The following is a 50,944-nucleotide window of genomic DNA, read 5'->3' as shown; positions in this document are numbered from 1 at the left end:
TCCGGCAAGATCATGCGCCGCATCCTGCGCAAGATCGCCGAGGACGAGCCGGGCAGCCTGGGGGACACCTCGACGCTCGCCGATCCCGCCGTGGTCGACGATCTCGTCAAGAACCGACAGAACAAGAAGCAGACCTCGGCGTAAGAACGCTCTCGCGCCCCGGACGCAGCGCAGCGCTTCTTCAGCGGTGCGCTGCAGAGCCGGGCCCCATGCCACCATCATCGAGGTGGGTCCCGGCTCTGCGTCGCACCGCTTCGCGCTGCGCCGCGTCCGGGACACGAGACCGACTGCAGCCCCCGAGACAACAGCCGTTCACATTCCTCACGCACTTGTCAGGGCGTGCGCCTGCGCGGCTGCATGTTTCCCGCCAGGTGTTGTTTTCCGGTCATTTACTTTAATTCGAACTTTTCCTTTGTTCCCTGTGCTGGCTGGGCCCGAGGCGCGGCGCGTGGAAACCATCCGGTTAATGCGCGCGGTTAAGAATGCGTGGGCGAGCGGGCGATTTCCGGGTTTTGCGTCAATTTGAACGACCCGTTCGGACAATGGATAAGGAAGCAAGTGATGTCGATGAGGATTGCGGTGGCATTGGCCGCCACCATCGGGGCAGGGATAATGATGTCGACGGCGGCCGAAGCGCGGCCGGAAATGGTGGGGCTGCACGGAGCCGACTATTCGCCGGGCACCATCGTGGTCAGGACCAATGAACGCCGCCTCTATCTCATTCTCGATGGCGAGCACGCGATGCGCTACCCGGTCGGCGTCGGCAAATCCGGCAAGCAATGGGCCGGCACCACCCGCATCGACGGCAAGTATCGCAACCCGGCCTGGTCGCCTCCGGCCGAAGTGAAGCACGACAAGCCGCAACTTCCTGACGTGATCCCCGGCGGCTCGCCGCGCAATCCGATGGGCGTCGCGGCGATGACGCTGGCCGGCGGCGAATACGCCATCCACGGCACCAACGTGCCGGGCTCGGTCGGCGGCTTCGTCTCCTATGGCTGCATCCGCATGCTGAACGACGACATCTCCGACCTCTACAGCCGCGTCTCCGTCGGCACCACGGTGGTCGTGACGCGCTGAGACCTCGCTCCTTCGAGGCAGACGAAAAAGCCGCGTCTCGACGCGGCTTTCTATTGCCAGAAGCGCCAGCTGCGCGCGCACCAGCCCTCGCGATGACCGCCATTGTAGCTGCGGGCATAACCGCCCGCGAGCAGCGCCGCCGACACGTTGGGCGTGCGCCGGGTGGCAACATCGGCGAGAATGCGTCCGTATTTCTCCGGCCCAAGGTTGTAGATCACAACGCCGCCCTGGCCGAGCAGATTGCGCAGCGCATCGCTGGCAGCTTCGGCCTTGTCCAGCTCGTCCCGACAGGACGCCTTCATTTCGGGCGCATCGATGCCGCGCAGGCGAACCCGCGCGACGAGATCGCGCCCGCCACGCTGATGTACACGCGCGAGAAAAGTGTCGCCGTCGATGGTGCGGATGACGTCGACCGGCTGGCGAATGTCGGGATTGCCTGTCTGCTGCAGGATGATCTCGGCGTCCTGCGCCCGTTCGTCACCGGCATGCGGCACGCGCCAGTTGGTGCCATGCCGATAGATGAGCACGACCGCGGTTACGACAACGATCACGAACATCCACGGCAGCAGGCCCGCGAAGCGACGGCCGAACGGCGCGCCGCTGAACGAGGGACGATGGGAATTGATTCGGTCGCGGGGAAGCATCGGCCGACGCTAGGGCTGAGTCGGGCGAGCCGGCAAGAGACGGTCCCGTCTCAGAAGTCTGATGCGATGCCTTTGCGTTCCCAGTCGCCATAGCGCGTCGGCTCGGGACCTTTCGGCCCCTGCAACTCTTTTGGCGCGGCTTCCGAATTGCCCGCAGCCGCCTGCCGGCGTGCTTCGGCCTCCGCCAGCGCGCGCTGAGCGGCCGGCGTCAGCGGCTTGCGCCGGGAAGGGCTGGACGGAGTGTCGTTCATCTCTGGCTTCCTAACCCAGGCACGCGCCCCGCGCGATCGGAAAAAACGCCGCGCATAGGGCAGAGATCGTCATGCAGGGCTGAAAAAACCAGAGTCGATTCTTACATTTGGCATATTCGCGTGCCACAGAGGCGCGTCTCAGGCATGCGCCCTCGCGGCGGAACTGCCGCTCGCTCAGAACCTTACCTCCGCATGCCATCTCAACGTTTTGCTCCACCCTCCGAAGTGCCCGGTCTGGCGGCGCGCCGGATCGCCGCCGACATCGTCGACGGTGTCCTGCATAAACACCGCACGCTGGACGACCAGCTCGACGGTGGCGGCGCCCATCCCGGCCTGAAGACGCTCGCCGATCGCGACCGCGCGCTGATGCGGCGGATGGTGGCGACCGTGCTGCGCCGGCTCGGCACGCTCGGCCACGTGCTGTCGCGTCTGCTCGACAAGGGCATCCCCGGCGAGGCGCCGCGCGCGCAAAGCGCGCTGCTGATCGGCGCTGCGCAAATTCTCTGGATGGATGTTCCCGATCACGCGGCTGTCGACCTCTCGGTCCGCCTGGTGCAATCCGATCGCCGCGCGGCACGCTATGCCGGCCTCGTCAACGCCGTGCTGCGCCGCTGCGCGCGCGAGGGCAAGGCGCTGGTGGAGGAAGTCGCGACGCAATCGCTCGACCTGCCGCCCTGGCTGCTCGCGCGCTGGAGCGCGCATTATGGCGAGACCACCGCGCGCGAGATGGCGCTCGCGCTCGGCCACGAGCCTTCGCTCGATCTGACCGTGAAGTCGGACGCCGCGCAGTGGGCGAGTCGGCTGCACGGCGAGGTGCTGCCGACCGGAACCGTGCGCACGCTGTTGCACGGCTCGGTGACCATGCTGCCCGGCTTCAGCGAAGGACAATGGTGGGTCCAGGACGCCGCGGCCGCATTGCCGGCACGGCTGTTCGGCGATATCGCGGGAAAATCCATCGCCGATCTTTGCGCCGCGCCCGGCGGCAAGACGGCCCAGCTGGTGCACGCCGGCGCCAATGTCGTCGCGATAGACCGTTCGCCGGCGCGCGTCGCACGGTTGCGCGAAAATCTCGCCCGGTTGTCGCTGCAGGCCGAAACCGTCGTCGCCGACGCCGTGGAATGGGCGGGTCCAGCGCACGGCTTCGACGGCGTCCTGATCGATGCGCCCTGCACCTCGACCGGCACGATCCGCCGCCATCCGGATGTGGCCTGGCTGCGCCAGGAGTCCGACATCGCGGCGCTCGCGGCACTTCAGCAGCGCCTGCTGCGCAAGTCCGTCTCGCTGCTCAAACCGGGCGGAACGCTGGTCTATTGCACCTGCTCGCTGGAGCCCGAGGAAGGCGAGCAGGCGATTGCCGCGCTGCTGGACGCGGAGCCGACGCTGCGCCGCGTGCCGATCCAGCCATCCGAGGTCTCGGGCCTGGCCGAGATCATTACCGCTGACGGCGATTTGCGCACCCTGCCGAGCCACTTGCCGAACGCCGACCCACGGCTCGGCGGGCTCGACGGATTCTTCGCCGCCCGGCTGGTTAAATCCTGATTTTGCACCGGATTTTGCGCCACTGAAGCTGATTCGCCACCTTTCAAGGTGGTGTCAGCCGGCGGATTTTGGGATTAAAAGGATTCGTCAGGAATCCTCTCCCCCTTCAAGGCAAGGCGTGTCGGTCGCTCAACGCAGACGTATCTCGGCGCTGGTCATGAACCGCTTCGCGCGGAACATGCTGGCGCGCGCGAGCGGCGGGTCGGTGGCAGTGTCACGGCTCTGGCCGGGCCGCACCGACCGGCTGATCATCGCGCCGCACGACTTACGCACCGCGGACGCCACGCGCGCGGCCGAGATCTATGCCGGGCGCTTCGTGTTCGCCGGCAAGATCGTCAATTGCCACGGCCGCTCGATTTTCGATCTCGAGCCGCCATCGGAGGACTGGGAGGTCGCCCTGCTCGGCTTCGGCTGGCTGCGCCACTTGCGCGCCGCCGACACCGCGCTGACGCGGGCCAACGCCCGCTCGCTGGTCGAGGACTGGATCTCCAATCCCGCCAACAAGCGCCGCCCCGTGGCCCGCCGCGCCGACGTGCTGGCGCGGCGCGTGATCTCGCTGTTGTCGCAGGCCCCCCTGGTGCTCGGCGACACCGACAACAAATTCTACCGTCGTTATCTGCGGGCGCTGGCCCGCGAGATTCGCCTTCTGCGTTTCACGATGGTCGACATCCCCGACGGGGTGCCGCGGCTGCAAGTGTTGATCGCGCTTTGCTACGCCTCGCTGTGCCTTGCCAACCAGGCGCGCCACATCCGCAGCGCCTCGCGCAAGCTGTCCGACGAATTGCAGCGCCAGATCCTTCCCGACGGCGGACACATCTCCCGCAATCCGGGTGCGTTGATCGAGCTCCTGATCGACCTGTTGCCGCTGCGCCAGACCTTTGCGGCGCGCAACATCGCGCCGCCGCCGGCGCTGCTGAACGCGATCGACCGCATGATGCCGATGCTGCGCTTCTTCCGGCACGGCGACGGCAACTTTGCGCTGTTCAACGGCATGAGCGCGACGTCGTCGGATCTGCTCGCCACGCTGCTGGCCTATGACGACACCCACGGCGCGCCGATGGCGACCATGCCGCATACCGGCTTCCAGCGCCTCGATGCCGGAGCGCTGACGCTGATCATGGACACCGGCGCGCCGCCGCCCGCCAATGTCAGCCACGACGCCCATGCCGGCTGCCTGTCGTTCGAATTGTCCTCGGGCACGAGCCGCATCGTGACCAATTGCGGCATGCCGACGACGGGGCGCGACAATTGGCGGCCATTCGCGCGCGGCACGGCGGCGCATTCGACGCTGAGCTATCACGAAACATCGTCCTGCCAGTTCGTCGAGCTGTCGGCGATGAAGAAGCTGCTGCACGGCGCGCCCGTGATCAGCGGGCCGTCCGTCGTCGAGAATTTTCGTGAGGTCGTTCAGAACGGCACGCTGCTGACGACGTCGCATGACGGCTATCTCGCCAAGTTCGGCGTGATCCACCGGCGTGTGGTGATGATCGCCAATGACGGGACGCGGGTCGACGGCGAGGATACGCTGTCGCCGCCGCAGGGCGGACGGCTGAAGGGCACGAATGCGGATTTCGCGCTGCGTTTCCATCTGCATCCGGCGGTGAAGGCAAGCCGGCTGTCGGACGCCCGCGGCGTGATGCTGGTGCTGCCGAACCGCGAGGTCTGGACCTTTGAAGCATTGGACGACAAGGTCGATCTCGATGACAGCGTCTTCCTGGCCGGAAATGACGGGCCGCGCCGCACCGCCCAGATCGTGATCCGGCAGGATGCGCGGCAGGCGCCCTCGATCCGCTGGAGCTTCGTCCGCTCCACGGCTTCGCCTGCGGTCACCAATGCCCGCCGCAATGCCCGGCGCGAGCCGGAACTCCCGCTGTAAACGCGCGCGGCTCAGCCCCATCTGGTCGTTGTGAAGGGCATCGAAAGCTGCTAACGAGCACCCGCTCGCGCAACTGGCGACCTTGGATGGAGCACCATCGGGAAGCGCGGGACATAGCTGCCGCGCGCCTGGGCATAGGTACTCCCTTCAACAGAGGATCTTGCTCATGACCGACCATCCGCGCCGCGTCACCCGCGCACTGCTTTCCGTTTCCGACAAGACCGGCTTGATTGAATTCGCCAAGGCGCTGGCCGCCCACGGCGTCGAGCTGGTGTCGACCGGCGGCACGGCCAAGGCGATCGCGGCTGCCGGCCTCAAGGTCAAGGACGTCTCCGACCTCACCGGCTTTCCCGAGATGATGGACGGCCGCATCAAGACGCTGCATCCGAAGGTGCATGGCGGCCTGCTCGCAATCCGCGACAACAAGGAACATGCGGAAGCGATGAAGACGCACGGCATCGCGCCGATCGATCTGCTCGTCGTCAATCTCTATCCGTTCGAGGCGACCGTCGACAAAGGCGCTGATTTCGAGGAGTGCATCGAGAACATCGACATCGGCGGTCCTGCGATGATCCGCGCCGCCGCGAAGAACCATGACGATGTCGCGGTCGTCGTCGAGGCGCAGGATTACCAGGCCGTGCTCGACGAGCTCGCCGCCAACAATGGTGCGACCACGTTGAAGCTGCGCCGGCGCCTTGCCGCAAAAGCCTATGCGCGCACCGGCGCCTATGATGCCGCGATCTCCAACTGGTTCAACCGGCAGCTCGAGATCGATGCGCCCGACTACCGCGCCTTCGGCGGCAAGCTGATCCAGGCGCTGCGCTACGGCGAGAATCCGCACCAGACCGCCGCGTTCTACGCGACGCCCGACAAGCGGCCCGGCGTCTCGACGGCGCGGCAGTTGCAGGGCAAGGAGCTCTCCTACAACAACATCAACGATACCGACGCGGCCTATGAGTGCATCGGCGAGTTCGACGCCAAGCGCACGGCGGCCTGCGTCATCGTCAAGCACGCGAACCCTTGCGGCGTCGCGGAAGGTCCCGATCTCGTCGCCGCCTATCGCAGGGCGCTTGCCTGCGACTCGACCTCGGCTTTTGGCGGCATCATCGCGATGAATCGCGCGCTCGATGCCGACACCGCGCGCGAGATCACGAAGATATTCACCGAGGTGATCATCGCGCCGGACGCAAGTGAGGAAGCGATCTCCATCATCGGCGCGCGCAAGAATCTGCGCCTGCTGCTCGCCGGCGGCCTGCCCGACCCGCGTTCGGCGGGCCTCACCGCCAAGACCGTTGCCGGCGGCCTGCTCGTGCAGAGCCGCGACAACGCCGTGGTCGACGACATGACGTTCAAGGTGGTGACCAGGCGTGCACCTGATGATGCCGAGATGCGCGATTTGAAGTTCGCGTTCCGCGTCGCAAAGCACGTCAAGTCCAACACCATCATCTACGCCAAGGATCTCGCCACCGTCGGCATCGGCGCGGGTCAGATGAGCCGGGTGGATTCAGCGCGGATCGCAGCACGGAAGGCGCAGGATGCGGCGAACGAGCTGAAGCTCGCCGAACCGCTCACCAAGGGATCGGTCGTCGCGTCAGATGCGTTCTTCCCGTTCGCCGACGGCATGCTCGCCTGCATCGAAGCCGGCGCCACCGCGGTGGTGCAACCCGGCGGCTCGATGCGCGACGACGAGGTGATCAAGGCCGCCGACGAGCACGGCATCGCCATGGTGTTCACGGGGACACGGCATTTCCGGCATTAACTCCTGTCGTCCCGGACAAGCGCAGCGAAGCGGAGCGCAAATCCGGGACCCATAACCACAGGGAGTAGTTTGGCGAAGACTGGTGGTTAGCAATCGCGCGCCACAACTTCTCCCTGGGGTTATGGGTCCCGGCCTTCGCCGGGACGACATCAGGATGCTTGGCAACAGCGGTCCCGGGTTCATCGCTCCGCGATGCCCCGGAATGACGGTGGTGCCGCTACTCCCTCACCCGCGTCAACAACGCCAGTCCCGCGGCGAAGAACACCACCAGCACGCCCATGCCGGCCTTCTGGCTTGCGGTCCCGGCCGTGATCGCGCCGATCAGCAGCGGGCCGATGAAGGACGTCACCTTTCCGGTCAGCGCGAACAAGCCGAAATACTGCGCGATGCGATCCTTCGGCGCGAGGCGGATGAGCAGCGTGCGCGAGGCGGCCTGGAGCGGGCCGCCGGCGGCGCCGATCAGGCAGCCCAGCACGAGATAGGCGCGCTCGGCCGCGCCGGCGAACAGGGCGCCGCCCGGCTCGGGCGGCGCGACCTTGATGAACAGGATCGAATCCTTGTCGACCAGCAGGATCGCTGTGAGCGATAGCAACAGGATCAGCATGCTGCCCGCGATCACGCGCTTCGGCCCGAGGAGATCGTCGAGCTTGCCGCCGAGCCACGCGCCGAACGTGCCGGCGATCGCCAGGATGATGCCGAAGGTGCCGATCTGGATCGTGTGCCAGCCGAAAGTGCCGGCGGCATAGATGCCGCCGAAGGCGAACAGCGACACCAGGCCGTCGGTGTAGATCATGTTGGCGAGCAGGAACGTCGCCAGCGATTTCCGCCGCGGCAGTTCGCCGAGCGATTGCTTCAGCTGCGCAAGGCCCGCGCGCAGCGCCGCGCGCACCGGCCGCTTGGCGGGATAGTCCGGCGTGAACAGGAACATCGGAATCACGAACACGATGAACCAGAGGCCCGTCAGTGGTCCCGTGATGCGATCGCCCTCGTGCATCGCCGGATCGAGTCCGAACAGCGGCTTGAAACCAAGCAGCGTACGCCCGGTCTCCGGGTTCGCCGCGAGGAAGCCGAGCACGACGATCAGGCTGATGATGCCGCCGACATAACCGGTGGCCCAGCCATTGCCGGAGAGCCGTCCGATGCGCTCCGGCGGCACAAGCGTCGGCATCATCGCATTGTTGAAGACAGTCGCGAACTCCGCGCCGACGCTCGCGAGGGCCACGGCCATAAGCAGCGGCGGAATGATGCTGGGATCGCCGGGCTTGCCTACCCACAGCGCACAGGAGCCGAGCACCAGCAGGGTGCCGAATGCAGCGATCCAGGGCTTGCGCCGGCCCGCCGCATCCGCGACGGCCCCCAGCACCGGCGACAGCAGGGCGATGGCCATGCCGGCCGCTGCCATCGCGAATCCCCACAGCGATTGTCCGGTCGCAGGGTCCGGCGCGACGCTGGTGGCGAAATAGGGCGCGAAGACGAACGTCGTGATCAGGGTGAAATAGGGCTGTGCAGCCCAATCGAAGAAGATCCAACTGACGACGGCGACGCGCGGCGGATAGATCCGCTCCGCATCGGCCATATCGGTATCAGAGGCGATCGTCGTCATCAGCATTCCCTTATCACGAACAGTTTTGCCTCTCCCGGCGCGAACGGTATAGCATTGCCGTGACGGCTGTGGAGTGTCGCCAAGACACGACAGAAGTAAGACACGACAAAAGCAAGACACGGCGGAATTTTGATGATGTCGCTTGTCCTGACACGACGAAAAGTCGTAGCCGTCCTCACGATTCTAAGTATCGGACTGTTCCCGGCGCGCGCTCAGGATGCGCGCCGCATCTACGAGCCGCCCACGCTCGACACCGTTCACGCCATCGCGGCCGAGCACGGCATGGTTGTGACGCAGGAGAGGATTTCCGCGCAGATCGGCGCAGACATCCTGCGGAACGGCGGCAACGCGGTGGACGCCGCAGTCGCGACCGGTTTCGCCATGGCCGTGACCTATCCGCGCGCGGGCAATATCGGCGGTGGCGGATTCATGGTGATCCATTCTGCCGACCACAAGGAAGACATCGCGATCGACTATCGCGAGACCGCACCGGCTGCGACCACATCGGACATCTTCCTCGGCACCGACGGCAAGCCCGATATCGCAAAGTCGCGCGACTCCGCACTTGGCATCGGCGTGCCCGGCACGGTCGCGGGACTGGCGCTGGCGCTGGAGAAATACGGCTCCGGCCAGTTCACGCTGGCGCAATTGATCGAGCCCGCAATCGCACTCGCGCGCGACGGTTTCGTCATCGGCGACGACATTGCCGACACCCTGCCGGCCGCACACAAGCGATTCGCGCGCTGGCCGGCGTCGGCAAAAATCTTTTCGCGACCGGACGGCACTCCGCTGCAGGAGACTGACCGGCTGGTGCAGGGTGATCTGGCGCAGACGCTGTCGACGATCGCTGCGCAAGGCCCGCGCGGATTCTACGAGGGACCGGTCGCCGAAAGGCTCGCCAAGGCTGTCACCGATGCCGGCGGCATCATGACTGCAGAGGACTTGCGGTCATACAGGCCCGTGATCCGCGAGCCGGTACGCGGCAGCTATCGCGGCTTCGATATCGTGTCGATGCCGCAGCCGTCCTCGGGCGGCGTGGTGCTGGTGGAGACGCTGAACATCCTGGAAGGCTTTCAGCTCTCCGATCTGAAGCAAGGCTCGCCGGCCTCGCTGCATCTGCTGATCGAGGCCATGAAGCGCGCCTATGCCGATCGCGCGCGCTATCTCGGCGATCCCGCGTTCGTCAGGGCGCCGATCCAGACCCTGATCGCAAAGGACTATGCGGCTAAACTTCGCGCCGGCATCAACACCGGCAGCGCCACGCCGGCGGGCGAGATCATGGCGAGCGCGACGCCGCCGCGCGAAGGCAGCAACACCACGCATTTCTCTGTCGTCGACAGCCGCGGCAACGCGGTGAGCAACACCTATACGCTGAACTTCAGCTATGGCGTCGGCCTCATCGCCGACGGCACCGGCGTGCTGCTCAACAACGAGCTCGACGATTTCACCGCGGCGCCGGGCGCCTCCAACGCCTATGGCCTCGTCGGCTACGAGGCCAATCTGCCGGGGCCGGGCAAGCGGCCACTGTCCTCGATGGCGCCGACCATCGTCCTGAAGGACGGCAAGCCGGTGCTGGTGACGGGCTCGCCCGGCGGCAGCCGCATCATCTCGACCGTGCTCCAGGTGATCGTTAACGTGCTCGACTATCATATGGATGTCGCCGCTGCCGTCGCAGCACCACGGCTGCATCACCAATGGCTGCCGGATGAAGTGCGTGTCGAGCGGGGCATTTCCGAGGACGTCCTGTCGCAATTGAAGGCGATGGGTCACGTCGTCGTCGAGCCGATGGGCCAGACTTCGGCCAACTCGATCGCGGTGACGCCGAACGGGCCGTTCGGCGCGCCCGACCCGCGCACACGGGGCTCCGCGGCAGAGGGGCAATAGCCTCTCGCTTTTGGGAGGCCCGAGATCAACGGCGCCGGTTTTCCGGCGGGGCGCGCCGTCCCCTTCCTGGTGGGCGCGCTGTCGTCGACGACCTCGCTTGCCAACACGATTGCGATCTTTTTCGGCGGCGTCCTGGTGTTCTTTATCGCCGTCTTCGCGCTGCTGGAGACAGGTCGCCGCGTGCGGCATGCGTATGCTCCGGGGCTATCCGCGGGCTCATTTCCATACGAAGCTGAAACGACTAGGCTAGCCCTCTCGTCCTGGAGATGCGCGTGGCCCGCAAGATCCTTATTGCTTTCGCCGCGTTGGTGCTATCGGCGCTCGTTGTGCTGGCGGTCACTCTCCGTCCCGATCGTGCGCTTCGCATCGTGGCCGTCGTCGTCGCTCACAATGTCTGCGCCAAGACCTTCGTCTCCGGACTTGATCCGGAGACATCCTTTACAGAGATCACAAGTGATAACAGCGTGCGTTTCTGGCGCGCGGTCATGACCTATCGGCTGGATCGCGCGGCAAGAACCGTCGAAATCCTGGCTTTTGGCGAGCCTTACGGACTCGCCGCCTTTCACGAAGGCTTGGGCTGTGTGATGGTGAATGGACCCCGGCAGCCCTATGTGCCGAAGAGCGATCTTCAGGCGCTGAAAGCGTCGCAGGAGCCGCCATTACTCCCTGAAATTGCCGGTCCGGACCTCGTCGAACCCGAGGATGACGCACTCAGGGCGGCTCTGACCCACGCCTTCGAAGAGCCCGCGGCCGTACCCACGCGGAGAACCAAGGCCGTGGTGGTGGTGCACAATGGGCGCGTGATCGCCGAACGCTACGCGCAAGGCGTCGGCATCGATACGCAGTTGCTCGGTTTCTCTCTGACCAAGTCCGTGATCAACGCGCTGATCGGCATTATGACGGACCAGGGCCTGGTCAACCCATCGATGCCAGCGCCGATCGCGGAATGGCATTCGCCATCCGACCCGCGCCACCAGATTGAGATCGAACATCTCCTGCGCATGACGACGGGGCTTGCGCTGGATGAGGCCTTCGTCGGCTTTGATCAGTCCAGCCAGATGTATCTGCAAGACGACATGGCCGAGTTTGCGGCGAGGGCTGCGCCGATCGCAGCACCGGGAACGCGCTGGCACTACTCCAGCGGATCGACACAGCTGTTGGCGCGGATCATACGTGATACGCTGGGCGGTCCTGAGCAGGCATTGAGCTTTGCCTGGCGCAATTTGTTCAACCCGCTCGGTATGCGTCATGTGACGCTCGAATTCGATCCATCCGGAACGATGCAGGGCGCGTCCAACATGCTGGCAAGCGCCAGAGACTGGGCGCGGTTCGGCTTGCTCTATCTCAATAACGGCGTCATCGGCAGCAAACGCATACTGCACGAAGGCTGGGTGGATTTTTCCGCATCCGCTACGCTCAATACCAACTATGGGGCAGGCTTCTGGACGAATCGCGGCCAGCAAAAAGACGCAGGGAGCCGCGCGCCGGGGGAGATTCCGCGAGACGCGTTCTCTGCGACAGGCGCGTTCGATCAACGCATCGCAATCATTCCGTCGCGAAACCTCGTTGTGGTGCGTCTCGGCGACGGCCCAGGCGACGTCCAAAGGCTGATCCAGGAGGTACTGGCTGCGACGCGAGAATGAGGCGAAAGGAGACTTACCGCCCGATCTGGTACGGCCCGCCCTTCTCCAGTGCGCGTTGATAGGCTGGACGCGCGTGGATGCGTTCGAGGAACGCCATTGCCTTGGGATGGCCCTGCTCCAGCCCGCCGCGCGCCTGTGCCGCTTCCAGCGGAAAGCTCATCTGGATATCGGCGGCCATGAACTCGTTGCCGGCGAACCACTCGCTCTTGCCGAGTTCGCCTTCCCAATAATCCATATGCTGCTTGATCTGCGGATTGACGAGCGCCGTGAGCGCCTGGTTCGAGACCTTGCGCACGAGAGGCCGGAGCAGCGCCGGCGCGCGCTTCGGCATCAGGGTGAACAGCAGCTTGAGCAGCAGCGGCTGCATCGCCGAGCCTTCGGCATAGTGCAGCCAATAGGTGTAGCGCAGCCGCTCCGGCGTATTTGGCGGTGGGATCAGGCGGCCGTTTCCATAGGTGCCGACGAGGTATTCGATGATCGCGCCTGATTCGGCGATGGTGTTGCCGTTGTCGGTGATGACGGGCGACTTGCCGAGCGGATGGATCGCACGCAGCTCCTTCGGCGCGCGCATGTCCGGCTGACGCTGATAGCGCACGATCTCATAGGGCACGCCCAGCTCCTCGAGCAGCCACAGCACGCGCTGCGAGCGTGAATTGTTGAGGTGATGAACGGTCAGCATTTTGAGGTCCCCGCTGGTCTCGGGCGCGTTGGTGCCAGCCCGGCGGACGAATGTCGAGCCGGACGGTCGCTATTTTTACCCGGGCATATTGACGTTTCTATTTCACCCGGATATTAAGCGGGCCACGTCGTCGGATTTCGTAGTGATTTCAATGCAGGAAACCTTCACAGCCTTTGTCGGTCAACGACGTCTGGCCTCGGGGCCGATCGCGGATGTGGTCTTGGCGGTCAAGCGCGCTGATGCGTGGGCGGGCTCGCCGATCGTGATCTTCAGCGACTTGAGCGGGCGGGCGGTCGATTTCGATATGCGCGGCGACGACCAGGAGGTGCTGGCCCGGCTGGCGACGGTTGCGCCCGCGCAATCCAACGGAGACGCTGCCCCTCCGAGCGCGCCCCGCGGTCGCGGCCGGCCCAGGCTCGGCGTGGTGGCGCGCGAGGTGACGCTGCTGCCGCGGCACTGGGAATGGCTCAACGCGCAGCCGGGCGGTGCCTCGGTCGCGCTGCGCAAGCTCGTCGACGAGGCGCGGCGCGAAAGCGGCGACAGGGACCGCGAACGGCAGGCGCGCGATGCCGCCTACCACTTCATGTCGGCGATGGCAGGCAATCTCGCGCATTTCGAGGAAGCCTCGCGCGCGCTGTTCGCAGGCGATCGCCGGCGCTTTGCGGCAGAGATCGCCGACTGGCCCGCCGACATCCGCGACCACATTTCGAAACTCGCAAGCAGCGATCGGGCGTAAGCGGAACACGCCGCTTAGAGTATTATGACCATCATGAAACGGGTGGACCTGCCGCGCCCGCTGCTCCACAATGGGCGCAAAGCGAGCTCATGGGAGGACGGTTTTGACGCGCGCAGCCCCACAATTCCTATTCGATTTCGGCAGTCCCAATGCGTTTCTCAGCCATGAGGCGATCCCTGCAATCGAGGCGCGGATCGGCGTGAAATTCGAGTATGTGCCGATCCTGCTTGGCGGCATCTTCAAGGCGACCAACAACAAGTCGCCGGCCGAGACGCTCGCCGGCATCAAGAACAAGCGCGAATTCCAGGCCGTCGAGACCGAGCGTTTCCTCAAGCGCTTCCACGTGCAGCCCTATGTCTGGAACCCGTTCTTCCCCGTCAACACGCTGAACCTGATGCGCGCGGCGATCGCGTCCCAGCTCGAAGGCGTGTTCGAACGATATGTCGAAGCCGCATTCCATCACATGTGGCGCGAGCCGAAGAAGATGGACGATCCGGAAATCGCGATGAAGGCGTTCGCCTCGTCAGGCCTCGATGCGCAGAAGCTGTTCACGCGTGCCCAGGAACCCGATGTGAAAGCAAAGCTGATCAAGAACACCGAGGAGGCCGTCGCACGCGGCGCGTTCGGTTCACCGACCTTTTTCGTCGGCAGCGAAATGTTCTTCGGCAAGGAGCAACTGCGCGAAGTCGAGGAGATGGTGTCGGGAAAGTGATTCTGACCCAATGAGCGAAGTGAGGTATCTCCCGCCTGTCGCTCCGGCGGAACCTGGACGACCGTGAAGCAAGAGCAAGAACAAACGGAGCATCTCCATGCGCATTCTCGTGGTGGGCGCTGGCGCCATCGGCGGCTACTTTGGTGGCAGGCTGTTGCAGGCCGGACGCGACGTCACCTTCCTGGTGCGGCCACGGCGGGCGAGCGAGCTTGCGAGCTCCGGCCTCGTCATCAAGAGCCCGAACGGCGATGTAACGCTGACGAACCCGCCTTCGGTGCAGGCCGGCAAGCTCACCGAAAAATTCGACGTCGTGCTGCTGAGCTGCAAGGCGTTCGACCTCGATGACGCCATCAAATCGTTCGCGCCGGCGGTCGGCCCGAACACGACGATCGTTCCCGTGCTCAACGGCATGCGGCATCTCGACGTGCTGGACCAGAAGTTCGGCGCCGAACGCCTGCTCGGCGGGCTCTGCGCCATCGCCGCGACGTTGAACGAGAAGCGCGAGGTGGTGCAGCTCCAGCCGATGCAGTCGATCAATTACGGCGAGCGCGACGGAAAACTATCCGGGCGCGTGAAGGCGATCGACGAAATCTTCACCAGCGGCATCGCCGGCGCGAGCGCGAGCCATAACATCATGCAGGACATGTGGGAGAAATGGGTGTTCCTGGCCTCGCTCGCGGCGTCGACCAGCCTGATGCGCACCTCCGTCGGCAACATCCTGGCGGTCGCCGGCGGCAAGGATTTTCTCTTGGGGATGCTCGACGAGACCAGCGCGACCGCGACCGCGGCAGGCTATGCGCCCGGCGGACCGTTCTTCGAGCGGGTCAAGGGCCTGATCACCACCGAAGGCTCGCCGATGACCGCGTCGATGTTCCGCGACATCAAGGCAGGCCTTCCGGTCGAGGCCGATCACGTCATCGGCGATCTCATCGCGCGCGCCGATGCTGCCAAGGTGCCGGTGCCCAAACTGCGCATCGCCTACACGCATCTGAAGGCGTATGAGAAGCAGCGGGCGGCGTAGCTAGCACCCCCACACATCGCCATCGTCCTGGGGCGCGCAAAGCGCGAGCCCGGGACCCATAACCACAGGGAGTGGTTTGGCGAAGACTCGGAGTTGCCAGCTCGCACCACAACTCCTCCCTGGGATTATGGGTCCCGGATCTGCGCTGCGCTTGTCCGGGACGACGGCGGAGTTTTTGGCGCAATCCTCACTCACACATCTACTGCAAATGCGCCAGATAATGCGCAAGCGCGGTGATCTCCTCCTCGCTGAGCGAGTAGGCGATGTCCGCCATGGCAGCGACGCCGCCGCCGACGCGCAAGCCGGCTTTGTAATCGTGCAACGCCTTCACAAGATATTCCTCGCGCTGGCCGGCAAGGCGGGCGACCGCCTTGGTGCCGGCATAGCTGTCGGTGTGGCATGAGGCGCAGCGGCGGCCAGTGGCCGCTTCCTTGCCTTTCTTCGACAGGTCGGGATCCTTGTCTTCGGCGCCTTTCGGCGGCGTGAGCTGCGAAAAATAGGCGCCGAGACTGCGGATGTCCTCGTTGGCGATTTCCTCCGCGATCGGCTGCATCTGTTCGTTCTTGCGCGAACCGGCGCGGAAGAACACGAGTTGCCACTGCAAGAACTGATCGGGCTGGCCGGCAAGCGAGGGGATGTTCTCGGTCTGCGAGATGCCGTTGTCGCCGTGGCAGCCGGCGCAGATTGCGACCTTCTCCTTGACGTCGGCGGCATCTGAAACGGATGCGGGATAACTAACGAGCACTGCCAGGGAAAGCGCCAATGCGCTGACGGCGTGTGAAACGAACTGCCGATACATGGTTGAGATTCCGCTCGATCGAAGCCCGTCATTCCGGGGCGGCCGAAGGGCGAGCCCGGAATCCATAACCCCAAATCGCGGTTATGGGTTCCGGACTTGCGCGCAAGCGTCGCGCAATCCGGAACGACACTGTCCAAAATTTAAAGATCAGGGCTCAAAGACAGAGGCTGCGGCCGCCACGCGGGCCACCGCAGCCTCCAGTCTCACACTGCGCTACTTCTTGCTGTAGCTGATGCGATAGATCGCGCCGGCCCAGTCGTCGGCGACGAGGATCGAGCCGTCCTTGGCGAGAATGATGTCGTCGGGACGGCCGAGATAGCCCTGGTCACCTTCAATCCAGCCGGAGGCGAACACCTCCTGCTTGGGGTTCTTGCCGTCGGGCCCGACGATCACGCGCACGATGCGCGCGCCCTGGTACTTGTGCCTGTTCCAGGAGCCGTGCTCGGCGATCAGGATGTTGTTCTTGTACTCGGCGGGGAATTGGTCGCCGGTGTAGAACTTCATGCCGAGCGGAGCGACGTGGGCGCCGAGATTCAGCACGGGCGGCGTGAACTCCGAGCACTTGTGACCCATCGCGAACTTGGGATCCGGCAGATCGCCCTGGTGGCAATAGGGATAGCCGAAGTGCTCGCCGAGCTTCGAGATCATGTTCAGCTTGTCGCTGGGCAGATCGTCGCTGACCCAGTCACGCGCATTCTCGGTGAACCAATACTTGCCGCTGCGCGGATCGACGTCGCCGCCGACCGAGTTGCGCACGCCAAGCGCCCAGATTTCGGCGTTGCCGGTCTTGGGATCGACGCGCCGGATCTGCGAGACGCTGGTCGGCGGAATGCCGACGTTGAAGGGCGGTCCGAACGGCAGGAAGAACCAGCCATCCTTGTCGGTCGCGATGTACTTCCAGCCATGCGCGGCATAGGACGGCATGTCGTCATAGACGACCTTGCCCTCGCCGAGATTGTCGAGATTGGCTTCGGCGTTGTCGTAGCGGATCAGCTTGTCGACGGCGATGACGTAGAGCGCGCCGTCCTTGAAGGCGAGGCCGGTCGGCATGTTCAGACCCTTGAGGATGGTCTTGACCTCGCGCTTGCCGCCATTGTCCTTGATCGCATAGACGTTGCCGAGGCCGAACGAGCCGACGAACAGCGTGCCCTTGTCGCCCCAGGCCATCTGCCGCGCGGCGAGAACGCCGGGCGCCCAGACCTCGATCTTGAAGCCCGCGGGCAGCTTGATCTTCTTCACGATGTTGGCGAGCTCGGCCTCGGACGCGCCGGTCGGCGGGCCCGACGGCGGCGCAAGGCCCTTCTGCGCCTCGGTCTCGTCGCCCAGGAACCAGTCATCCGGCGGATGCGTCCAGAACTCCTTGGTGCCGGATTCGTATTTCTTCAGCGCCCGGTTCTTGTCCTGCTGCTGCTGCGCATTCGCGACGCTGGTCCCCGCGAGCAGGGCGACCGCCGCAAACGCAAAGATGGATCGATGGAATATGGATGTCATCGCGTCACTCCCCTAAGGCGGCCGTGGCGGCCACACCGTTATTGTTTTGCTATTCGAGAGGCGAAGTTCGGAGTCTGTCGACAGAGGCAGACGCGAAAAGGTTAGCACATCTGCAAGCGCTGAGAAGCGTGGCTCGCGCATCGCGATCAGCCTCAATAAAAATTGAGAGAGAACTTCTCCGCATGCGTTGCATGCGAGTGCGTGCGTTCTCGCTGCAACGCGGAATCACGCGACGAGCGACCATTTCGCAGGCAGATGCTCGCGTGCTCGCGATGAGAATTATGAGACTACGGGATAAGGCCCGCGGTCGAAGACGGTGTCATGATAACCTTTTGAGCCGACCTGACGCGCCAGCGCGCTGCGAAAATCGCATTTGGCGCGCAGGCTGCCCAGCACATGGGCAAAGTCGAATGCGGGCCGCCAGCCCAGCTCGCGGCGCGCGCGTTCGTTGACGTAGACGCGGTCGATGGTCGGAAACAGGCGCCAGCCTTGCGCTGCGTAGAGTCTTGCGCAATCGGGATAAAGCGCATGCACGACGCGCGCGGCGTCCTCAGCCAGGGCGGCGAGGTGGCTTTGCGTGAACGGGCTCGTCGCTGACACGATGTAGCGCGAAAAGCCGATGCCGGGTGCGCGCTCGACGGCGAGCAGATGCGCGCTCACCGCGTCCGCTACATCCAGCCGGCGATAAAGCAGCTCGTTGGCCTGCGCATTCTCGGTCGCAAAATTCGCCCGCGCGGCCGCATCGTCGTCCTCCTCCGGAAAGAAGCGCGAGGTTCGCAGCACGAGTACGGCAAGCCCGCGCTCGCGAAAGAACAGCTCGCACAGATTCTCCGCCATCAGCTTGGAGGTGCCATAGATGTTCTTCGGCACCGACGGCAGATCCTCGGTGACCCAGACCGCGGCACTCCCAGCCTCGGGCCGAAGCTGCGAGCCGAACGCGCTGGTGGTGCTGGTGAAGACGAAGCTCTTCACGCCGGCCTCGGCCGCCGCCTCGAGCAGGTTGAGCGTCCCCGTGACGTTGGTGTCGATGAAGTCCTGCTTGGAGTGGGTGGCGACATGCGGCTTGTGCAGGGTCGCGGTATGGATGACGGCGGTGACGCCCGCCATCGCGGCCCGCACGAAGCCGGGATCAACGATCGAGCCCACCCGGTCGGTGAACTCCGATTTCTTCAAATCAACCCCATGCACAGTAGACCCGCGCGCCCGAAGCGTCCGGAGAATGGCTTCCCCGAGATGGCCTGCGCTGCCGGTGACCAGGATTGTCATTATGCGTCCAACGTTAAGTCCCGGGCGGAGCCGCCAGACGGCGATCCGGTCCTGTCAGGCTTGACGCTGGGAGAAATTGGAGCGGGCGAAGGGGCTCGAACCCTCGACCCCGACCTTGGCAAGGTCGTGCTCTACCACTGAGCTACACCCGCGTCCTGTGTCGGTCGCGTGACGCGCCGGCAACGGCTGTCGTATGCCAAAAGCGGACGGCGAATGCAACAGCTACCGGCGGCATGAATTCGCTTTCGGAGACCTAAATGAGCCCCGAATCGGGTCGAAAGCCGCCCGAAACGCCGAGGAACCACCGAATCAGCGGCCATGGATTGAAATTCGGCCGTCCCGGCCCAATTTAGGAGCCGGGACAGCAGCATATGGGACGGCATCGTGCTAAAGAGCCGCCTTTCCGGAATTCAGACGAGGGGACTCCCGTGACGATCATTGACCAGGGCAACGGAGCGGCGGGCCAGGCTGCGCTCGATCTGATCAAGGACACGACCACCCAGACCTTCGTGAAGGACGTCATCGAGGAATCGAAGCGCCAGCCGGTGCTGATCGACTTCTGGGCCGAGTGGTGCGGCCCCTGCAAGCAGCTCACGCCGGTGCTGGAGAAGGCCGTCAAGGCGGCCAAGGGCAAGGTCAAGCTGGTCAAGATGAACATCGACCAGCATCCGGCGATTCCGGGGCAGATGGGCATCCAGTCGATTCCGGCCGTGATCGCCTTCGTCAACGGCCAGCCGGCCGACGGCTTCATGGGCGCAGTGCCCGAGAGCCAGGTCAACGCCTTCATCGAGCGCCTGACCAAGGGCGTGACCGCCCCGGGCGAGGTCAATGTCGCAGAGATCGTGAAGGAAGCTGACGCTGTGCTCGCTGAGGGCGACATCGAAGCCGCGGCGCAGATCTATGCCGAGGCGCTGTCGCACGATGCGACCAACATCGCCGCGCTCGCGGGCCTTGCGAAATGCTACGTCACCTCGGGCGCGATCGAGCAGGCCAAGCAGACGCTCGCCATGGTGCCGGAGTCCAAGCACAATGATCCCGCGGTGAAGGCGGTGCAGGCGGCGATCGATCTCGCCGAGCAGGCCGAATCGCTCGGGCCGGTTACCGAGCTGGAACAGAAAGTCGCGGCAAACCCGCTCGATCATCAGGCGCGGTTCGACCTTGCGACCGCGCTCAATGCACAAGGCAACCGGTCGGCAGCGACTGACCAGCTGCTCGAGATCGTCAAGCGCGACCGCAAATGGAACGACGATGGCGCGCGCAAGCAGCTCGTCCAGTTCTTCGAGGCCTGGGGCGGCGCCGACGATGCGACCGTCGAGGGACGCAAGCGGCTGTCGACGATCCTGTTCTCTTAGTTGTTGGAGCATGATCTTTTTCCGGATCATGCTCTGAGCCATGGACGCCACGTAGATCAGCGGGGACGGGGTATGCCGATCAACATCGAATATCGCGGGCCCGCCGATCTACCCGAGATCATCCCGGTGTTTCCGCTGCCCGGCGCGCTGCTGTTGCCGCGCGGACAGATGCCGCTCAACATCTTCGAGCCGCGTTACCTCGCAATGGTCGATGACTCCCTGCGCGACGGCCATCGGCTGATCGGCATGATCCAGCCGGACGTGGCGCATTCGCCGAAAAATTCGGACAAGCCGGCGCTGTTCAACGTCGGCTGCGTCGGCCGCATCACCCAGCTAGCTGAATCCGGCGACGGCCGCTACATCCTCGAGCTCACCGGCATTGCCCGCTTCAAGGTGGTCCAGGAGCTCGAAGTGCTGACGTCCTACCGGCAGTGCAAGGTGGACTTCTTCGCCTTCACGGACGATTTCACCGCACGAAAGGGCGAGGAGGCGGTCAACCGCGAGGCGCTCCTGGTGGCGCTGGCCGACTTCCTGAAGGCCAACAACCTCAAGGTCGACTGGGAAGGCGTCGAGAGCGCGCCCAACGAGGCGCTGGTCAATGCGCTGGCGATGATGTCGCCCTACGGGCCGGCGGAAAAGCAGGCGATGCTGGAAGCGCCCGACCTCAAGACCCGAGCCGAAATCCTGATCGCGGTCACCGAGATGGATCTCGCCAAGAAGCGCACCAGCGGCGATCCACCGCTGCAGTAATCCGCTAATAACCTGCGACTGCCATCGCCACGACCGCGCTCAATGCCATCCAGCCGAAGTGGCGACCGCGCGTTGCCCAGGCGTTGGCGAAGGCGGCGAAGCCGAACACGATGGCCATCGTGATCACGATCCAGTGGCGCGCCGGCTCGGAGGCCATCCAGGGCGTGGCGAGCAGCAGCACGCCGCCGCCGATCCAGGCGACCGTCGAGGTCTGCCAGACCAGGCGGATCAGGGTCCGCAGACGTTCCGGTTCGATTTTGGCACGGGCGAAGACTTTCGTTTCGCCGAGAACGCCGTGAATGAGCGCCACCATGATCGTGGCCAATCCGGCGGCTTGCAGCAGCAGATCACGCATGAGCCGACCTCCATACAGTGCTGTATGGTACTAATGCCGGGCCTGGCGGATGTCAATACACTCCTGTATGGTCGGGCCGACGGAACCCGACATGACCGAACAGCTATCCGCCGACGACTGGATCAGGCAAGGCCTGAAGGCGCTTAGGAAGAGCGGCTTCACGGCGCTGAAGGCCGATCCGCTCGCGAAAGCGATCGGTGTCTCGCGCGGCAGCTTCTACTGGCACTTTGCCGATCTTGGTGCGTTCCACGCCGCGGTGCTGAAGCGCTGGCGCGAGATTGCGGCCGAGCAGGTCATCGCCGATGTGGAGGCGGGCGGCGAGCGCGAGCCGCTGCGCGCGCTGTTGCGGCGGAGTTTTGGCGCGCGGCTCGATCTGGAGCGCGCGGTGCGCAACTGGGCGGCGTTCGAGCCGGCGGCACAGGGCGCCGTTCGCGCGATCGATCGCCGGCGGCTCGACTACATCAAAGAGCTGCTCGAAAAGCGCGGGTTCGCTTCGGCGCGGGCGCAGGCGCGCGCGCAAATCCTGTACTGGACATTTCTCGGCTTTGCGCTGTCGAACACACCGCTGCCGGCAGCACGCCTGGAGACGCTGCTCGACGAGCTCATGCAGATGGTCACGAACTAAGGTGTGATGAGATTGAGCTCGCTTGCTGCCGCGCGGGAGGTACGCTCCCTCCCCCGCCTGCGGGGGAGGGCTGGGGAGAGGGTGTCTCCGCAGCGGACAATCCCCAATTGGAGAAAGCGCTCACCCGGCGCTTCGCCGACCTCTCCCGCAAGCGGGAGAGGTTTGAGCGAGCCCGCGGCTCAATCAAACCGTATCCTTAGCATTCAGCCCGCGGCGACTGCGTGGCGGGGCGGCTCGGAGCCGACCAGCCGCATCAGGGCGATCGTGATGAGAACAACGGCGGCGTAGATCACGAGCTGCATTCCGGTCGGCTGGTCGGTGTAGCCGATCAGCGTGTGCAGGGTGCGGCCCAGGATGCTGTCCTCGGAGAGCAGCCAGCTCGTATCCCATACCACGGTGTCGAGCGCGGTGAGCCAATTGGCGCGTTCGAGGAACGAGACCGCCTGCGCGGCCATGCCGGCCGCGAGCAGCGTGATGAGCACCGTCGTGGTCGTGAACAGCGCGCGCGGCGGAATCCGCAACAGGCCGAAATAGGTGAGGAGGCAGACCGCGCCGCCGAGCACGAGGCCGAGCAGACCGCCCAGCAGAAGGCTCGTCGCCGTGCCGCCATCGGATGCGGCCACGCCGTAGAGAAACAGCGCCACCTCGCTGCCTTCGCGCAGCACCGCGACCCCGACGACCACGGCAAGCGCCAGCAGCGATTTGGAGCCTTCAGCGACGGCCTGGCCGACGGCGCGCAATTCGCCCGCCATCTCCTTGCCGTGCCGCGCCATCCAGACATTGTGCCAGGTCAGCATGACGACGGCGACGGCAAGGATCGCCGCGTTGAACAGCTCCTGTCCCATGCCCTCGAAGAGCTGCGACAGGGCACCCGCGAACGCCGCGACGACGCAGGCGCCCAGAACACCCGCCAACACGCCGCCCACGATCCAGCGATTGCGGTGCGCAACGGCTCGCGTCACCGCGAGCACGATGCCGATGATCAGACCGGCCTCGAAGACTTCGCGGAAGACGATGATGAGCGCAGCGAGCACGAACTGACCCTTATTCGACGACGAGCGTGCCGCGCGCCTTCTCGTTGAACTCGTCGAAGAACTCGTAGCGGCCGGCCTTCTGGGCGCGGACGTTGACGACGGCTTCGCCCTTCGACGGAATGACCTTCTCGACCTTCAGCGTCTTGCTCTCGAACTCCATCGCCTTGGCGGTGTTGTTCTTGACCTTGACGGTGATCGGCTTGCCGGCCGGTGCGCGCAGCTCGGTCGGCTGGAACGCGCCATCATAGGCGATCTGGAGTTCGGTCGCCTGCTCTGCGTTCGCGGCGGAGAGCGGCAGCATCGCAGCAATGCAGAGTGCGGCGAGGGCGAATGACCTTGGCATGAGCGAAGCATACATGGATCGGCGTGTCCTGAGGCTTTGGAATGGTCACAATCGATGCCGAGCGCAGGCTGCGCCGGCTGACGTCCTGCAAACCAAAAATCGGCGCTGGCGGCTAGGCGGCGCCTTCGCAAAAGGACTTACTCTAAAGCAATTCTAAGTTATGACGGCGCACGGAAAGTGCAGTCGTGCCAGGCATCGCAGAGCGTCCGAGGACCCTGTGCGGCGACACGCCGCAGCTTTCTGTGCTAAAGCGCGATGCGATCGAGATGAATCATCATCGCGCTTTAGGTTGTTGTTTGAGCATGATCTTACCGGAAAACCGTTTCACACTTTTCGGCATCATGCTTCAGGGCTGGACCACCGCCGGAGACCATTCATGACCACGCCAACCGAACGCCCCGAAGCCACCGTCGATCCCAAGCTGCTGGAGATCCTGGTGTGCCCGCTGACCAAGGGGCCGCTCGAATTCGACGCTACCAGGCAGGAGCTGATCTCGCGCTCCGCCAAGCTCGCCTATCCCATCCGCGACGGCATCCCGATCATGCTGCCGGAGGAGGCGAGGAAGATTGATTGAAGCGTAAGCCTCAGTGATTTTGATGCGCAATGCTGGCGCACCAAATTCGGTGTCGTCCCGGCGAAGGCCGGGACCCATAACCACAGGGAGTGGTTGTGGCGCAACGCTAGTAACAAAAAGTCTTCGCCAAACATCTTCCTGTGGTTATGGGTCCCGGGCTCGCGCTTCGCGCGCCCCGGGGACGACAGCGGAGAGTTGGGCGCCAGTGAACCTTACAGCGCCTCGCCCTTCAACAATTTCGGCACCTCGCCGGTGAGACCGGCGGCCTGGCGGATGAAGAGATTCTTCAGTGGAGGGGCGCGATCGACGATGCCGAGGCCGATGTCACGCACGGTGCGCAGCAGCGTCGACCTGTTGGAGAACAGGAAGTTCAGCGAATTGGTCGCTACCCCCATTGCCATGGTGTCAAAGCGCCGCCAGCGCTGGTAGCGCTCGAGCACGTCGGCCTGGCCGATATCCATGCCGAGCCGCGCGGCATCGACGACCACTTCGGCGAGGGCTGCGACATCCTTCAGGCCCATGTTGAGGCCCTGGCCCGCGATGGGATGGATGACATGCGCGGCATCGCCGACCAGCGCGAGACGCTCGGCGATGAATGAGCGCGCGACGAAATAGGACAGTGGAAATGCGCGCGGCTTGTCCAGCGCCTTGATCTCACCGAGATGCAGGCCAAAGCGCTGCTCGAGCTCGCTGTGGAAGTCGTCCTCGCTCAAGGCCGTGATGCGTGCGGCCTCGGTGCGGCGCTCCGTCCACACCAGCGAGGAGCGCTTTCCCGTAAGCGGCAGGATCGCGAAGGGACCGGCGGGCAGGAAATGCTCCTCGGCGCGGCCCTCATGGTCGCGCTCGTGGCCGACCGTGACGACGATGCCGGATTGATCGTATTCCCAGCCATGGGTGGCGATGCCGGCGCGCTCGCGCAGCTTCGACTTGGCGCCGTCCGCCGCAATCAAGAGGCTCGCGGCGACCACGCTGCCGTCGCCGAGCGTCACGTCGATGCCGCCGGGGCGCGCGTCATAGGACGCAACCGGGGTGGCGCGAAGATCGATGCCTTCGGCTTCGGCCCGCTTGACCAGCACGTCGATGAGCTGGCGGTTCTCGATCATGTGAGCAAAGGGCTCGCCGGGCTCGACGTCGCCGGCGAAGGTCAGGAACACCGGACGCGTGACGTCCTCGAGCTTGGAATCGGTCACGACCATGTCGAGGATCGGCTGCGCGCCGCCCTTGACGTCGTCCCAGGCGTCGATCGCCTCGAACAGCCGGCGGCAGGCCGCGACGATGGCGGTGGCGCGTGGGTCGCGGCTCGGCCGTGTGGCCAGCGCCGGATCGGCGACGATCACGGGAATGTCTGGACCGAGGCCCTGGCGCAATGCGAGCGCGAGCGCGAGGCCCGCAAATGCGCCGCCGCCAATGACAATGCTACCCTGTACCGACATACCCTGAATCCCGGCTAACTCTTGGCCTTGCTAGCAGACTTGAGCTGGGCGAAACAGTGCGGTGAAACAAGGGCCGCCTCTCACTGTCATTCCGGGGCGATGCGAAGCATCGAGCCCGGGATCCAGAGATTGTCGGCTCGAGATTCCGGGTTCGCGCTGACGCGCGCCCCGGAATGACGAAATCCTTTGAAAGCGTCACCATGTCCAAAAGCCTGATCGACCTCATCTCCATCCTCGATATCGAGCCGCTCGAGGTGAATTTGTTCCGCGGCAACAGCCCGAAGACGAGCTGGCAGCGGGTGTTCGGCGGGCAGGTGATCGGCCAGGCGATGGTCGCGGCCTGCCGCACCGTGGAGGGCCGGCTGCCGCATTCGCTGCATTGCTATTTCATCCTGCCGGGCGACCCGCAGGTGCCGATCATCTACCAGGTGGAACGCCTGCGCGACGGCAAGAGCTATTCGACCCGGCGCGTCACCGCGATCCAGCATGGCAATGCCATCTTCTCGATCATGGTGTCGTTCCATGCCGAGGAGGAGGGTGCTTTCGACCACCAGGACAAGATGCCGGACGTGCCGCCGCCGGAAAAGCTCACGGCAGAGGAGGTGGCGAAGCAGCCTATGTTTCGCGAGATGCCGGACTTCATCCGCCGCTATTATGAATCCGACCGTCCGATCGAGCTGCGGCCGGTCGAGATCGGTCGCTATTTCGGCCAGAAGATCGAGGACGGCCGCATTCACGTCTGGATCAGGACCGCAGCGAAGCTGCCGGACGATCCGGCTCTGCACATGTGCGCGCTCGCCTATGCCTCGGACTTCTCGCTGCTCGATGCGGTGATGGCGCGCTACGGCCGCACGCTGTTCGACAAGCGCATGATGCCGGCGAGCCTCGATCATGCGATGTGGTTTCACCGCCCGTTCCGCGCCGACGAATGGCTGCTCTATTCGCAGGACTCGCCGAGTGCGCAGTCGGGCCGCGGCCTGACCCGCGGCCTGATCTTCAAGCCCGATGGCACGCTGGTGGCCTCCGTCGCGCAGGAAGGCTCCGTGCGCGAGCGGAGGGCCTGAGAGGGCTACGCGCCCTTCGGCAGGAGCTCGGTCTGCGAGGCCATCCAGCCCATCATCCAGCGATACACCCAGGGAATCGGGATGATCAGGCTGGCGAGGATCGCAGCCACGACCGCGCGCCAGAGGAACTCGAGTCCGGAGCCCTTGAAGACGATGTCGCGCCGCGTGCCCTCGATGTTACGGCATATCCAGCGGATCTGGGCCACGGCGACCCATGCCCAGCCGATGATGGTGATGATGGAGATCGCGAACAACAGGTTCCAGCCGATATAGGTCCAGACCGGGCCCGTGAAACTGAGGCCGAGCGGCTGCCCGTTGGAGGCGAGGTTCGCGACCATCCATTTGAGCAGCAGCCAGGCCAGCACGACCTCGAGGATGGAGACCAGCATGTTGAGAAACTGGACGCCGGTGAACCTGACTGCGATCATCAGAACGACGAAGCCGAAAAACCAGGGCACGAGCGTCATCGCGTTGCCGGTGAAGCTGAGATTCGGCCGCCCCGGAACCTTCACGCAGGTCACGATCCATTGCGTGTACCAGACGAACACCCAGGGCGCCGGGATGACCAGGATCGTGCCGATCAGCATCACGATGGTCCGCCACGTGAACTCCAGGATGCCGAAATCGATCGAGAGCGCAGAGCCACCGCCGCTGTAACCGCCGCCATAGCTCCCGGCGGAGCCCATCGAGGGCGGACCACCTGCCGGAACGATCGGCGGCGCGCGGCCGCCAGCCATCAAACCCGGGATTTCGGTAGCCTTCTGCCAGCCCGCCATGCCCTCGGTCCACACCAGCGTGTCGGCGCGGACCACGCCCTGGGCAATGAGATCGCGGAATTGCCCCTCCGGATAGGGCCCCTGCTGCTTCCCGTCGGATGCGTAGAACCAATTCGCCATGACGCGCCCCCCTCCCTCAAACATACTTTTGTACCGGCCGGGACGGTTGGGTTCACCGCTTCCATGCCAAAAATGCATTGTGGGGGACGACCGACTGCTCTGTACAGAGGCGGCGGTCTTGGTGGCTTCGCCTTTTTCCCTCTTCAACCTGCAACATTTTTATGCCATTTGCCCAGAAAGATGCCAGATTGACGCAGCGCCACCTGCGTATGGTGTGGCGAAGCCCCGGGGATACAGGCCTGACCATGAAACTCGTCGTCGCGATCATCAAACCCTTCAAGCTCGATGAGGTCCGCCAGGCGCTGACGGCGATCGGCGTGCACGGCATGACCGTCACCGAGGTGAAGGGCTACGGCCGCCAGAAGGGCCATACCGAAATCTATCGCGGCGCCGAATATGTCGTGAACTTCCTGCCGAAGCTCAGGATCGAAATCGCGGTGCCCTCCGACATCGCCGAGAAGGCCGTCAACGTCATCACCTCGACGGCGCGCACCGGGCAGATCGGCGACGGCAAGATCTTCGTCACGCCGATCGACCACGCGCTGCGCATCCGCACCGGCGAGACCGACAGCGACGCGCTCTGAATTCTGATCCTCGAACGCGCCGGGCAATGACGCCATCGCGCGCGTTCGCTTTCCATGCTGAGGGAAACGACATGGCGGCTACTTTGCGCCGCGCAGCCGCTATGGCTGCGCCGATCGGACTGCTGTCCGCGATTGCACCGGTGACGCCGGCGCACGCCGCGACGAGCGAGATCAACACCGCCGACACCGCCTGGATGATCGTCGCCACCGCGCTGGTGCTGATGATGACGATCCCTGGGCTTGCGCTGTTCTACTCCGGCATGGTGCGGAAGAAGAACGTGCTGGCGACCATGGCGCAGAGTCTGGCCGCGGTGACGCTGATCTCGATCCTCTGGGTCGCGTTCGGCTATTCGCTGGCTTTCGTCGGCGACGGTCCGTGGCTCGGCACGCTCGATCGCTGGTTTCTTGTCGGCATGACCATGGACAGCGTGCATCCGGCGGCGAAGACGATCCCGGAAGCTCTGTTCATGCTTTACCAGATGACCTTCGCGATCATCACGGTCGCACTGGTCGCAGGCTCGGTCGCCGACCGCATGCGCTTCTCGGCCTATCTGCTGTTTTCGATCGGCTGGTTCATGTTCGTCTACATTCCATTGGCGCACTGGATCTGGGGCGGCGGTTTTCTCGCCAATATGGGCGTGCTGGATTTTGCCGGCGGCCTCGTCGTGCATCTCTCCGCGGGCACCGGCGGGCTGGTGGCGGCGAAGGTGATGGGAAACCGCCATGGCTATGGCAGCGAGAACCTTTCGCCGTTCGATCTGTCGCTCGCGGTGGTGGGCACCGGACTGCTGTGGGTCGGCTGGTTCGGCTTTAACGGCGGCTCCGCCTACGCGGCCAATTCACACGCGGTGATGGCGATCATCGCCACGCATCTTGCAGCCTGCTCCGGCGCCGTGACCTGGGGCGCGCTCGAATGGTCGACGCGGCGCAAGCCCTCGGTGCTCGGCATGATCTCGGGCGCCGTGGCAGGCCTCGGTACCATCACGCCGGCGTCGGGCTTCGTGGCGCCATGGCACGGCATCGTCATCGGCGTCATCGCCGGTCTCGTCTGCTACTGGGCCTGCACCTGGCTGAAGCACCGCTTCAAATATGACGATTCACTCGACGTGTTCGGGGTGCATGGCATCGGCGGATTGACCGGAACCCTGCTCGCCGGCGTGTTTGCGACGAGTGCGATCGGCGGAACGGCCGGCCTGCTCGAGAACCATCCGGAGCAGGTGCTGATCCAGCTCTACGGCGTCTCGGTGACCTTCGTCTGGTCGGCGGGCGCGAGCTTCGTCCTGCTCAAGCTCGTGGCCCTTTTCGTGCCGCTGCGCGTCTCGCGCGAGCACGAATTGGAAGGCCTCGACATTTCCCAGCACGGCGAGGCGTTGCAGTAGGACAATCCATTCCCTGCGGGTCGCTCGCAGCATCGGACAGGCTCCGCCCGCTTCGGGCTTGCGCAACACATAAGCATATGCTTATGTGTTGCCATGATCGAAGCCGACATCTTCAAGGCGCTGGCTGACCCGACGCGCCGAAAGGTCTTTGAAAAGCTCGCTGGCGGAAGCCTGAACGCCAGCGCTTTGCGCGACGGATTGGAGATCAGCCAACCGGCGATGTCGCAGCACCTCGCGGTTCTGCGGGCAGCAGGTCTCGTGCGCGAACAGCGGCAGGGCCGATTTGTGAACTACGAGGTCGACCCGGACGGCATCGCCACCATCGGGACATGGCTTGCGCGCTATCGCGCCTACTGGCCGAAGCGCATGGAAGCGCTCGCCGATCTCTTGAAGGACATGGATCAATAAGGACTTGGATCAATAAGGACTTGGATCAATAAGGACTTGGACCAATAAGGACATGGATCTATGAGCGACGCAGCGAAGTCTGATCAGTCCGACGCAGCCCTGGTGCTCGAATATGACTTCGACGCGCCGCCGGCAAAGGTCTGGCGCGCCGTGACCATTCCGGCGCTGCGCGAACGCTGGCTGCCGGATTGCGATCTCGCCGGCGCCGAGCCCGAATCATCGATCGCGGGCGAAGAGGTGCGCTACCGGCTTCGTGACTCCGAACCGCCGTTTCGCGAAAGCCATGTCATCTTCCGGATCGAGCCGAACGAGGACGGCGGCACCCGCTTTCGCATCATCCAGCGAGCCTGCGACGAGCGCATAACGCTGCCGAAGCCGGCCAACACCAATTGCTGCCTGATGCGCGCGGCCTGACGGAAAACAGACTTCATCACCTGCAGACATGGAGGTCGCCGATGCGCGACATGCTTCAGCTCGTCCCTATGGTCGTCGAACAGTCGAGCCGCGGCGAGCGATCCTTCGACATCTACTCCCGCCTCTTGCGCGAGCGCATCATCTTCCTCAACGGCGAGGTCAATGATGCCATGTCCGGGTTGGTCTGCGCGCAGCTCTTGTTCCTGGAGGCCGAGAACCCGAACAAGCCGATCAATCTCTACATCAACTCCTATGGCGGCGTGATCACCAGCGGACTTGCGATGTACGACACCATGCAGTTCATCAAGGCGCCGGTCCATACGCTCTGCATGGGCACCGCGCGCTCCATGGGGTCGTTCCTGCTGATGGCCGGCGAGCCCGGTCATCGCGCCGCCCTGCCCAATGCGAGCCTCCACGTCCATCAGCCCCTCGGCGGCTTCCAGGGACAGGCGTCCGACATCCTGATCCACGCCACCGAAATGCAGGAGACCAAGCGGCGCATCATTCGGCTCTATGCGCGACATTGCGGGCGGGGCGAGGAGGAGGTGGAACGGACGCTGGACCGCGACCACTTCATGACCGCGCAGCAGGCCGTCGAATGGGGATTGATCGACAGGGTGTTTGCGGAGCGCGCCGCCGCCTGATGGCCCCCGCGGCGCTTCCGTAGGCGCCGGTCTGTATCATGGCACCTTTCGCTGCCCGACGCGTGAGCAACATTGTGTCGGCAGCCTGTCCTGCATTCGTTTTGAGCAGGCATGGCTATGTTTTGAGCGCGACGTATTAGCGCAGTGCAGCGTGACACCCGCAAAGCGGGAAAAGCCTCGCATTCATAATCCGTTAGGCAACGACGCCGATCTGGCACGGCATTTGATTCTGTAGGGCCCGGCTGTGCCCGCGGTGTGAAGCTTCTCCTCGTGGTGAACCAGTCGAGAACGCCCGGCCACGTCCGGACCGGGCCCAAGCGGGGATAGGACCCATGAAAATTGTTATGGCGATTATTAAGCCATTCAAGCTGGAAGAAGTCCGGGACGCCCTGACCGCCATCGGCGTTCACGGTCTCACGGTGACGGAAGTCAAGGGATATGGCCGGCAGAAGGGCCATACGGAAATCTATCGCGGCGCCGAATACGCCGTGAGCTTCCTGCCCAAGATCAAGATCGAGGTCGCCGTCGCCTCCGAGCAGGTCGACAAGACCATCGACGCCATCACGTCGGCTGCCAAAACCGGGCAGATCGGCGACGGCAAGATCTTCGTCATCAGCCTCGACCACGCGGTTCGCATCCGCACCGGCGAGGCCGACGCCGCGGCACTTTGATTTCGCGCTCAACCTTATCGAATCAGGAGAAAATGAAATGACGTTTAAGCGTCCCTACGGCGCGGGACTGGCCGCCCTCGCAGTCGGCATGTTCGCTGCGACCGCAGCCTACGCCGAGCCAACGGTCAACAAGGGGGATAACGCCTGGATGCTGACATCGACAGTGCTCGTGCTGTTGATGACGATCCCGGGTCTTGCGCTGTTCTATGGCGGCCTCGTCCGCTCCAAGAACATGCTCTCGGTTCTCGCCCAGGTCTTCTACACGGTCTGCGTCGTCACCGTGCTCTGGGCCCTCTACGGCTACAGCCTCGCCTTCACCGGCGGTTCCGACTTCATCGGCGGCTTCTCCAAGGCCTTCATGATGGGCATCACGACGGATTCGAAGGTCGCGACCTTCAGCGTCGATGCCAACATCTCGGAGCTGGTCTATGTCTGCTTCCAGATGACCTTCGCGGCGATCACGCCCGCCCTCATCGTCGGCGCCTTTGCCGAGCGCATGAAGTTCTCGGCGATCGCGCTGTTCATCCCGCTCTGGGTCACGCTGATCTACTTCCCGATCGCGCACATGGTCTGGTACTGGCCGGGTCCGGACGCGATCCAGGACGCTGCCAAGGCTCTGGCTGCGGCGGGTGATGCGGCGGCGAAGACGGCGGCCCAGGCCAAGCTCGACGAGATCAACGCCGATGCCGGCTGGATCTTCAAGAAGGGCGCGATCGACTTCGCGGGCGGCACCGTGGTGCACATCAACGCCGGCATCGCCGGTCTCGTTGGTGCCCTCCTGATCGGCAAGCGCACCGGCTACGGCAAGGAGCTGATGGCCCCGCACTCGCTGACCATGACCATGATCGGCGCCTCGCTGCTCTGGGTGGGCTGGTTCGGCTTCAACGCCGGCTCCAACCTGGAAGCCAACGGCGGCGCTGCGCTCGCCATGACCAACTCCTTCGTCGCCACCGCGGCCGCCGCGCTGTCGTGGATGTTCGCGGAGTGGATCGTGAAGGGTCATCCTTCCGTGCTCGGCGCGCTCTCGGGCGCCGTCGCGGGCCTCGTGGCGGTTACGCCTGCGGCCGGCTTCTCCGGTCCGATGGGTGCGATCGTGCTCGGACTCGTCGTCGGCATCGTCTGCCTGTTCTTCTGCACCGTTGTGAAGAACGCGCTCGGCTACGATGACTCCCTCGATGTGTTCGGCGTGCATTGCGTCGGCGGCATCGTCGGCGCGCTCGGCACCGGCATCCTCGTCAACCCGGCGCTGGGTGGTGCGGGCATCATCGACTACACCGCGATCCCGCCGAAGGTTGCCGATTACGACCTGGTGGCACAGATGATCTCCCAGACCTGGGGCGTCGGCACCACGCTGGTGTGGTCGGGCATCGGCTCGGCGATCCTCTACAAGGTCGTCGACGTGATCGTCGGCCTGCGCGCCAATGTCGAGACCGAGCGTGAAGGCCTCGACATCACCGAGCACACCGAGCGCGCCTACAACATGTAACGCTCTCCTCCCGGATGCGATCTCTTCGGGGATCGCATCCAGAACTACGGTTTGGGCACATACCCGGCAATGCCCCGACCGTTGAGGGGCTCCAGCGCAAGTTGGAGCCCCTTTCTTTTTGATCCTTTTTTGACGGCCCGTGAAAAAGAAAGGGCAAGAAAAGGTATTGCCAAGCAGCAATGCCGGCGCAGAAATAGCGGCCTCAACGAACAACAAAAGGGAGGTCGTCATGCGGCTCGAAGGTGGATGCTATTGCGGCGAGGTGCGTTACGTTGCCGAGGGCGATCCGATGATGCAGGCGCAATGCCATTGCCGCGAATGCCAGTACATCTCGGGCGGCGAGCCCAACACGTTCATCGCCATGCCGGCAGGCGGCTTCACCTACATCACCGGCCAGCCCAAGCAATTCACCCGCAAGGACCTCGAACGTGCGGTGACGCGGGAATTCTGCGCCGAGTGCGGCACCCATCTGGTGACGAAAGTGCCGGGCCTGCCGGCCGCGATCGTGAAGGTCGGCACGCTGGACGATCCTTCACAGTTCCATCCGCAATTGGCGATCTACACCTGCGACAAGCAGGAATTCCACCAGATCCCCGCGGGCATCCCGACCTTTGAGAAGCTGCCACCGCGCTAAAGTGGAACGGCTTTAGTTTGAATCGATGTGGGGCCGCGGGCTCGTTCAACCTCTCCCGCTTGCGGGGGAGGTCGGCGCGAAGCGCCGGGTGGGGGCTCTCCCCACTCAGGGAGTCTCGATTGTGGAAACACCCTCTCCCGCAAGCGGGAGAGGGTGCACACCTTCTTCGTGGCAATGATCACGCCGCGACGAGCGCGCGCTCGTCGGCTTCGACCACGCGATCCCGGCCGCGGCGCTTGGCGGCATAGAGCGCGCGGTCGGCGATCCGGATCAGCTCGGCGAGCTCGGCATCGGCACAGGACACCGTGAAACCGAGGCTGATGGTGACGCATTCGAGGTTTTCACCGATCGGGATTTCGCGGCTCGCGCAGGTCGTGCGCAGCGCCTCGGCATGGCGCTCGGCCTGCTCGCGGGTGACGCCGACCATGAGGCCGGCAAATTCCTCGCCGCCATAGCGCGCGACCAGCACGCCCTCTGTCCGCGCAAGCTGCCGCAGCACGTCGGCGACCTCGACCAGCACCTTGTCGCCGGCGTCATGGCCGAAGCGGTCGTTGATCGATTTGAAATGATCGATGTCGCACAAGAACACCGTGACCGGCACGCTGCGCTTGCGCGCCGAGGTCAGCGCGAGCGCAGCCGCGTCATCGAAGCCGCGGCGGTTGAACAGGCCGGTGAGCTGGTCGGTCTGGGAGATGCGCGCAAGCTCCCTGCGAGTCAGCGTCAGTTCCTGCATCACAAGCGCCGAGCGATAGCTGAGCGCGCCGGACAGCGACGCCGAGATCGCGGTGGCGATACAGAGGCTGAAGCCGATGATGTAGCCGACGCTCACCGTGGCGCTGAAATCCGTGCCGAGGTGCAGCAGCAGCGTCGCTGCGGTCATCACGATGGTCAGGCCGGCGGCGATCGCCGCGCGTCTTGCCGTGTGACGAAGAACATCGCCATGTGTCGCAATCTGAATGGTCACGCGCCGCCCCCGCTTGTCGCCAACAGCCATAACACCGGCGGGACGAGCGAAGCGCCGCCGCGAAGACCATCTTGGGGCAGGGGGTTAATGATGCGCGACGAGCTTGCCTAAAATGCCGGGAAACGGAACCGTCGATGCCGCGCATCTCCTTGTCAGCGGCGGCAATTATTCGGCCCTGGACGGGGGGACCGACCGATGGTTAATCGCGTCTTAACCTCGCCCTATCTATGGTGGACTGAAACGCTTCCGGCCGGTGCGACCTGCAACCGGCAGTTCCAAGAGTGCTGGCGCCCCAACGTATGGCTACGACCGCTTCATCCCGTGCGCCGCAGGGCAGTGGAAGCTCTGATACCGAACGCTCGCCGTTTGTCCGGCTGAACGAGCTGCTGGCTCCGCACCAGCCGGGCAAGTCCTTGATTACGCTTGCGGTTGGCGAACCGCAGCATCCGGTACCCGACTTCGTCGGACCGGTGCTGGCAAAGCACATTGCCGATTTCGGCCGCTATCCACTGAACAATGGCATCGAGCCGTTCCGGAAAGCCGCTGCAAGCTGGCTTGGCAATCGCTTCAACCTGCCGCGCCCGATCGATCCCGAGAAGGAGGTCCTCGTTCTCAACGGCAGCCGCGAAGGGCTGTTCTTCGCGGCGATCACGGCCGCGCGCTATGTCGGCCCACGCCCCGGCAAGCCGGCGATCCTGATGCCGAATCCGTTCTACCCGGTCTACGGCGCCGGCGCGCGCGCAGCGGCTTGCGAGCTGGTCTATCTGCCGACGACGGTCGAGAACGGTTTCCTGCCCGATCTCGAGGCGATCGACGAGGCGACGCTGGCGCGCACCGTGGCCTTCTACATTGCTTCCCCCGCCAATCCGCAGGGCTCGGTCGCCTCGCGCGCATACTTCACCCGCCTGAAGAGTCTCGCCGACCACTATGGCTTCGTCATCCTGAGCGACGAGTGCTACTCGGAGATCTATACGCGTGAAGCGCCGGGCAGCGCGCTCGAATATGCCGGCCCCGACTTCACCCGCGTGGTCGCCTTCCAGTCGCTCTCCAAGCGCTCGAACCTGCCGGGCCTGCGCGTCGGCTTCGCCGCCGGCGACCGCAAATTCCTGAGCCTGTTTCTCGAACTGCGCAGCGTAGCCGCGCCGCAGGTGCCGGTGCCGCTCCAGCATGTCGCCACCGTCGCCTATGGCGACGAGGCGCATGTCGAGGAGAACCGCAGGCTCTATCGCATCAAGTTCGATCTCGCCGACCAGATCCTCGGCAATCGCTATGGCTATCGCCGGCCCGAGGGCGGCTTCTGCGTCTGGCTCGACACCTCGCCGCTCGGCGACGACGAAACGGTGGCCCTGAAACTCTACAAGGAAGCCGGCGTGCGCGTCGTGCCGGGCAGCTACCTGGCGCGGCTCCAGCCGGACGGGTTCAATCCGGGCGCAGGCTTCATTCGCCTCGCGCTGGTGCAGAACGGCGAGATCACCGCCGAAGCGCTGCACCGGCTGGTCACGACGTTGGGTTAGGCGGATGAGCATGTCGGCAATCGAACGTGTCATCCCACTGGTCGGACACCTGCCGCCGTCGATCCGTGACGCGCTGACGCGCCGCGTGCGCGAGCTGACCGGTCTCGGCCTGATCGCGCTGGCAGGCGTCGCCGCGACCGCGCTGATGACCTGGTCGGTGCAGGACCCGAGCCTGAGCCACGCCACCTCGCGGCCGATCCGCAACATCCTCGGCTATGCCGGCGCGATCGGCGCCGACCTTGCGATGCAGATTCTCGGTCTCGGCGCGATCATGCTGATCCTCACCGTCGCGGTGTGGGGCTGGCGCATGATGACCCACCGCCCGTTCGATCGCGAGGCGCTGCGGCTCGGCTGCTGGATTCTGTGCACGGTGATCGCGGCGGGTTTTGCGAGCTGCTGGCCGCATGGCGGCGCATGGCCGCTGCCGACCGGGCTCGGCGGCGTCGTCGGCGACGCGCTGGTGCGCGCACCGGCCGTGATCTTCGGACCGGCGGGCGCCATCTATCGCCTGGTGTTCGGGACGATCCTGTTCGTCGCGATGGCCGTGACGTTCCTGATCGCCTGCGGCCTCGGGGCGCGCGAGCGTGACGACGACGAGCTGACGCCGATCGAGGACGACGACACCCCGTTCGAGGAAGAAGAGGATCGCGGCTCGGTATCACTCGGCTGGCTGTTCCATGCGCTGATGAGCACGAAGGCGCGGATCGTCTGGCTGTGTGGTGCTGCCTATCGCTCGCTTGTCTCGAGCGGATCGAAGCCGCGCACCGCGGCCTTCGATCGCCAGGAGCCCAGTCTCGGTGGCCGCGCAGCGCCCTCAATTTCTCCGCACGCCGAGGACGAGGATTACGAGGAGCAGGAGGAGAACGAGGAAGAGGAAGAGGAAGACGAAGAGGAGGAGGCTCCGGCCGCCCGCGCGCCGCGCAAGAAGGCTGCACCGAAGGCCGCTGCCAAGAAATCCTCCGACAAGTTCGACCTTCCGTCCGTCTCCATGCTGGCCGCGCCAAAGGCCGGCGACCGGCAGCCGCTCAGCAAGGCCGAGCTGGAAACCAATTCGCGTTCGCTCGAAGGTGTGCTCGGAGACTTTGGCGTGCGCGGCGAGATCGTCAAAGCCAATCCGGGTCCGGTCGTCACGCTATACGAGCTCGAGCCGGCGCCCGGCATCAAGTCGTCGCGCGTGATCGGCCTTGCCGACGACATCGCGCGTTCCATGAGCGCGCTGTCGGCGCGCGTCGCCGTGGTGCCCGGTCGCAACGCCATCGGCATCGAGCTGCCGAACGCGCATCGCGAAAAGGTTTATCTGCGCGAACTGCTGGTGGCGAAGGAGGCGACCGAGACGGTGGCAAAACTGCCGCTCTGCCTCGGCAAGACCATCGGCGGCGATCCCGTCATCATCGACCTGGCACGCACGCCGCACATGCTGATCGCCGGCACCACCGGCTCGGGCAAATCGGTCGCCATCAACACCATGATCCTCAGCCTGGTCTACAGGCTGCGGCCCGATCAGTGCCGGCTGATCATGGTCGATCCGAAGATGCTCGAACTCTCCGTCTATGACGGCATCCCGCACCTGCTCACCCCCGTCGTGACCGATCCGAAGAAGGCGGTGGTCGCGCTGAAATGGGCCGTGCGCGAGATGGAAGAGCGCTACAAGAACATGGCCAAGCTCGGCGTGCGCAACATCGACGGCTACAATGCGCGCCTGCTCGAAGCCAAGGGCAAGGGCGAGGAGCTGACGCGCACGGTGCACACCGGCTTCGACAAGGAGACCGGCAAGGCGATCTACGAGGAAGAGAAGCTCGCGCTCGATCCGCTGCCCTACATCGTCATCATCGTCGACGAAATGGCCGACCTGATGATGGTCGCCGGCAAGGACATCGAAGGCGCGGTGCAACGCCTTGCGCAGATGGCCCGCGCCGCGGGCCTGCACGTGATCCTCGCGACGCAGCGTCCGTCGGTCGACGTCATCACCGGCACGATCAAGGCGAACTTCCCGACCCGCATCGCCTTCCAGGTCACCTCCAAGATCGACAGCCGCACGATCCTGGGCGAGATGGGCGCCGAGCAACTGCTCGGCCAGGGCGACATGCTCTACATGGCCGGCGGCGGCCGCATCAGCCGCGTGCACGGCCCGTTCGCCTCCGACGAGGAAGTCGAGAAGGTGGTGCGTCACCTCAAGACGCAGGGACAGCCGGAATATCTCGAAGCGGTCACTGCGGAAGAGCCCGCCGAGGACGAAGACGGCGCGGTCTTCGACGCCACTGGCATGGGTGCGGAGGGCGGCGGCGACCTGTTCTCGCAGGCGGTTGCGATCGTCAAACGCGACCGCAAGGCCTCCACCAGCTACATCCAGCGCCGGCTCCAGATCGGCTACAACCGCGCCGCTTCGCTGATGGAGCGCATGGAACTGGAAGGTATTGTCGGACCGGCCAATCATGCCGGCAAACGCGAGATTCTGGTCGAGGAAGAGGACAGCCACATGTGAGGCGCCGCGCTCAAGCGGTCCTCACAATGAGTTTTTCACGCAAAAACGATATCCGCTTTTGACCAAAACCACGGTAAAAGGGCGCCAAGCCACACAGGACGACGCGTTGACCGGACATCCAGATACTCGATTTGCCGCTTCCTTTGCCGCGCGCAGCGCGCGGCTGGCGGGCATGCTCGTCATCACCGCCTCGATGGCTGCCGCCAGCGCGACGTCGTTCGCGCAGACCGTGCCCGTTCCGAAACCCGCGCCGAAGGGCCGCGACGGCGGACAGATGAGCGGCGGCCCCGGCACGACAGGCGCCACCCAGACGCCGCCCAATCCGATCATTCCGGATCCGCGCCGCAACGTTCCGAGCAGCATCTTCCAGACCTTTGACGACAAGCAGAAGGCACAGGCCGCCAGGGTCAGCGCCTATCTGTCCTCGCTGCAGACGCTGGTCGGCAATTTCGTGCAGGTCGGACCCGACGGCAGCAAGACGCAAGGCGACTTCTACATCCAGAAGCCCGGCAAGATGCGCGTCGAATACGATCCGCCCAATCCGATCGACATCGTCGCCGACGGATCCTCGCTCGTGGTGCGCGACCGCAAGCTCGCGACGCAAGACGTCTATCCGCTGTCGCAGACGCCGCTGCGCTTCCTGCTCTCGGATCGCATCGACCTGATGAAGGACACCAACGTCGTCAGCGTCTCCGCGGACGATCTCTTCATCAGCGTCACCATCGAGGAGAAACAGGCGCTGATCGGCACCAGCCGCCTGCTGCTGATGGTCGGCGCCAAGGACGGCCAGTTGAAGCAATGGACGGTGACCGACCCGCAGGGTTACGACACCACCTTCGCGGTCTATAATCTCGACAGCACCAAGAAGCTCGATCCCAACATGTTCAAGATCGACTTCACCAACTACAACGTTCCGTCGCCGGGTTGAGCCGCTGTGTCGTAGGGTGGGCAACGAAGCGTGCCCACCATTTTTACGAGATTGAGAGAAGATGGTGGGCACGGCGCTATGCGCCTTTGCCCACCCTGCGAGAGCTTGCTATGACGCATCCCTCATGCGTCTCTCCCTGACAACCTGGAACATCAATTCGGTGCGCCTGCGCATCGATCTCGTCGCCAAATTCCTCAAGAGCGCGCGGCCCGACGTGCTGTGCCTCCAGGAGACCAAGTGCATCGACGATGCATTTCCACTGAAGCGCTTCAAGCGGCTCGGCTATGAGCACGTCGCACTGAACGGGCAGAAGGGCTATCACGGCGTCGCCATCGTTTCGAAGATTCCGTTCGAGAATACCGACATCCGCACCTTCTGCGACAAGGTGGATTCCCGGCACATTTCCGTGTCCTTCGGGGAGAAAGCGCAGATCGCAAAGCCGCTGGTGCTGCACAATTTCTACGTTCCCGCAGGCGGCGACATTCCCGATCCCGCGCTGAACGAGAAGTTCGACCACAAGCTTCGCTTCCTCGACGAGATGAAGGCCTGCGAGCCGCTGCATCCGCGCGGGGAGGATCGCCACATCCTGGTCGGCGATCTCAACGTCGCGCCGCATGAGAACGACGTCTGGTCGCACAAGCAGCTTCTGAAGGTGGTCTCGCACACGCCGATCGAAACCGAGAAGCTGCTGGCGGCGCTCTCCGCAGGCGAATGGGTCGACGTCGCGCGCGAGCGCATTCCGATGTCGGAGAAGGTCTATACGTGGTGGAGCTACCGCGCCGCCGACTGGACCGTCGGCGATCGTGGCCGCAGGCTCGACCACATCTGGGTCTCGCGCGCGCTCAGGGACGCCGTGCAGGATTTCAAGATCTTGCGCGATGCGCGGAGCTGGGAGCGGCCGTCGGACCACGTGCCGGTGACGGTGACGCTGGAGGTGTGAGCTTCTTCGTCGCCCTGGCGAAAGCCAGGGCCCAATACCCCTAGCTTTCGCCAGGACGACCGGGTCAGTTATTCAGCTTCGAACCCGCCACCAGAATATCGCTCGCGATCTGGCTCGACCGGATCGCGAATTCGTCGCGCAGGCGGAGGGCGGCGGCCGGATCGCTCTCCAGCACGCGCTGAAACAGGCTGCGGGCGACGCGGATGACGGAGGAGTGCTCCAGCGCGGTTGCGCTCGAGGGACGCTTCATCGGCACCACCAGCGCAAGTTCGCCGATCAGGGTACCGGGGCCGGCGATCATCTCGGCACCGGCGCCGTCCTCGACCCGAAAGGCGCCGCGCTGAACCACGAAGCCGGCGTCCGCGTCGTCGCCCTGCTTGAAGAGGACGTCGCCGCGCACGAAATTGCGCTGCTCGGAGCCAATCGCCAGCATGCGCAGCGAGGCGTCTCCCAACAGGCGCAGTGTCGGGACACGCTCGAGCAGCGCTACGTCATCGTCGATTGACATTCAGGTCCGTGGCTCAAAGGCCCGCGATCTAAAACGATTCGCGGGACCTTCGGAACGTATCACGGCACCAGCTTGTAGCCACCGGCTTCCGTGACCAGGATTTCCGGGTTGGCGGCGTCCTTCTCGATCTTCTGGCGGAGACGATAGATGTGGGTCTCCAGCGTGTGGGTAGTGACGCCGGAATTATAACCCCAGACCTCCTGGAGCAGCGTCTCGCGCGAAACCGGCATCTGGCCGGCCCGGTAGAGGAAGCGCAGGATGGCGGTTTCCTTTTCGGTCAGCCGCACCTTGCGGGCGTTGGCGGCGGTCAGCATTTTCGAGCCCGGGCGGAAGCTGTAGGGCCCGACCGAGAACACCGCGTCTTCACTCGCTTCGTGCTGACGCAGCTGGGCGCGGATGCGCGCCAGCAGCACGGCGAAGCGGAAAGGCTTTGCCACATAGTCGTTGGCACCGGATTCCAGGCCCAGAATCGTGTCGGAGTCCGTGTCGTGCCCGGTCAGCATGATGATCGGGGCCTTGAAGCCGCCCTTGCGCAAGCTGCGCACCACCTCGCGGCCATCGGTGTCGGGCAGGCCGACATCCATCAGCACGAGATCGGGGGAATTGGCCTTTGCGGCGCTCGCGCCCTTCGCGCCGGTATCGACGGCGGAGGCCTCGAACTCTTCGTGCAGCGATAATTGCTCCACCAACGTATCGCGCAGATCGGAATCGTCATCCACGATCAGGATCTTGCGGGCATTGGCCATTGGGTCATCCTTTTGGAGTCGAACTCCGACGCGCGCATGCCGCGTGAGAGCTGCGATTGGTAAGTTAGAGGTCGCCGTTATTATTGTTGTTCGTGTTGAAGTAGTGGGCTGTTACCGATTCTCAAGCCAGAACTACTCTAACGCAGAATAGCAGGGCTTTTCGATGAATGTCCTGTAATGAAGTCGACACCGCGTCTTCACATGAAAAATCAAGCTATCTCAACTGCTTACACCAAGAACAGACCGCTTTCCACGATCAGGGTGAGGGCGTCCGCCGGTAATCCGCGGCGGGGCTGGCTGACCGCCGGACCGCTGACGATTCCGGTCGCGCTCGGCCGTGGCGGCATCCGCGCCAACAAGCGCGAGGGCGACGGCGGCACGCCGAGGGGCAGCTTTCGGCCGCGGCAGCTCTGGTGGCGCGGCGACCGCCACTGCCGGCCGCAGACCTTTCTGCCGGTCCGCGCCATCCGGCCTGAGGATGCCTGGAGCGAAGACCCCGGCGACCGCCATTACAACCGGCCGATCCGGCGCGCGGCGGGGCAGGGCGGCGACCGGCTGACGCGCGCCGACCGGCTCTATGACTTCATCATCGAGATCGACCACAATACGCGGCCACGCATCGCCGGACGCGGCAGCGCAGTATTCCTGCATCTGGCACGCGACAATTTCGGGCCGACCGCGGGTTGCGTCTCGATGACGCAAGCGGCGATGCTGCGATTGTTGCGACGTCTCGGTCCAAGGACCAGAATCATCATCGGGTGAGGGACCATGCTCGACGAGAACCAGATCCGGGCTGCCTCACGCGTGCTCGCGGATCACTGGCGCACCGGCACCAAGCTTGCGGCGCTCGAACATGCCGTGCGTCCCCAGACGCGCGCTGAGGGCTATGCCATCCAGGCCGCGCTCGAAGCCGCGTCGAACGGCAAGCTGTTCGGCTGGAAGATCGCGGCGACCAGCGAGGCCGGGCAGAAGCACATCAACGTCGAGGGGCCGATGGCCGGGCGCATCCTGAGCGACACCGTCATCGCCGACGGCGGCACCGCCTCGATGAGGGGCAACGCGATGCGCGTCGGCGAGCCGGAATTCGCCTTTCGCATGGCGCGCGATCTGCCGCCGCGATCCCAAAGCTATAGCGTCGACGAGGTGCTTGCAGCGGTCGACACGCTGTATCCCGCGATCGAGATTCCCGATTCGCGCTTTGCCGATTTCGCCGGTGCCGGCGAGGCGCAGCTCATCGCCGACAATGCCTGCGCGCATCTGTTCGTACTGGGCGCGCCGACCACGGTGGATTGGCGCGCGCGAGATCTCGTGGAGGAGCGGCCGGAGATCACGCTGCGCGGCCAGCGCTATGTCGGCCAGGGCAGGAACGTGCTCGGCGACCCCCGTGTCGCGCTCGCCTGGCTTGCGAACGAGCTGCGCGTGCTCGGGATCACGCTCGGGGCAGGGCAGGTGGTGACCACAGGCACCTGCCATCCGCCGCTGCCGATCGAGGCCGGCGATCATCTTGCGGCGGATTTTGGCGTGCTGGGGAAGGTGTCGGTAAGATTCGCGTAGGCGGCCGCACTCTCCGCCGTCATTGCGAGGAGCGAAGCGACGAAGCAATCCAGATTATCGCCGCGGAAGATTCTGGATTGCTTCGCTGCGCTCGCAATGACGAAATTGAGAGCTGCGGGTGAGGCACGGCTTTCGACGACGGTCCCTACCGATGCCCGAAGATCGCCGAGCCCACGCGGATATGCGTGGCACCTAGCATGATGGCGGTAGCGAAATCGGCGCTCATGCCCATCGAGAGATTTTTCAATCCGTTGCGCGCGGCGATCTTGGCGGTGAGCGCAAAATGCGCGGCCGGCGGCTCGTTCGCGGGTGGGATGCACATCAGGCCGGAAATGTTGAGCCCATAGCTGTCGCGGCAGGTTGCGATGAACGCATCGGCCTCGCCAGGAGCGACGCCGGCCTTCTGCGGCTCCTCGCCGGTGTTGATCTGGACGAAGAGCTGCGGGTGCCTGTTCTGGGATTCGATTTCCTTGGCTAACGCCTGGCAAATGCTCGGACGGTCGACCGAATGAATGGCGTCGAACAGCGCGACCGCCTCTTTCGCCTTGTTCGACTGCAACGGCCCGATCAGATGCAGCGCGATATCCGAATAACTCGAAATTAACGCCGGCCACTTCGCCTTGGCTTCCTGCACGCGATTCTCGCCGAATACGCGCTGTCCCGCGGCGATAACCGGCGTGATTGCATCGGCGGCAAACGTCTTCGACACCGCGATCAGCGTCACCGCGGCGCGATCGCGCTGCGCGTCCTTGCAGGCACGCGCGATCTCCTGCTCCACAGCAGCGAGTGCATTTGGTGAATGCCCGGTTAGCGGCGAGGTGTTGGCTTCTGTCATGACGTGGCTCGAGACCCGTGTCTCTACGGAGGTAGTTCCAATTTTACCGAGTTCAAGCAAGGCTTCTTGAACCCTTCGGAATATGTTGCGTGCGGGGTGGGTAGCACAAATGGCCAGCATCAGTCTCAACCGCAAACGCGTGAAACTCAAGCAGGTTCTGGGAATCCGGGCCCGGCTTGCATTGCTCGCGGTGATTCTGGTGGTGCCCTTGATGCTGGAGCGCATCCGCTCGCTCGAGGATGCGCGCGTCAAGCAGATCGCGCAGGCAACGACCGAATTCACCACCATCGCGAGGCACAGCGCGGACGCACAGCGCGAGGTGATCTCATCGGTCGAGACCATCTTGAAATCGGAAGCCTTCATCCGCGCTTCCGCCGGCGGCGTCAGCAAGAGCTGCGACGTGCTGCGCGCGAGCCTGCCGGCCAACCTGCCCTGGATTCGTACGCTGCTGATCGCCGGCCAGGACGGCCGCATCCAGTGCTCGACCAACAACATGTATGTCGGCCTCGACCTGAGTGACCGGCCCTATTTCCAGCAGGCGCAGGAGACCGGCCGCTTCGTGCTGTCCGATTTCCTGCTGTCAAAGCCGCTGCAGACGCCGACCGTGATGGCGGTCTATCCGGTCTCCGCGCTCTCGGGCGTCCCTGACGCCGTCGTGCTCGCGACGGTGAACCTCGACTGGATGTCGAAGATCATGAACAATCTGGGCGGCCGTTCCGGCATTTCGGCCGTTCTGGTCGACAGCACCGGCACGGTGCTGGCCGCCCCCGCCGACCAGTCCAGTGCGGTCGGACGCCCGCTCGACAATCTGCCGCTGATGTCGGCGATCGCCGACATGGCGCTGCGCTCGAACCAGGACGAGGGTTCGCTGTCCTTCATGGCCGTCGACGGCTCACGCCGCGCGGTCAGCTACATCCGCATCGCCGGCACCAATGCGCGGCTGATCGCCAGCATCGACGAGGACAAGGTCTCCGCCGCCGTCAGCCGCGACATCCGCACTGCTTATCTCCAACTCGCGTTCGTCGTCGTGTTCGTCCTGCTCGGCGCGCTAATCGCGGCCGAGAAGCTCGTGATCAAGCCGATCGAGATGCTCGCCGACATGGCCAAGCGCTTTGGCGAGGGCGACTTGTTGGCGCGTGCCGCGCGCAACCGCCTGCCCGCCGAGTTCGTGCCGCTCGCCCGCGCCTTCAATGCGATGGCGGCGCAGCTCGGCCAGCGCGAACGCGAGCTGATCGCAAGCAACGACCGACTTACGGTCATGGCCTCGATCGACATGCTGTCGGGCCTTGCCAACCGCCGCGGCTTCCAGAGCCGCCTCGATTTCGAATGGATGCGCGCGCAGCAGTACGACAGCAACCTCGCGCTGCTGATGATCGACGTCGACCATTTCAAGCTCTTCAACGACACCTATGGCCATCTCGAGGGCGATTCCTGCCTGACCAGGCTCGGTGAGACGCTGTCGGGGATTGCGGCCGACACCATGGGCTTCGCGGCGCGCTATGGCGGCGAGGAATTCTGCCTGTTGCTGCCGAACGCCGACCTCGCGCGCGCCGTCGAGATCGGCGAGACCGTGCGTGCCGCGGTGCTGCGGCTGTGCCTGCCGCACATCACCTCGAGCCACATGATCGTCACGGTCTCGATCGGCGTCGCCGCGGCGCGGCCCAACGAAGCCTTGCGCCCGGGCGATCTGATCGAAGCGGCCGATGCCGCGCTCTACGCCGCCAAACATCGCGGCCGCAACACCGTCGTCGAGCACGGTTTGGTGCAGGAGAGCGAAAGCGCGACCGAGATGGCGATGGCCGGCTGAAACGGCCCCCGCTCAGGCCGTTTTGAAGGCCTTAGACGTTGACCCCACAGCGGTTTTTGTGGCCTAGTCCGCCGTCCTACGACGGCCGAACCCTAGAAAACCGCAACGATTCCATGACCTCCGAACGCTATAACGCCCGCGATTCCGAACCGCGCTGGCAAGCCGCCTGGGACGAAAAGGCGATCTTCGTCTCCCGAAATGACGATTCGCGGCCGAAATACTACGTGCTCGAGATGTTCCCCTACCCGTCCGGGCGCATCCATATCGGCCACGTCCGGAACTATACGCTCGGCGACGTGCTGGCCCGCTTCATGCGCGCCAAGGGTTTCAACGTGCTGCACCCGATGGGCTGGGACGCCTTCGGCCTGCCCGCAGAGAACGCCGCGATCGAGCGCAAGGTCGCGCCGAAAGCCTGGACCTACGACAACATCGCCGCGATGAAGAAGCAGCTCCGCTCGATCGGGCTGTCGCTGGACTGGAGCCGCGAGATCGCGACCTGCGATCCCTCCTACTACAAGCATCAGCAGAAGATGTTTCTGGACTTCCTGCGCGAAGGCCTCGCCGAGCGCGAGAAGCGCAAGGTGAACTGGGACCCCGTCGACATGACCGTGCTCGCGAACGAGCAGGTCATCGACGGCCGCGGCTGGCGTTCGGGTGCCGTTGTCGAACAACGGGAAATGAACCAGTGGGTCTTCAAGATCACGAAGTATTCGCAGGAGCTGCTGTCAGCCCTGGATACGCTGGACCGTTGGCCTGACAAGGTTCGGCTGATGCAGCGCAACTGGATCGGCCGCTCGGAAGGCCTCTTGATCCGCTTCGCGCTGGATCAGGCAACGACGCCTGCCGGCGAGAGCGAGCTGAAGATTTTCACGACGCGCCCGGACACGCTGTTCGGCGCAAAGTTCATGGCGATCTCGGCCGATCATCCGCTGGCGATCGCGGCTGCCGCCAAGAACCCCAAGCTTGCGGAGTTCATCGCCGAGATCAAGAAGATCGGCACCGCGCAGGAGATCATCGACACCGCGGAGAAGCAGGGCTTCGATACCGGCATCCGCGCGGTGCATCCGTTCGATCCCTCCTGGAAGCTGCCGGTCTATGTCGCGAACTTCGTGCTGATGGAATACGGCACCGGCGCGATCTTCGGCTGCCCGGGACACGACCAGCGCGACCTCGACTTCGTCAACAAGTACAATCTCGGCGTCACGCCGGTGGTGTGCCCCGAAGGCCAGGATCCGAAGACGTTCGTCATCACGGACACCGCCTATGACGGTGACGGCCGCATGATCAATTCGCGTTTCCTCGATGGCATGACCATCGAGGCGGCGAAGGAAGAGATCGCAAAACGCCTGGAAAACGAGATGCGCGGCAACGCGCCGGTCGGCGAGCGCCAGGTGAATTTCCGCCTGCGCGATTGGGGCATCTCGCGCCAGCGCTATTGGGGCTGCCCGATTCCCATCATCCACTGCCCCAAATGCGACGTCGTTCCGGTGCCGGATGCAGACCTGCCGGTGAAGCTGCCGGACGATGCGACCTTCGACAGGCCGGGCAACGCGCTCGACCATCATCCGACCTGGAAGCACGTCAATTGCCCGAAATGCGGCGGCAAGGCGAGCCGCGAAACCGACACCATGGACACCTTCGTGGATTCGTCCTGGTACTTTGCGCGCTTCACCGATCCCTGGAACGAGGCCTCACCGACGACGCCTGCGGTGGCGAACCGGATGCTGCCGGTCGACCAGTATATCGGCGGCGTCGAGCACGCGATCCTGCATCTGCTCTACAGCCGCTTCTTCACCCGCGCGATGAAGGCGACCGGCCACATCGCGCTGGATGAGCCGTTCGCAGGCATGTTCACGCAAGGCATGGTGGTGCACGAGACCTACCAGAGGGCCGACGGCAGCTATGTGCAGCCGGGCGAGGTGAAGATCGAGGTCGGCGGCAACGGCCGCCGTGCGACTCTGCTGACGTCAGGCGAAGACATCACGATCGGTCCGATCGAGAAGATGTCGAAGTCGAAGAAGAACACCGTCGACCCCGACGACATCATCGAGACCTACGGCGCTGACGTTGCACGCTGGTTCATGCTGTCGGACTCCCCGCCCGATCGCGACGTGATCTGGAGTGACGAGCGCGTGCAGGGCGCCTCGCGCTTCGTGCAGCGGCTGTGGCGGCTCGTGAATGAATCGGCCGAGGCCTCCAAGGCCGCGCCGGCGGCCCGGCCTTTGAGCTTTGGCGCCGATGCGCTCGCCCTGCGCAAGGCGGCCCATGGCGCGCTGGACAAGGTCACGGTCGGAATCGAGCGGCTGCACTTCAACGTCTGCCTCGCCCATATCCGCGAATTCGCCAATAGCCTGTCAGAGACGCTGCAGCGCCCCGGTCAACCATCCGCCGACCTCGGTTGGGCGATCCGGGAGGCCGGGACCATCCTGGTCCAGCTTTTCTCCCCGATGATGCCGCATCTGGCCGAGGAGTGCTGGCGGGTAGCGGGCCAGACCGGCTTCGTTTCGGAGGCACAATGGCCGCAAATCGAACGCGATTTGCTGGTTGAAGACACCGTGACCCTGGTGGTCCAGGTCAACGGCAGGAAGCGGGGTGAGGTCACGGTTGCAACAGTGGCCCAGAATCCGGAAATCGAGGCTGCCGTTTTGGCCCTCGATGCGGTAAAACTGGCCCTGGATGGCAAGCCCGTCCGCAAGGTGATCATCGTCCCCAAGAGGATCGTGAATGTTGTCGGCTAGGTTCCGCATCGCAGCCCGCCTGCTGGTGGTTGCCGCCCTCGCGGCAATGACGGCCGGCTGCTTCCAGCCGATGTATGCCGAGCATACCGATGGCACCCCGGGATTGCGGGACAAGTTGATGGGGGTGGAAATCCCCCCCGTCGACAAGGCCAATGCCTCGCGCGAGGCCAGGGTCGGGGTGGAGATCCGCAACGCCCTCGCCTTCAAGCTTTACGGAACGGCGACCGGCGCGCCGCCGACACACCGTCTGGTGCTGCGGTTCTCGACAAGCCGGTCCTCGCTGATCGTCAGTGCTGCGACGGGCCTTCCGACGAGCGAGAATTACGGCATCGACGTTCAGTATAATCTGATCGACAACGCGACCAACCAGTCGGTGATGACCGGCACCACGTTCTCGCGCGTGTCCTACGATATTCCTGGCTCCTACCAGCGCTTTGCGCGTCAGCGCGCCGTTCGCGATGCGGAAGACCGCGCCGCCAACGAGGTCGCCGAGAACATCTCGACCCGCCTCGCCGCGTTCTTCACCGCCGGCACATAACCGCTTCCGTCATTCCGGAGCGCGCCAAGCGTGAACCCGGAATCTCGATCCACAATCTCTGACTTCCGGGTTCGCCTCTGACGAGGCGCCCCGGAATGATGTTGTCGAGGCGAAATGGTCGCGCTGCGCGGAAAAGAGATCGACGCCTTCCTCGCCCGTCCCGATGCGGGCCGCCCCATCATTTTGCTATACGGCCCCGATGCCGGGCTGGTGCGCGAGCGCGCCGACGCGTTGATTGCGTCCGCCGTCGATGATCCCAACGACCCCTTCTCTCTCGTCAAGCTCGACGGCGATGAGCTCTCGGCCGAACCCTCGCGCCTCGTCGACGAAGCCATGACCGTGCCGCTGTTCGGCGGCCGCCGCGCCATCCGCGTGCGCGCCGGCTCGCGCAGTTTTGCCAGCGGCGTCGACACGCTGGCCGAGATGAGCGTGAAGGACTGCCGCATCGTGATCGAGGCCGGCGAGCTTCGCCCCGAATCGCCGCTGCGCAAGGCCTGCGAGCGCGCCAAGACGGCGGTCGCGATCGGCTGCTATCCCGACACCGAGCGCGATCTCGCCAAGCTGATGGACGACGAGCTGCGCGTTGCGAACTTGCGCATCGCGCAGGACGCGCGCGCCGCGCTGATGTCGTTCCTCGGCGGTGATCGCCAGGCCTCGCGCAACGAGTTGCGCAAGCTGACGCTCTATGCTCACGGCAAGGGCGAGATCACACTCGACGACGTGATGGCCGTCGTTGCGGACGCCTCCGAGCTGAAGCTCGATCCGATCGTCGACGGCGCCTTCGCCGGACGCCCCGACATCGTCGAAAGCGAGTTCGCCAAGGCGATGATCGCCGGCACCTATCCCGGCATGATCATCTCGGCCGCTCAGCGCCAGGCGGCGTGGCTGCACAAATCCGCGCTCGCCATCGCCGACGGCGCGCCGGCCTCCGCCGTGCTGGAAGGCGGCTATCCGCGGCTGCATTTTTCACGAAAGGGCGCGGTCGAAACGGCGCTGCGCAATTTCACCGTGGCGCGGCTCGCCGGCGTCATCGAGCAGCTCGCAACCGCCGCGCTCGATACCCGCAAGCAGCCGGCGCTTGCCGCAGCGATCGCCCAGCGCACGCTGATGGCGATTGCAGCGAACGCGAAGCGGCGGGCTTGAGCCCCGGCTCTCTCCACACGTCATTGCGAGCGCAGCGAAGCAATCCAGAGTCCCTCCGCGGAAGAATTCTGGATTGCTTCGTCGCAAGTGCTGCTCGCAACGACGATAGTGAGAGGTGCGCCAATATCTCCCAACGTCGCCCTGGCGAAAGCCAGGACCCATTACCCCAGGGAGGTCTTTGGCGAAGACTGGTCGTTCGGGATTCGCAGCGCACGCGATGAATAGATCACACGGTATGGGTCCCGGCTTTCGCCAGGGCGACACCGAGGACTACAGCGCGCCCTTCGCCAGGCGCCGCATCACCTCGTCGAGCTGATCGAGGTTACGGTAGTTGATCTGGACGGAGCCGCCGGGATCGCGGTGGTTGACGGTGACCTTGAGGCCGAGCGCATCGCTGACGCGCTTTTCCAGGTCGATCGTGTCGGGATCTTTTTCCTTGCCCCCGGTTGTGCGCGCCTTCTGCGGCTTGCGCTCCGGCACGCCCTCCTCGTGCGCGAGCGCTTCGGCCTGACGCACGTTGAGGCCTTCCTCGACGATGCGCCTTGCAGCCGCGAGCGGATCGGGCACGCCGATCAGCGCGCGCGCGTGACCCGCCGTCAACTGTCCGCTCGCGATGAAGGC

50 protein-coding genes, 1 tRNA gene and 1 riboswitch (1 of these 52 running past the window's edge) are annotated in these 50,944 nt (G+C 64.6%); of the genes, 33 read left to right on the top strand and 18 right to left on the bottom strand.

The genetic code is table 11. The annotated features are described in order from the left end of the window. The first annotated feature begins 561 nt into the window (after nt 1-561). Entirely contained in the window at nt 562-1,077 is a 516-nt protein-coding gene (locus ACV1FX_RS31925) for a L,D-transpeptidase (RefSeq protein ID WP_473121509.1), read from the top strand. A 50-nt stretch (nt 1,078-1,127) separates the two neighbouring features. On the opposite strand, the gene ACV1FX_RS31920 is transcribed toward ACV1FX_RS31925, so the two are convergent. After that, entirely contained in the window at nt 1,128-1,721 is a 594-nt protein-coding gene (locus tag ACV1FX_RS31920; protein ID WP_473121508.1) for a thermonuclease family protein, read from the bottom strand. A 50-nt stretch (nt 1,722-1,771) separates the two neighbouring features. Then, nucleotides 1,772-1,972, bottom strand: coding sequence for a DUF1674 domain-containing protein (locus ACV1FX_RS31915; RefSeq protein ID WP_473121507.1), 201 nt, complete (start codon nt 1,970-1,972; stop codon nt 1,772-1,774). Nucleotides 1,973-2,164: 192 nt separating this feature from the next. Here ACV1FX_RS31915 and ACV1FX_RS31910 point away from each other — a divergent pair, with 192 nt between their 5' ends. The 3 genes from ACV1FX_RS31910 to purH all read left to right on the top strand — a co-directional run bounded on the left by ACV1FX_RS31910 (nt 2,165) and on the right by purH (nt 7,146). After that, entirely contained in the window at nt 2,165-3,511 is a 1,347-nt protein-coding gene (locus ACV1FX_RS31910) for an RsmB/NOP family class I SAM-dependent RNA methyltransferase (protein WP_473121506.1), read from the top strand. Between the two features lie 157 nt (nt 3,512-3,668). After that, a complete protein-coding gene (locus ACV1FX_RS31905) occupies nt 3,669-5,387 on the top strand; it encodes a heparinase II/III family protein (RefSeq protein ID WP_473121505.1) in 1,719 nt (572 codons plus the stop codon). A 59-nt stretch (nt 5,388-5,446) separates the two neighbouring features. Next, nucleotides 5,447-5,528, top strand: a riboswitch (ZMP/ZTP riboswitch). Nucleotides 5,529-5,553: 25 nt separating this feature from the next. Next, on the top strand, nt 5,554-7,146 hold the full coding sequence (gene purH, locus ACV1FX_RS31900; protein WP_473121504.1) for a bifunctional phosphoribosylaminoimidazolecarboxamide formyltransferase/IMP cyclohydrolase: 1,593 nt from the start codon (nt 5,554-5,556) through the stop codon (nt 7,144-7,146). Between the two features lie 217 nt (nt 7,147-7,363). Here the strand turns inward: purH and ACV1FX_RS31895 are convergent, their stop codons facing one another. Continuing rightward, complete coding sequence (locus ACV1FX_RS31895; protein WP_473121503.1) at nt 7,364-8,749, bottom strand: MFS transporter; 1,386 nt, start codon at nt 8,747-8,749, stop codon at nt 7,364-7,366. A gap of 132 nt (nt 8,750-8,881) precedes the next feature. On the opposite strand from ACV1FX_RS31895, the gene ggt reads away from it, so the two are divergent. Both ggt and ACV1FX_RS31885 read left to right on the top strand, forming a co-directional pair. Continuing rightward, entirely contained in the window at nt 8,882-10,633 is a 1,752-nt protein-coding gene (ggt, locus tag ACV1FX_RS31890) for a gamma-glutamyltransferase (RefSeq protein WP_473121502.1), read from the top strand. Between the two features lie 266 nt (nt 10,634-10,899). Beyond that, a complete protein-coding gene (locus ACV1FX_RS31885) occupies nt 10,900-12,276 on the top strand; it encodes a serine hydrolase domain-containing protein (RefSeq protein WP_473121501.1) in 1,377 nt (458 codons plus the stop codon). Nucleotides 12,277-12,289: 13 nt separating this feature from the next. Here ACV1FX_RS31885 and ACV1FX_RS31880 read toward each other — a convergent pair whose 3' ends face one another. After that, nucleotides 12,290-12,955 carry a glutathione S-transferase family protein gene (locus ACV1FX_RS31880; RefSeq protein ID WP_473121500.1) on the bottom strand — a complete coding sequence of 222 codons (666 nt, stop codon included), beginning with the start codon at nt 12,953-12,955 and terminating at the stop codon, nt 12,290-12,292. Between the two features lie 151 nt (nt 12,956-13,106). Here ACV1FX_RS31880 and ACV1FX_RS31875 point away from each other — a divergent pair, with 151 nt between their 5' ends. The 3 genes from ACV1FX_RS31875 (at nt 13,107) to panE (ending at nt 15,424) form a co-directional block, all read left to right on the top strand. Continuing rightward, a complete protein-coding gene (locus tag ACV1FX_RS31875; protein WP_473121499.1) occupies nt 13,107-13,691 on the top strand; it encodes a DUF2239 family protein in 585 nt (194 codons plus the stop codon). Between the two features lie 103 nt (nt 13,692-13,794). Beyond that, entirely contained in the window at nt 13,795-14,403 is a 609-nt protein-coding gene (locus ACV1FX_RS31870; protein WP_473121498.1) for a 2-hydroxychromene-2-carboxylate isomerase, read from the top strand. A gap of 97 nt (nt 14,404-14,500) precedes the next feature. After that, nucleotides 14,501-15,424 carry a 2-dehydropantoate 2-reductase gene (panE, locus tag ACV1FX_RS31865; RefSeq protein ID WP_473121497.1) on the top strand — a complete coding sequence of 308 codons (924 nt, stop codon included), beginning with the start codon at nt 14,501-14,503 and terminating at the stop codon, nt 15,422-15,424. Nucleotides 15,425-15,623: 199 nt separating this feature from the next. Here panE and ACV1FX_RS31860 read toward each other — a convergent pair whose 3' ends face one another. From ACV1FX_RS31860 to ACV1FX_RS31845, 4 genes are all read right to left on the bottom strand, one after another. After that, the gene (locus ACV1FX_RS31860; protein ID WP_473121496.1) at nt 15,624-16,223 is read right to left on the bottom strand and encodes a c-type cytochrome; all 600 of its coding nucleotides are present in this window, start codon (nt 16,221-16,223) and stop codon (nt 15,624-15,626) included. A gap of 213 nt (nt 16,224-16,436) precedes the next feature. Beyond that, nucleotides 16,437-17,714 carry a PQQ-dependent sugar dehydrogenase gene (locus tag ACV1FX_RS31855; protein ID WP_473121495.1) on the bottom strand — a complete coding sequence of 426 codons (1,278 nt, stop codon included), beginning with the start codon at nt 17,712-17,714 and terminating at the stop codon, nt 16,437-16,439. Between the two features lie 279 nt (nt 17,715-17,993). After that, a complete protein-coding gene (locus tag ACV1FX_RS31850; RefSeq protein ID WP_473121494.1) occupies nt 17,994-18,980 on the bottom strand; it encodes an NAD-dependent epimerase/dehydratase family protein in 987 nt (328 codons plus the stop codon). A gap of 77 nt (nt 18,981-19,057) precedes the next feature. Then, nucleotides 19,058-19,132, bottom strand: a tRNA-Gly gene (locus tag ACV1FX_RS31845). A 276-nt stretch (nt 19,133-19,408) separates the two neighbouring features. Here ACV1FX_RS31845 and trxA point away from each other — a divergent pair. Next, nucleotides 19,409-20,332 (top strand): thioredoxin, encoded by a 924-nt coding sequence (gene trxA / locus ACV1FX_RS31840; protein WP_473121493.1) that lies wholly within the window; start codon nt 19,409-19,411, stop codon nt 20,330-20,332. A gap of 72 nt (nt 20,333-20,404) precedes the next feature. Then, on the top strand, nt 20,405-21,082 hold the full coding sequence (locus tag ACV1FX_RS31835) for an LON peptidase substrate-binding domain-containing protein (RefSeq protein WP_473121492.1): 678 nt from the start codon (nt 20,405-20,407) through the stop codon (nt 21,080-21,082). Between the two features lie 4 nt (nt 21,083-21,086). Here ACV1FX_RS31835 and ACV1FX_RS31830 read toward each other — a convergent pair whose 3' ends face one another. Next, nucleotides 21,087-21,437: a hypothetical protein gene (locus ACV1FX_RS31830; protein ID WP_473121491.1), complete on the bottom strand. Its 351-nt coding sequence runs from the start codon at nt 21,435-21,437 to the stop codon at nt 21,087-21,089. Nucleotides 21,438-21,528: 91 nt separating this feature from the next. Here ACV1FX_RS31830 and ACV1FX_RS31825 point away from each other — a divergent pair, with 91 nt between their 5' ends. Next, nucleotides 21,529-22,062 carry a TetR/AcrR family transcriptional regulator gene (locus ACV1FX_RS31825; RefSeq protein WP_473121490.1) on the top strand — a complete coding sequence of 178 codons (534 nt, stop codon included), beginning with the start codon at nt 21,529-21,531 and terminating at the stop codon, nt 22,060-22,062. A gap of 203 nt (nt 22,063-22,265) precedes the next feature. On the opposite strand, the gene ACV1FX_RS31820 is transcribed toward ACV1FX_RS31825, so the two are convergent. Together ACV1FX_RS31820 and ACV1FX_RS31815 are read right to left on the bottom strand one after the other, a co-directional pair. After that, nucleotides 22,266-23,096, bottom strand: a complete 831-nt coding sequence (locus ACV1FX_RS31820) for an FTR1 family iron permease (RefSeq protein ID WP_473121489.1) — start codon at nt 23,094-23,096, stop codon at nt 22,266-22,268. A gap of 10 nt (nt 23,097-23,106) precedes the next feature. After that, on the bottom strand, nt 23,107-23,439 hold the full coding sequence (locus ACV1FX_RS31815; protein WP_473121488.1) for a cupredoxin domain-containing protein: 333 nt from the start codon (nt 23,437-23,439) through the stop codon (nt 23,107-23,109). Between the two features lie 185 nt (nt 23,440-23,624). Here ACV1FX_RS31815 and ACV1FX_RS31810 point away from each other — a divergent pair, with 185 nt between their 5' ends. Both ACV1FX_RS31810 and ACV1FX_RS31805 read left to right on the top strand, forming a co-directional pair. Continuing rightward, the gene (locus ACV1FX_RS31810) at nt 23,625-23,819 is read left to right on the top strand and encodes a hypothetical protein (RefSeq protein WP_473121487.1); all 195 of its coding nucleotides are present in this window, start codon (nt 23,625-23,627) and stop codon (nt 23,817-23,819) included. After that, nucleotides 23,816-24,013, top strand: coding sequence for a Trm112 family protein (locus ACV1FX_RS31805; RefSeq protein WP_283038963.1), 198 nt, complete (start codon nt 23,816-23,818; stop codon nt 24,011-24,013). Before ACV1FX_RS31810 ends, ACV1FX_RS31805 begins: the two co-directional genes overlap by 4 nt. 212 nt (nt 24,014-24,225) lie before the next feature. Here ACV1FX_RS31805 and ACV1FX_RS31800 read toward each other — a convergent pair whose 3' ends face one another. Next, nucleotides 24,226-25,446: a ubiquinone biosynthesis hydroxylase gene (locus ACV1FX_RS31800; protein WP_473121486.1), complete on the bottom strand. Its 1,221-nt coding sequence runs from the start codon at nt 25,444-25,446 to the stop codon at nt 24,226-24,228. Between the two features lie 200 nt (nt 25,447-25,646). Here ACV1FX_RS31800 and tesB point away from each other — a divergent pair, with 200 nt between their 5' ends. Then, the gene (gene tesB, locus ACV1FX_RS31795) at nt 25,647-26,510 is read left to right on the top strand and encodes an acyl-CoA thioesterase II (protein ID WP_473121485.1); all 864 of its coding nucleotides are present in this window, start codon (nt 25,647-25,649) and stop codon (nt 26,508-26,510) included. Between the two features lie 5 nt (nt 26,511-26,515). Here tesB and ACV1FX_RS31790 read toward each other — a convergent pair whose 3' ends face one another. Then, nucleotides 26,516-27,406, bottom strand: a complete 891-nt coding sequence (locus tag ACV1FX_RS31790) for a DUF4339 domain-containing protein (RefSeq protein WP_473121484.1) — start codon at nt 27,404-27,406, stop codon at nt 26,516-26,518. Between the two features lie 245 nt (nt 27,407-27,651). Between ACV1FX_RS31790 and ACV1FX_RS31785 the strand changes: the two genes are divergently transcribed. From ACV1FX_RS31785 to ACV1FX_RS31750, 8 genes are all read left to right on the top strand, one after another. After that, nucleotides 27,652-27,990, top strand: a complete 339-nt coding sequence (locus tag ACV1FX_RS31785) for a P-II family nitrogen regulator (RefSeq protein ID WP_254101593.1) — start codon at nt 27,652-27,654, stop codon at nt 27,988-27,990. 71 nt (nt 27,991-28,061) lie between these two features. Further along, nucleotides 28,062-29,369 carry an ammonium transporter gene (locus ACV1FX_RS31780; RefSeq protein ID WP_473121483.1) on the top strand — a complete coding sequence of 436 codons (1,308 nt, stop codon included), beginning with the start codon at nt 28,062-28,064 and terminating at the stop codon, nt 29,367-29,369. Nucleotides 29,370-29,462: 93 nt separating this feature from the next. Further along, on the top strand, nt 29,463-29,777 hold the full coding sequence (locus ACV1FX_RS31775; RefSeq protein ID WP_211383744.1) for an ArsR/SmtB family transcription factor: 315 nt from the start codon (nt 29,463-29,465) through the stop codon (nt 29,775-29,777). A 60-nt stretch (nt 29,778-29,837) separates the two neighbouring features. After that, nucleotides 29,838-30,191: an SRPBCC family protein gene (locus ACV1FX_RS31770; RefSeq protein WP_473121482.1), complete on the top strand. Its 354-nt coding sequence runs from the start codon at nt 29,838-29,840 to the stop codon at nt 30,189-30,191. A gap of 41 nt (nt 30,192-30,232) precedes the next feature. Beyond that, on the top strand, nt 30,233-30,835 hold the full coding sequence (locus ACV1FX_RS31765; RefSeq protein ID WP_473121481.1) for an ATP-dependent Clp protease proteolytic subunit: 603 nt from the start codon (nt 30,233-30,235) through the stop codon (nt 30,833-30,835). 332 nt (nt 30,836-31,167) lie between these two features. Continuing rightward, nucleotides 31,168-31,506, top strand: coding sequence for a P-II family nitrogen regulator (locus tag ACV1FX_RS31760; protein WP_280709846.1), 339 nt, complete (start codon nt 31,168-31,170; stop codon nt 31,504-31,506). 37 nt (nt 31,507-31,543) lie between these two features. Further along, nucleotides 31,544-32,992, top strand: coding sequence for an ammonium transporter (locus tag ACV1FX_RS31755; protein ID WP_473121480.1), 1,449 nt, complete (start codon nt 31,544-31,546; stop codon nt 32,990-32,992). 229 nt (nt 32,993-33,221) lie between these two features. Beyond that, nucleotides 33,222-33,626, top strand: a complete 405-nt coding sequence (locus ACV1FX_RS31750) for a GFA family protein (protein WP_473121479.1) — start codon at nt 33,222-33,224, stop codon at nt 33,624-33,626. A gap of 178 nt (nt 33,627-33,804) precedes the next feature. Here the strand turns inward: ACV1FX_RS31750 and ACV1FX_RS31745 are convergent, their stop codons facing one another. Next, nucleotides 33,805-34,590, bottom strand: a complete 786-nt coding sequence (locus ACV1FX_RS31745) for a GGDEF domain-containing protein (protein WP_473121478.1) — start codon at nt 34,588-34,590, stop codon at nt 33,805-33,807. 299 nt (nt 34,591-34,889) lie between these two features. Between ACV1FX_RS31745 and ACV1FX_RS31740 the strand changes: the two genes are divergently transcribed. The 4 genes from ACV1FX_RS31740 (at nt 34,890) to ACV1FX_RS31725 (ending at nt 40,454) form a co-directional block, all read left to right on the top strand. Further along, nucleotides 34,890-36,104 carry an aminotransferase class I/II-fold pyridoxal phosphate-dependent enzyme gene (locus ACV1FX_RS31740; protein WP_473121477.1) on the top strand — a complete coding sequence of 405 codons (1,215 nt, stop codon included), beginning with the start codon at nt 34,890-34,892 and terminating at the stop codon, nt 36,102-36,104. A gap of 4 nt (nt 36,105-36,108) precedes the next feature. Then, the gene (locus tag ACV1FX_RS31735) at nt 36,109-38,586 is read left to right on the top strand and encodes a DNA translocase FtsK (RefSeq protein ID WP_473121476.1); all 2,478 of its coding nucleotides are present in this window, start codon (nt 36,109-36,111) and stop codon (nt 38,584-38,586) included. Nucleotides 38,587-38,749: 163 nt separating this feature from the next. Next, nucleotides 38,750-39,514 carry an outer membrane lipoprotein carrier protein LolA gene (locus tag ACV1FX_RS31730; protein ID WP_473121512.1) on the top strand — a complete coding sequence of 255 codons (765 nt, stop codon included), beginning with the start codon at nt 38,750-38,752 and terminating at the stop codon, nt 39,512-39,514. A gap of 124 nt (nt 39,515-39,638) precedes the next feature. Further along, on the top strand, nt 39,639-40,454 hold the full coding sequence (locus ACV1FX_RS31725) for an exodeoxyribonuclease III (RefSeq protein WP_473121475.1): 816 nt from the start codon (nt 39,639-39,641) through the stop codon (nt 40,452-40,454). Nucleotides 40,455-40,518: 64 nt separating this feature from the next. Here ACV1FX_RS31725 and ACV1FX_RS31720 read toward each other — a convergent pair whose 3' ends face one another. Together ACV1FX_RS31720 and ACV1FX_RS31715 are read right to left on the bottom strand one after the other, a co-directional pair. Next, complete coding sequence (locus ACV1FX_RS31720; protein WP_473121474.1) at nt 40,519-40,962, bottom strand: cyclic nucleotide-binding domain-containing protein; 444 nt, start codon at nt 40,960-40,962, stop codon at nt 40,519-40,521. Nucleotides 40,963-41,021: 59 nt separating this feature from the next. After that, on the bottom strand, nt 41,022-41,708 hold the full coding sequence (locus tag ACV1FX_RS31715) for a response regulator transcription factor (RefSeq protein ID WP_027525091.1): 687 nt from the start codon (nt 41,706-41,708) through the stop codon (nt 41,022-41,024). Between the two features lie 201 nt (nt 41,709-41,909). Between ACV1FX_RS31715 and ACV1FX_RS31710 the strand changes: the two genes are divergently transcribed. Both ACV1FX_RS31710 and ACV1FX_RS31705 read left to right on the top strand, forming a co-directional pair. Then, entirely contained in the window at nt 41,910-42,470 is a 561-nt protein-coding gene (locus ACV1FX_RS31710) for a L,D-transpeptidase family protein (RefSeq protein ID WP_473121473.1), read from the top strand. Between the two features lie 6 nt (nt 42,471-42,476). Continuing rightward, entirely contained in the window at nt 42,477-43,262 is a 786-nt protein-coding gene (locus ACV1FX_RS31705; protein ID WP_473121472.1) for a 2-keto-4-pentenoate hydratase, read from the top strand. A gap of 145 nt (nt 43,263-43,407) precedes the next feature. On the opposite strand, the gene ACV1FX_RS31700 is transcribed toward ACV1FX_RS31705, so the two are convergent. Next, nucleotides 43,408-44,097, bottom strand: coding sequence for a YggS family pyridoxal phosphate-dependent enzyme (locus ACV1FX_RS31700; RefSeq protein WP_473121471.1), 690 nt, complete (start codon nt 44,095-44,097; stop codon nt 43,408-43,410). A gap of 109 nt (nt 44,098-44,206) precedes the next feature. Here ACV1FX_RS31700 and ACV1FX_RS31695 point away from each other — a divergent pair, with 109 nt between their 5' ends. The 4 genes from ACV1FX_RS31695 to holA all read left to right on the top strand — a co-directional run bounded on the left by ACV1FX_RS31695 (nt 44,207) and on the right by holA (nt 50,323). Then, the gene (locus ACV1FX_RS31695; RefSeq protein WP_473121470.1) at nt 44,207-45,904 is read left to right on the top strand and encodes a diguanylate cyclase domain-containing protein; all 1,698 of its coding nucleotides are present in this window, start codon (nt 44,207-44,209) and stop codon (nt 45,902-45,904) included. Nucleotides 45,905-46,017: 113 nt separating this feature from the next. Beyond that, on the top strand, nt 46,018-48,642 hold the full coding sequence (gene leuS / locus ACV1FX_RS31690; protein ID WP_473121469.1) for a leucine--tRNA ligase: 2,625 nt from the start codon (nt 46,018-46,020) through the stop codon (nt 48,640-48,642). Further along, entirely contained in the window at nt 48,629-49,180 is a 552-nt protein-coding gene (locus ACV1FX_RS31685) for an LPS assembly lipoprotein LptE (RefSeq protein WP_473121468.1), read from the top strand. The genes leuS and ACV1FX_RS31685 overlap by 14 nt, the downstream gene beginning before the upstream one ends. Before the next feature lie 114 nt (nt 49,181-49,294). Further along, nucleotides 49,295-50,323 (top strand): DNA polymerase III subunit delta, encoded by a 1,029-nt coding sequence (gene holA / locus ACV1FX_RS31680; RefSeq protein ID WP_473121467.1) that lies wholly within the window; start codon nt 49,295-49,297, stop codon nt 50,321-50,323. A gap of 270 nt (nt 50,324-50,593) precedes the next feature. Here holA and ACV1FX_RS31675 read toward each other — a convergent pair whose 3' ends face one another. Continuing rightward, nucleotides 50,594-50,944, bottom strand: the 3' end of a protein-coding gene (locus tag ACV1FX_RS31675; protein ID WP_473121466.1) for a ParB/RepB/Spo0J family partition protein. It continues 537 nt past the right edge of the window; 351 of the gene's 888 nt are visible here — the last part of the coding sequence; the start codon falls outside the window, past its right edge — the gene reads right to left on this strand; its stop codon occupies nt 50,594-50,596.

This window comes from Bradyrhizobium ingae, assembly GCF_055791185.1.
Note: the sequence above shows the minus strand (reverse complement) of the source record. Positions and strands in the feature narration are given on the sequence as shown.

Bases quoted from the DNA above. Each gene is read 5' to 3' on its own strand.
- ACV1FX_RS31925 (WP_473121509.1), top strand. From the start codon at position 562: ATGTCGATGAGGATTGCGGTGGCATTGGCCGCCACCATCGGGGCAGGG.
- ACV1FX_RS31920 (WP_473121508.1), bottom strand. From the start codon at position 1,721: ATGCTTCCCCGCGACCGAATCAATTCCCATCGTCCCTCGTTCAGCGGC.
- ACV1FX_RS31915 (WP_473121507.1), bottom strand. From the start codon at position 1,972: ATGAACGACACTCCGTCCAGCCCTTCCCGGCGCAAGCCGCTGACGCCG.
- ACV1FX_RS31910 (WP_473121506.1), top strand. From the start codon at position 2,165: ATGCCATCTCAACGTTTTGCTCCACCCTCCGAAGTGCCCGGTCTGGCG.
- ACV1FX_RS31905 (WP_473121505.1), top strand. From the start codon at position 3,669: ATGAACCGCTTCGCGCGGAACATGCTGGCGCGCGCGAGCGGCGGGTCG.
- purH (WP_473121504.1), top strand. From the start codon at position 5,554: ATGACCGACCATCCGCGCCGCGTCACCCGCGCACTGCTTTCCGTTTCC.
- ACV1FX_RS31895 (WP_473121503.1), bottom strand. From the start codon at position 8,749: ATGACGACGATCGCCTCTGATACCGATATGGCCGATGCGGAGCGGATC.
- ggt (WP_473121502.1), top strand. From the start codon at position 8,882: ATGATGTCGCTTGTCCTGACACGACGAAAAGTCGTAGCCGTCCTCACG.
- ACV1FX_RS31885 (WP_473121501.1), top strand. From the start codon at position 10,900: ATGCGCGTGGCCCGCAAGATCCTTATTGCTTTCGCCGCGTTGGTGCTA.
- ACV1FX_RS31880 (WP_473121500.1), bottom strand. From the start codon at position 12,955: ATGCTGACCGTTCATCACCTCAACAATTCACGCTCGCAGCGCGTGCTG.
- ACV1FX_RS31875 (WP_473121499.1), top strand. From the start codon at position 13,107: ATGCAGGAAACCTTCACAGCCTTTGTCGGTCAACGACGTCTGGCCTCG.
- panE (WP_473121497.1), top strand. From the start codon at position 14,501: ATGCGCATTCTCGTGGTGGGCGCTGGCGCCATCGGCGGCTACTTTGGT.
- ACV1FX_RS31860 (WP_473121496.1), bottom strand. From the start codon at position 16,223: ATGTATCGGCAGTTCGTTTCACACGCCGTCAGCGCATTGGCGCTTTCC.
- ACV1FX_RS31855 (WP_473121495.1), bottom strand. From the start codon at position 17,714: ATGACATCCATATTCCATCGATCCATCTTTGCGTTTGCGGCGGTCGCC.
- ACV1FX_RS31850 (WP_473121494.1), bottom strand. From the start codon at position 18,980: ATGACAATCCTGGTCACCGGCAGCGCAGGCCATCTCGGGGAAGCCATT.
- ACV1FX_RS31835 (WP_473121492.1), top strand. From the start codon at position 20,405: ATGCCGATCAACATCGAATATCGCGGGCCCGCCGATCTACCCGAGATC.
- ACV1FX_RS31830 (WP_473121491.1), bottom strand. From the start codon at position 21,437: ATGCGTGATCTGCTGCTGCAAGCCGCCGGATTGGCCACGATCATGGTG.
- ACV1FX_RS31825 (WP_473121490.1), top strand. From the start codon at position 21,529: ATGACCGAACAGCTATCCGCCGACGACTGGATCAGGCAAGGCCTGAAG.
- ACV1FX_RS31815 (WP_473121488.1), bottom strand. From the start codon at position 23,439: ATGCCAAGGTCATTCGCCCTCGCCGCACTCTGCATTGCTGCGATGCTG.
- ACV1FX_RS31805 (WP_283038963.1), top strand. From the start codon at position 23,816: ATGACCACGCCAACCGAACGCCCCGAAGCCACCGTCGATCCCAAGCTG.
- ACV1FX_RS31800 (WP_473121486.1), bottom strand. From the start codon at position 25,446: ATGTCGGTACAGGGTAGCATTGTCATTGGCGGCGGCGCATTTGCGGGC.
- tesB (WP_473121485.1), top strand. From the start codon at position 25,647: ATGTCCAAAAGCCTGATCGACCTCATCTCCATCCTCGATATCGAGCCG.
- ACV1FX_RS31790 (WP_473121484.1), bottom strand. From the start codon at position 27,406: ATGGCGAATTGGTTCTACGCATCCGACGGGAAGCAGCAGGGGCCCTAT.
- ACV1FX_RS31785 (WP_254101593.1), top strand. From the start codon at position 27,652: ATGAAACTCGTCGTCGCGATCATCAAACCCTTCAAGCTCGATGAGGTC.
- ACV1FX_RS31780 (WP_473121483.1), top strand. From the start codon at position 28,062: ATGGCGGCTACTTTGCGCCGCGCAGCCGCTATGGCTGCGCCGATCGGA.
- ACV1FX_RS31775 (WP_211383744.1), top strand. From the start codon at position 29,463: ATGATCGAAGCCGACATCTTCAAGGCGCTGGCTGACCCGACGCGCCGA.
- ACV1FX_RS31770 (WP_473121482.1), top strand. From the start codon at position 29,838: ATGAGCGACGCAGCGAAGTCTGATCAGTCCGACGCAGCCCTGGTGCTC.
- ACV1FX_RS31765 (WP_473121481.1), top strand. From the start codon at position 30,233: ATGCGCGACATGCTTCAGCTCGTCCCTATGGTCGTCGAACAGTCGAGC.
- ACV1FX_RS31760 (WP_280709846.1), top strand. From the start codon at position 31,168: ATGAAAATTGTTATGGCGATTATTAAGCCATTCAAGCTGGAAGAAGTC.
- ACV1FX_RS31755 (WP_473121480.1), top strand. From the start codon at position 31,544: ATGACGTTTAAGCGTCCCTACGGCGCGGGACTGGCCGCCCTCGCAGTC.
- ACV1FX_RS31750 (WP_473121479.1), top strand. From the start codon at position 33,222: ATGCGGCTCGAAGGTGGATGCTATTGCGGCGAGGTGCGTTACGTTGCC.
- ACV1FX_RS31740 (WP_473121477.1), top strand. From the start codon at position 34,890: ATGGCTACGACCGCTTCATCCCGTGCGCCGCAGGGCAGTGGAAGCTCT.
- ACV1FX_RS31735 (WP_473121476.1), top strand. From the start codon at position 36,109: ATGAGCATGTCGGCAATCGAACGTGTCATCCCACTGGTCGGACACCTG.
- ACV1FX_RS31725 (WP_473121475.1), top strand. From the start codon at position 39,639: ATGCGTCTCTCCCTGACAACCTGGAACATCAATTCGGTGCGCCTGCGC.
- ACV1FX_RS31720 (WP_473121474.1), bottom strand. From the start codon at position 40,962: ATGTCAATCGACGATGACGTAGCGCTGCTCGAGCGTGTCCCGACACTG.
- ACV1FX_RS31715 (WP_027525091.1), bottom strand. From the start codon at position 41,708: ATGGCCAATGCCCGCAAGATCCTGATCGTGGATGACGATTCCGATCTG.
- ACV1FX_RS31710 (WP_473121473.1), top strand. From the start codon at position 41,910: ATGAAAAATCAAGCTATCTCAACTGCTTACACCAAGAACAGACCGCTT.
- ACV1FX_RS31705 (WP_473121472.1), top strand. From the start codon at position 42,477: ATGCTCGACGAGAACCAGATCCGGGCTGCCTCACGCGTGCTCGCGGAT.
- ACV1FX_RS31700 (WP_473121471.1), bottom strand. From the start codon at position 44,097: ATGACAGAAGCCAACACCTCGCCGCTAACCGGGCATTCACCAAATGCA.
- ACV1FX_RS31695 (WP_473121470.1), top strand. From the start codon at position 44,207: ATGGCCAGCATCAGTCTCAACCGCAAACGCGTGAAACTCAAGCAGGTT.
- leuS (WP_473121469.1), top strand. From the start codon at position 46,018: ATGACCTCCGAACGCTATAACGCCCGCGATTCCGAACCGCGCTGGCAA.
- ACV1FX_RS31685 (WP_473121468.1), top strand. From the start codon at position 48,629: ATGTTGTCGGCTAGGTTCCGCATCGCAGCCCGCCTGCTGGTGGTTGCC.
- holA (WP_473121467.1), top strand. From the start codon at position 49,295: ATGGTCGCGCTGCGCGGAAAAGAGATCGACGCCTTCCTCGCCCGTCCC.